The sequence below is a fragment of the Priestia sp. YIM B13552 genome, assembly GCF_042787775.1.
Lineage (GTDB): Bacteria > Bacillota > Bacilli > Bacillales > Bacillaceae_H > Priestia > Priestia megaterium_E.
This window is the reverse complement of the sequence record NZ_JBHZOU010000003.1, coordinates 920,989-978,659: the sequence shown is the minus strand read 5'-3', so window position 1 is coordinate 978,659 and position 57,671 is coordinate 920,989. Positions and strand designations below refer to the sequence as shown.

Sequence of the window (57,671 nt, the reverse complement as noted above, 5' to 3'; positions counted from 1 at the left end):
ACCCGCTCTTTATCGACATAGGGAATGAAGATTATCCAGTTTTTACAGCTGAACATGGCATAGGCGAATGGGAAGCTTTAGAAATGTATGATTCTCTAGAAGAGTTTGTAGAAGATGTTGCTTAATTATTGCTTCGTTAAAAGATTTTGATAAAAGTACGGCTAGAAGAGGACAGATAGTAGTTTAGTATATACCTAACTGTCCTCTTTTTTAGTACCTATTAAACTTAGAAAGAATGTAGAGGAAGGAAGGGACTGATGGTAGGAATCGATTTCTGTATTGCCGATATACGAAGGCGCAAAGGCATTCATATCCTTTGCGTTCTTTTATCGTTGAATACTGCTAACAATTGAATAGTATATGGCTACAATGATCAAAAGCATGCCAATAATGTATAAATGAGGTATATCTTAAAGTGTTGGTCATAGAGACATTCACCTTTCTAATTTAATTCTAATTCAACAAATTTTTATTAGTTTGTTTAACCACAGAAAATATGATGTACAAAAAGGGGAGATTGTTCTTTTGTTTCTTAAAGAACCTATTCATTACGTTAACTAGAGTTAGTATTTTCATTCCCGTATAGGATAATCCAAATTTAGCCATATTAAATTGTAGTATTAAAAAAGATTAATACATATGAAAAATTCTTAAAAGGTGGATGTTATATGCTTGATTCTAAAACGATTGAAATTGTCCAATCAACAGTGCCAGTTTTAAAAGAACATAGTAAACAAATAGGAAAGAGATTTTATGAATTGTTATTTGAAAAAGCGCCGGATTTGTATAATATGTTCAATCAAACAAATCAAAAAAGAGGAATTCAACAGGAAGCATTAGGCTATGCCGTGTATGCTGCTGGGGAACATATTACAAACTTAGAAGCCATTAAACCTGTAATTGAACGAATTTCACAAAAACATCGTGCGATAGGGGTAAAGGCAGAACAATATCCAGTCGTTGGTGAAACTTTACTTCAAGCAGTAAAGGATGTTTTAGGAGATACAGCTTCAGATGAGATTATTGAAGCATGGGGAAAAGCGTACGGATATATTGCCAATGCTTTTATTGAGCTAGAAGAAGCTCTTTACGAAGAGACAGAGAGTCAACCTGGAGGTTGGGAAGGATATCAAAGCTTTTATATAGATAAGAAAGTAGAAGAAAGTGATAATGTAACATCTTTTTATTTAAAAGCTAAAAATGAGAAAGAAATTGCCTCTTATAAAGCAGGACAATACCTTACATTAGCAGCAAATGTTCCGGGAGAGAAATACACGCATATTCGCCACTATAGTCTTTCTGAAGCCCCTGGAAAGGATTATTACCGAATCAGTGTAAAACGAGAAGATGCGCATGACGGTGCGCCAGCAGGAATCGTGTCAAACTATTTACATAAACAAGTTCAGACAGGAGATATTCTTAAGTTCTCAGCTCCCGCTGGAGATTTTGTACTTGATCACAGTGAACTTCCCGTTGTGCTAATTAGTGGAGGTATAGGTATTACACCTTTGCTTAGTATGCTGAATACCATTGTAGAAAAACAACCTACACGTAAGGTTACCTTTCTTCATGCAAGTATTAATGGGAAAACGCATGCTTTTAAAGAACATGTGGCTCAACTAAATAGAAATAGCGAAAATGTTACCTCCTTCATCTGTTATAGTTCGCCTAATGAAGGGGATCACCTTGGTACTGATTTTGATAAAGAGGGTTATATTGATTTAGAATTGTTACAATCCGTTGTTCCTTCAAAAGAAGCTGTCTTTTATTTCTGCGGATCGATTCCGTTTATGGAAGCTATTCTTAAAGCACTACATAGATGGGATATACCAAACGAACGTATTCATTACGAGGTATTTAGCCCTGTAGCCATTTTAGGAGAAAAATAAAGAAGTAATATTTACCAGTAAATGAAAAGTATTCGATTGAAACACACGTCCTGTTTAAATAAATATGCTGTAAAAAAGCACTCATAAGCGTGCTTTTTTACTTTGCCCTAAGGAATGATTCTACAAACGATCATGATACATATAAGTATTTCTACACTCTCTGCGTACAAAAAACTGGAAAAAATTCTCTTCGGTAATTTATAATAATAGAGAACTATGTCGAAGCCAAACTATTGGAGAGATTACTATATGAGAAGACTACTTCCTTTTATAATTTTTACCATTTACTGCATTCCATATGTTTATTTATCTATGCGAAAAGATTTTGAGGATGATTCAAAGGTAAGCTATATAATCATGGCCATAGTTACACTAGCACTGTCTTATCTAAGTGGGCTTATTAGAGCGGATTTATCACTTATTTTAGGAAATATAATTTCTTTTAGTACTTCATATTTTTATAATGCATTAAGGCTTCCTGATTCTAAATGGGAGAAATATTTTTCGCCCTTTAATTCTGTCGAACAGGTAGTACTGATAAGTCTTACGGCGCTTGTGCTGCAGGTGATTGTTTATACACTTGCTCGAAAACGAGCGAAGAGATACATTCGTAATACTATGGTTTCGGAATAGTTCAAAAAAAGAGAGTTAATCATCCAATGAGCTAGACTCTTCAGGAGAACAAATGAAAGAAGGGTTAAAATAAGGAGAACTGCTGAAATTTTATCCTCTAAAAAGAAAGTGCTAAATAAGGAAGAACAACAAATCCTTCAAACGTGTACTTACCTGCTTTAAAAAGGATACGAATCAAATAAGTTAGTTATACAACTTTTAAATATGTAAACGTAAACAAAAAGGTATGTATTTCTCTTCCTACTTTAATTATACCACATAAAAAAACGTCGATATAGACTGTTTATTCTCATTTACTGCTGGTAAAATCAATAAAACATTACCGGTTAGGAGAGATGTTGAATGAACTCTTTAGTTCTTAGCTTTCAAGAAATAAAAGATACACAGCTTTCACTTGTTGGAGGAAAAGCCTTAAATTTAGGCGCGTTATCAAAAATTCAAGGAATACAAGTACCCGAAGGATTTTGTGTGACAGCGGCCGGGTATCAAAAAGCCCTTGAACAAAATGAAACATTTCAAGCGTTACTGAACCAGCTGACGATGCTAAAAGCTGATGACCGAGATCAAATTGGTGAAATCAGCGAAAAAATTCGCCAAATCATTCTGGAAATAAAAATTCCTTCTGACGTTGTAAAAGCAGTTATTCATTCTCTCTCTCAGTTTGGGGAAGAGCATGCTTATGCCGTTCGTTCAAGTGCGACTGCTGAAGATTTGCCACATGCTTCTTTTGCTGGTCAGCATGACACCTATTTAAACATCAGAGGCAAAGAAGCCATCCTTGAGCACATTAGCAAATGCTGGGCTTCCCTGTTTGCAAATCGCGCGGTAACCTACCGTATTAAAAATGGATTTGACCATAGTCAAGTGCACGTATCGGTTATTGTTCAACGAATGGTTTTTCCTCAGGCTTCAGGTATTTTATTTACCGCTGACCCAATTACTTCTAACCGAAAGCTGTTATCAATCGATGCGGGATTCGGACTTGGAGAAGCGCTGGTGTCTGGTTTAGTCTCTGCCGATTGCTATAAAGTAAAAGAAGGCGAAATCGTCGATAAAAAAATAGTAGCTAAAAAGTTAGCTATCTATGGATTAAAAGAAGGCGGAACAGAAACCAAGGAAGTTCCTTCTGACCTGCAAAAAACGCAAGCGCTCACTGAACCTCAAATTTTACATCTAGCACGCGTTGGAAGACAGCTTGAAGCTTATTTTGATTGTCCTCAAGATATTGAATGGTGCTTGGCTGATGATAGATTTTATATTGTCCAAAGTCGTCCAATCACTACTTTATATCCAATTCCTGAAGCGCATGATCAGGAAAATCGCGTTTATGTATCTGTTGGACACCAGCAAATGATGACCGATGCCATGAAACCACTGGGATTGTCTTTTTTTCTGTTAACAACTAATGCACCGATGCGTACAGCCGGTGGAAGGTTATTTGTTGATGTTACACCTATGCTCGCTTCACCTGGCAGCAGAAAAATGATGTTAGGTGCCATGGGACAACATGATCCGCTCATGAAAGACGCACTTACGACCATAATAGAGCGAGGAGACTTTATAAAACCTTTACCAGATGATCAAAGTTCTGGTAAAAGCAATAAAAGCGTGCCGCCTACGAAGCCTAAGGCACAAATCGAAAACGACTCGACAATCGTTTCTGACTTGATCAAGAAGAATCAAACATCAATAGAAGAGCTAAAACAAACCATCCAGACGAAATCAGGGTTGGAATTAGTCGATTTTATTTCAGAAGATATCGGGACATTAAAGAAGATTTTATTTGATCCACAAAGTACAGCTGTGTTTATGACCGCTATGGATGCTTCATCATGGATCAATGAAAAAATGGAGGCGTGGCTAAATGAAAAAAATGCAGCAGACGCGCTTTCTCAATCTGTACCAAACAATATTACTTCAGAAATGGGTCTGGCGCTATTGGATGTCGCAGATGTAATTCGTCCTTATCCAGAAGTCATCCATTATTTACAGTATGTAAAAGATGATAACTTTTTTGAGAACCTGGTTAAGTTTGAAGGTGGACTGGAAACCAAAGGCGCTATCTATGAGTATCTCAGCAAATACGGAATGCGATGCCCCGGCGAAATCGATATTACGAAAACTCGCTGGAGCGAAAAACCGGCTGCACTTATCCCTGTGATTCTTGGTAATATTAAAAACTTTAAACCCAATGCCAGCCAACAAAAATTTGAAAAAGGCCTGCAGGAAGCCTTGAAAAAAGAGCAAGAGCTGTTAAACCGCTTGAAGCATTTGCCGGATGGTGAACAAAAAGCAAAAGAAACAAAAGAAAGAATTGATCTCCTCCGAAATTTTATCGGTTATCGTGAATACCCCAAATACGGCATGATTAACCGTTATTTTGTTTATAAACAGGCTCTTTTGAAAGAAGCCGCTCAGCTCGTAAAAGCCGGCGTTATTTATGAATCAGAAGATATATACTATTTGACGTTTGAAGAACTTCAAGAAGTCGTGCGCACATATAAGCTTGATCATCAAATCATCAGCAAGCGAAAAGAAGAGTACAAATTATATGAAAAGCTAATACCTCCGCGTGTGATCACGTCTCAAGGTGAAATTATTACCGGTGCGTACAAACGAGAAAACCTCCCGTCCCAGGCAATTGTAGGTTTACCGGTTTCGGCAGGGGTGATAGAAGGGCGAGCACGCGTCATTTTAAATATGGAAAATGCTAATCTATCAGAGGGAGATATATTAGTCACTTCCTTTACTGACCCTAGCTGGACCCCGTTATTTGTAGGGATAAAGGGGCTTGTTACGGAAGTTGGCGGACTGATGACTCATGGGGCAGTCATTGCACGTGAATACGGATTGCCAGCGGTTGTTGGAGTAGAGAATGCTACTCGGCTGATAAAAGACGGACAGCGAATTCGCGTACATGGAACAGAAGGGTATATTGAACTATTGTAAAAGCTAAAGATGCTTGCGCTGTTTTTCTTCTTTTTACCTAATTAATAGATGAAAATTTGTCTAGATTCCTATACGTATCTTCAGTCAATACAAAAAGGCAGGCCATTATAACGGCCTGCCTTTTTCATATTGGTGAACCAGTAGAACGTCAAATGCTGACTTTCTTTACAGCCGACTGCTGCACATGCTCCATAAACAGTTTGAACAAGTTTAGCATTGAAGTATGTTCTTTTGCCATCATTTCTGGATGCCACTGGACGCCGACTACAAATTGCTCTCCTTGTTTTTCAATGGCTTCAATAACTCCATCTTTTGCCCATGCAGAAACTTCAAAACCTGGCGCTACGTCTTTAATAGCTTGATGGTGAAATGAATTAATAAGAGCTTGATTACCGTAAAGGTCATGCAGGCGTGTTCCGTCTTTAATCATGATGGAATGAGAAGGGTCGCTTGTATTGTTGTATTGATCATGTTTGATAAATGCCTCTTTAATGTCTGACATATCTTGATAAAGAGTGCCGCCGTAAGCAACGTTTAAAATTTGTAAGCCGCGGCAAATCGCTAACACGGGCTTTCCTTGATCGATCACATGCTTTAACAATAGCTGTTCAGACTGATCTCGTGCTAAAAAAGGTGAACCCGTTTTGGTTGTCGGTTCTTCTCCGTATAAAAGGGGATTAACGTCTTGTCCACCTGATAAAATCAACCCATCTATACTTTCTGCCTGCGCTTTAATCATTTCTTCGTCTTTTAGCACTGGCAAGATGAAAGGAACTCCGCCGCTGAGCGCTGTTGATTCGATATAGTCGTTATTCACATACGCTCGCTTATAGCCTGGAAAGCGTCCTCCTTGATCCACAATAATGCTTCCTGATATACCAATTAAAAATCCCACTGTTGTTTTCTCCTTTTTTGTTAAATTACCATTTCTTAAAATGTTTTTTCTTTTGTAATGCGCTGATAAAGTGTTCTCAACCGCTTGCTCTATAAGAAATAAATGGTTCTTTTATTCAACTATTATACATATATACCATATTTATTTAATAGAAAATGGTATAATAGCCTCTGTGTGTCAAAAATACTAATTGCCAAAGGTAGAAGGTAGTGCTACAATTGTTCACATTCCTACTATTCTTCTTATTATAGTCGGATTAAAATTTTATACAAGGAAATAGGAGTGATTTTAGTGAAAAGGACTTATTTACTTTTCATCTCTCTTTTAACCATTGTCCTCATGGTAGCAGGGTGCAGTGGTAACGCAAGCAAAAATTCTTCAAGTGAAAAAGAAGGAAAAGAAGGCGGAACGCTAAACGTCGCGTCTCAAAGTGAGCCAGCAACGCTAGATGCTCAAATTACTGGGGACTCAGATGTGAAAGACGCAACGCGCAGTATCTACGAAGGACTAATGATTTTAGACGATAAAGGAAATCCTAAGCCTGACTTAGCGTCTAAAGTAGATATTAGCGATGATAAAAAAACATACACGTTCCAATTAAGAAAAGGGGTTAAATTCCATAATGGTAAAGAAATGACTGCAGATGACGTCGTCGCTTCTATTAACCGCTGGATTAAGCTATCATCCCTTGGAAAAACAAACTTCTCTGGTGCTGAAATGACCAAAACCGGTGATTATACGGTAGAACTTCATTTACCATCACCAAATGTTAACACGCTTTCTTTATTAGCTGATCCAATCCCTGCAGCAGCTATTTTACCAAAAGAAGTCGTTGACAATGCATCTGATGAAGGGATCAAAGACTACATAGGAACAGGTCCATATAAAGTAAAAGAATGGAAGAAAAATCAATATCTTTTATTAGAGAAATTTAAAGATTATTCTTCGAAAGGCCGCGAAGTTAAGAAAACTCCTCACGTCGATGAAATTAAGATTAGTTTCGTAAGCGATGAGTCAACTAGGATTTCTGGTATTACAACCGGACAATTTGACGTTGCGCTATCTGTATCAAGTGATAATGCCAAACAAGTTGAAGGCAGCCAAAATGCAAAAGTAGAAACATCACCAGGCGGATTTATGGGACTTTTCTACAACGCAGATAAAGGCGTCTTTAAAGACATCCATGCACGAAAAGCAGTTAACGCAGCTCTTAACTCAAAGGATATCTTAGACAGTTCTTACGGAAGCTCAGATTATTACAAGCTTTCTTCATCCATTGTGAACAAAGAGTATCCAAATTACTACAGTACAGCTGGAAAAGAAGAATACAACCAGCATGATAAGAAAAAGGCAAAAGAATATTTAAAGAAATCTGGTTATAACGGAGAAGAAATTCGCTTAATGGCGTCTCGTGATTACCAAGATCAATACAATACAGCTGTTGTGGTTCAACAAGAATTAAAAGACATCGGTATGAATGTAAAACTCGAAGTATACGACTGGGCGACGTTCAGCGATAAAATGAGTGATACAAGCCAATGGGACATCTATCCTGTTGACTGGAACGCTCGTTCTACCATCTTCCAAGGATTCTGGACTACAAAAGGTACATCAGTTGAAAAATCAATGGACTACTTAAACAAAATTAAAGCTGCTCCTTCTGTTAAAGAAGCTCGCGGTGACATTGATGCGATTCAACAATACGTATGGGACGAGCTTCCGTTTACGCTTATTGGTCATAAAGTGAACATCAATGCCGTTTCTAACAACGCAAACGGCTATGAGTATAATTTAGGTCCAATTTTCTACAATATGAGTTTAACAAAATAATATCTTATTAACCTAATAAACAGAGAGCTTATGGCTCTCTGTTTTAGAAAGGAGTTTACGATGGGAGCTTATACACTTAAGAGACTTTTTGCACTAATTCCTGTTTTATTCATTGTATCTATTGTTGTCTTCTTAATTACGCGCTTAACGCCTGGGAGTCCCGCAGCAATCATTTTAGGACAAGGCGCAAGTCCGGAACAAATTGCAGCGCTGAGCAAAGAAATGGGATTGGATGAGCCTGTTATTAATCAATACTTTATCTGGCTATCTAACATTTTTCACGGAGATTTTGGCTATTCTTACTTTTTAAATAAACCTGTGCTCGGGGCAATTTGGGATAATGTAGGTCCTACGGTTTCTCTAGCTATACTCGCGCAAATTTTTGGTGTGGCATTTGCTTTACTATTTGGTATATATGCAGCTAAACATAAAGGAACGATTCGTGATGAAAGCATTATGGGAGCCAGCCTTTTAGGTATTTCCATTCCTAGCTTTCTTCTCGGTTCATTCCTTATTTTGCTTTTTGCGGTACAGCTTCGAATTTTTCCTGTTTCAGGATACGTTCCGTTAAACGCTGGATTATTTGAGTATTTAAAGTACTTAGTTTTACCAACGATTACGCTTGGAGCGATTCAAGCTGCATTAATTACGCGTATGACGCGTTCATCTTTACTCGATACCATTTCTGAGAACTTTGTTAAAACGGCAAAAGCAAAAGGATTAAATGAACGCACAATTATGCTCAAGCATACGCTGCGCGTGAGTTTTTTACCGATTTTAACAGTTATTGGAGAATCATTTGCGGGACTTGTGACCGGAGCGGCGGTAACAGAATCATTATTTAACATTCCAGGGCTAGGTCAGCTGATTGTTTCATCAATTGAACGCCGGGATTACGCGCTTATTCAAGGAGCCGTACTTTTAATTACGGTTGCTTATGTGGTCATCAATTTAGTTGTTGATTTGCTGTATGCCGTGATCGATCCGCGTGTACGCAATTCTTATCATGATTAAAGGAGGGTGATGAATGTGAACGCACAACAAAATACAGAGACCATTTCAGTAACTGCAAAGAAAAAAAGAAACCCAGCGGTAGCGCGCTTTTTCTCAAATCGTTTGCTAGTAAGAGGAGCGATACTTATTTTATTATCTATTTTGATTGCTGTTTTTGCTCCGCTCATTTCTCCTTTTGGCAGCTTACAAATCGATCCTGCAAATCGATTAGCACCGCCGTCAAGCACGCACTGGTTTGGAACGGATAACTTTGGACGAGATGTATTTAGCCGGACAATGTACGGCGTCAGAATATCATTAATGATTGGAGCCGCAGTAACGATTGTTGCTACTGTACTTGGTTTAATCGTTGGACTTCTATCTTCTTATTATAAAATTCTTGATTATATTTTAATGAGAATTTGTGACGGCTTGTTTGCTTTTCCATCTATTTTGCTAGCAATTGCCATTATGTCTGCTTTAGGACCTAAAACAAGCAACGTTATTATCGCACTGAGCCTTGTATTTATCCCTTCGATTGCGAGAATTGTTCGTTCAGCTGCGCTTGTTGTAAAAGAAAAAACGTTTATCGAAGCGCTAAAAGCTCAAGGAGCAAGCTCACTTCGAATCATTTGTTTTCATATGGCGCCAAACGTCTTATCGCCTTTAATCGTTCAAGTAACATACGTGTTTGCCGTAACGATTTTAACTGAGGCTTCGCTAAGCTTTTTAGGAGCAGGGATTCCTGCGCCGACACCGAGCTTAGGAAATATGCTGTATGACGGAAAGCTTGCGATTTACAACGCATGGTGGATGACCGTGTTTCCGGGTTTATTCATCATTTTAATTGTACTTGGCCTTAATTTATTTGGTGACGGTCTGCGCGATTGGTTAAATCCGAAAAACGTAATGCTGAAGAAAAGGAGGAAAAAACGTTGAGTAACGCCCTTTTAAAATTAGAAGACTTACAAGTAACTTTTACAACGTATAGCGGAGAAGTAACGGCTGTTGACAATGTATCTCTTCAATTAAATAAAGGAGAAGTATTAGGGATTGTCGGTGAATCAGGATCTGGAAAAAGCGTAACGTCCGAATCTATTCTTCAGCTATTAGATGAAGACCTAACAAGCTACGATGGCAAGATTTTGTTTGAAGGAAAAAACTTATTAGAGATGTCTTCAAAGCAAATTCAAAAGCTAAGAGGAAACGAAATCTCAATGATTTTCCAAGATCCAATGTCGTCATTAAATCCCGTTATGCCCATTGGAAAACAAATTGCTGAAGTGATTCGTCTGCATCAGAAAGTCTCCAAAAAAGAAGCGCAAAAGAAAGTCGTAGAGCTTTTGAGACTAACAGGCATTCCGTCTCCAGAACAGCGAGCAAAAGAGTATCCGCATGAAATTTCAGGTGGAATGAGGCAGCGCATTATGATTGCGATGGCTTTAGCCTGTGAGCCGAAGCTTCTTATTGCCGATGAGCCAACAACAGCTTTAGACGTAACCATTCAAGCGCAAATTCTTGACCTCATGATGGATTTAAAAGAAAAGCTCAACATGGGAGTGCTTTTCATCACTCATGATTTAGGCGTTGTCGCTAATATTTGTACAAAAGTAGCCGTAATGTATTTAGGACAAGTGATGGAAGAAACGGACGTTAAAACGCTGTTTTCAAAGCCGCTTCATCCTTATACAATGGGCTTAATTAAGTCGGTTCCTCACTTAGATGGCGACAGAACACAAGAGCTTTCGTCCATTCCCGGAACGGTGCCGCCGCTTTCAAACGTGCCAGACGGCTGTCGTTTTGCACCAAGATGCCCGTTTGCAACGGAAATATGCCATAAAGAAGTACCTGTTTTAGAGCATGCCGATGATACACATCGCGTTCGATGCTGGCACTATGAAAAAATTCAAGAGGGAGAGGTTGCGTATGTCTAGTGAAGCAAAGCAGCAAAGTGTGAAGCCCTTGCTTGAAGTTCGCAACCTGCAAAAATATTATCCGGTTCGTTCTGCCTTAGGGAAAGCGAAAGGCCAAATCAAAGCAGTTCAAGATGTATCTTTTGATATTTATGAAGGCGAAACGTACGGATTAGTAGGCGAATCTGGCTGCGGGAAAAGTACAGCGGGGCGCACGCTTTTAAAATTAGTAGAACCAACGGGCGGAGAAGCACAGTTCAATGGAGAAAGTATTTTCGAATCTAAAGCATCACGCTTACGAACGATTCGTAAAGATTTACAAATGATTTTCCAAGATCCGCATACTTCTCTTAATCCAAGAAAAAAAATTGGTGCTTCCATTCAAGAAACATTAACAATTCATAATGTAGGCGTAAAAAGCGAACGAAAGCAGCTTGTCATTGAGTTATTAAAAAAGCTTGGATTTAACGAAGAAGATTACAACCGCTATCCGCACGAATTTTCAGGCGGTCAGCGCCAGCGCATAGGCATTGCGCGTTCATTGATTTTAAACCCAAAGCTTATCATTTGTGATGAGCCGGTTTCAGCACTGGACGTATCCATTCAAGCACAAATCTTAAACTTACTGCGCAGTTTGCAAAGAGAAATGAAGCTTTCGTATCTCTTTATCTCTCACGATTTAAGCGTCGTAAGACATATTGCAGACCGCGTTGGCGTGATGTATTTAGGCAGATTAGTAGAAGAAGGGCCAACAGATGAGATTTTTTCAAATCCTCGTCATCCTTACACAAAACTTCTTTTATCATCTGTCCCGGCAATTCACGAACATGAAAAACGCGAAAAAATTGAGGTTAAAGGTGAAATTCCTTCTCCTCTTAATCCACCTTCAGGCTGTGCGTTTCATAAAAGATGCCCGTTCGCATTTGACCGCTGCATGAAAGAAACACCTGAAGACACAGTGATTGACAGCAAGCATAAAGTAAAATGTCATCTTTATAGTTAAGGTGAAAAGCTGTGGCGATAGAGAAAACAAACGTATTGATGCAACAGCATAATTGAATAAATAGAAATGAAAAAGTCACTAGTGCCTCTAGTGGCTTTTTTGTGTGAAAATAGCGGATTTAAAGGGTGGTGAAAAGTCATTATTTAGCGTATTAGATTCATTTTTATATAAAAGATATAAATAATCCTTACTAACCTATCTATCCTAATATATGGAGATATGAAAACAAAACGTGTTATGATGGTATCGGTGATAATTATGGGTAAAAAAGCAGATAAAACGAATGTCATGCGAATTTTAGATCAGAAAAAAATTGTGTACAACTATTATTCTTATGACACTAAAAAGCTGAGTGGGGTACAGGTAGCTACTTCGCTCGGAGAGGATCTTGCTAAAGTCTTTAAGACACTGGTGACCGTAGGGAAATCAAAAGAACATTATGTCTTCATGGTACCGGTTGAAAAGGAGCTTGATTTAAAGAAAGCGGCAAAAGCGGCTGGTGAAAAGTCCTTAGAAATGATTCCTCAAAGAGAGCTGTTACCTCTTACAGGATATGTTCACGGCGGGTGTTCTCCTATCGGAATGAAAAAGCAGTTCGAAACCTTCATTGACTCTACAGCAGAAAACTGTGAAACGATTTACTTTTCAGGTGGACGTGTAGGTCACCAAATACAGTTAACGTTAAGTGACTTATCAAAAGTAATTCGCTTAAGTTTAGCAGACATCACAAAAGATAGTTAAAATGTAGTTCCCTTGAGCGAAACGTACTCAGACATGAGCGTTTCGCTTTTTTAGTTCCCTTAATTACTGTCTTTTTATCTGTTAAAACAATAAAATAAAAGTAAAAATATAGAAAAAATGATATTATATAGTTAATATGTGGAAAATTTATAAAAAGGCTAGGAGGAAGACAAAAATGATTAAATCAATTATTGGCGGGTTCATTTTATCTTTTATTCTTTTATTAGGATGTACAATAGCAAACGTAAATTCAGAAACAGTATTTTTCGTAGCGTTCATTATACTAGTAGGGCTAGCCATTATTATATCTGGAGCAGCTGTAAGCGGCGATCGGATGAGAGCCAATCTGGCCACGGAATCAAAAACGGACAAGAAGTGGAGAATTACAAATTCGATAAACCTTATGTTAGCTGCCACTCCAGTTCTAGCCGTGTTTCTTCTTATTCATTATTTTATATAGTTTGGTTTCCAAACAACAAGCTTAGGTGAAAAATATCTCGGGATAGAAGGCTTTTTGTGTGAATTTAAAATTAAATGAGCCAAATTAAGGTCGCCGATGCAACAAAATTATAGAGCATCTATGACTGTATATATAATAGAGGATAAGATTAAAATTCGATAATTACCTTAAATTTAGGTTAGAGCTTAGTACAAGTTATGTTTATTCTACATATTATGTAAATGTAAGCAGCTTACACTCACAAGTTGAAAAGAGTATTTTCTTAACCATGTTCTCACTTAAAGAACATGGCTTTTTTTCTGTTTGTCATATAAATTAGAAAGCTAAACTTTGTAAAATTTTTGTATAAATAATTAGAAAATATTATATTTTCTAATAAATCAATAGTACAATATATAAATAGAAGGGAGGATTAACACTACATATGTAATAGACAGCAGCCGCTTTTAAAACCGCTTATTTTATTATCTATAGATGATATTGAAATGAATGATCCAACCTTTTTTAAGCGCTCTCATTATATAAGTAATGGGTTGAACAGGTTTTATAGAAAGCAATACAGTCTAGCTGTTAAAAAAATTTGCTGGTAAATTACTTGCTACTTCATGTTACAGGAGAACCAACATTAAACACTCAAAGAAAAGAGGGATCAATCATGGCTCATACCAGTGAAGCTGCAAACAACAGGCGTGTTACAAGTAATATTTTCAAAGGATCTGTTGGGAATTTAATTGAATGGTACGATTGGTACGTTTACTCTGCTTTTGCCGTCTATTTTTCATCGCAATTCTTCCCGGAAGGTGATTCAACAAGTCAGCTGCTTAACACAGCGGCAATCTTTGCTGTCGGTTTCTTAATGCGTCCAATCGGTAGTTTATTAATGGGACGCTATGCGGATCGATATGGTCGTCGGGCTGCGCTTACCTTATCTATTACTATTATGGCGAGTGGTTCCTTTATTATCGCCTGTACTCCTAACTATGGCACCATAGGATTATTATCTCCTATTATTCTAGTATTAGCGCGTTTGCTGCAAGGAATCTCCTTAGGAGGAGAATACGGAACGTCTGCAACTTACCTTTCTGAAATGGCAAGCAGCGGGCGCAGAGGATTTTATTCAAGCTTTCAGTATGTGACGCTTGTTGCTGGCCAGCTGGTGGCATTAGGTGTTCAAATTATTTTGCAAAACGTTCTTAGTGAAGCAGATATGATTTCATGGGGCTGGCGTATTCCTTTTGTCATTGGAGCAATCGGCGCGCTAAGCGTTTTATGGCTGCGCCGTACAATGGATGAGTCAGAGCAATTTTCTAAAATGGACTCTGAAAGCCGTGAAAATGCCGGAACTATTAAAGCACTTATGAAGCATCCTAAAGCAGTGTTGACCGTTATTGGCTTAACATTAGGAGGAACGGTCGCTTTTTATACGTATACGACGTATTTGCAAAAATTTATGGTAAACAGTGTAGGGCTAGATAAAGGAGTCGTAAGCTGGATTAACTTCTGTGCGCTGCTTGTATTTGTTGTTATTCAGCCAATAGCAGGTATGCTATCGGATAAAATTGGACGCAGACCTCTGTTAATGAGCTTTGGTATTTTAGGAACATTGCTGACAGTACCGCTGTTTCTTTTTATGAAACAAGCTCACAGCCCAGTCATGGCTTTTTTATTAATGACAGTTGGACTTATCATTGTAACAGGTTATACATCTATTAACGCAATTGTAAAAGCTGAGCTTTTCCCAACAGAAATTCGAGCTCTTGGTGTTGGGTTACCGTACGGACTTACAGTTGCCATATTTGGAGGTACTGCAGAGTTGATCGCCCTATGGCTGAAAAGTATCGGCCATGAATCACTTTTCTTTTTCTATGTAGCAGGGTGTATTGCCATCAGCTTTCTTGTTTATTGGCGTATGGGAGAGTCCTCTAAAGATTCATACATAGAATCTGAGCTCAAGAAAGAGGGCAAAGGAGACAATGTACCGCCAAATAATATCAGTTTTTAATTTTGGTTAAATAAATAATCGTTTGATAACATAAAAAAGGACGGGCTTTTATAGCCAGTCCTTTTCTAGTATTCCGCGCGTATACTTGTATTAAACGTACTAAGTGACTGTTCTTACTATAGAATTCTTTTTTCTATAGTTTTGCATTATGAATTTTGTACATTATTTGGTGATAATAAGTCCTCGTATAATCTCATTCCAGTAAGGTTTAAAACCAGGCTTTACTTTAGGCATTGTGAAAACTCCCTTTAAAATTTTCCTGATTGGATAGTCGTGATATTAAGTTTAATAAAACTAATTAAAGTTGTTATCCGACGTAGAGCGTAACTTACCTTATAAATTTGTACGACTAAAGAATGAAGAAAAAAATTAGAGGCATATAAAAGATCAGCGTCACAATAAAAGGATTATTTTGTGATATAACGAAATAAAGAGTATATACATCAGAAATAGAGAGAGGGTAAACTTCATGAATACTTTATATTCCTTTTTTACGAACCCAGTTTTAACTGCTTCTACGTTTTTAATAGAATTACAGAGCGTGTTCTTTCAACCTATTTGGAAAGAGTATAATTATGATGATTATTTTACCTACAAGGTGTATGTTCCAAGTACATATACTGGGTTAAGTAAAGTACCATTAATCGTTATGCTTCATGGATGCCAACAAGATGCAGATGATTTTGCGACAGGTACGGAGATGAATAAGCTAGCGGAAGAAAAAGGCTTTATTGTTCTCTATCCTCAAATGAATTACTTTGCTAATTCCAACGGGTGCTGGAATTGGTTTTATGAGTATAACCAGTTTCGCGGTAATGGAGAGCCAGACATAATAAAAGATATGATTGATCACATAACCGCTAAATATGCTGTTGATCCTGCTAATATATACCTTGCTGGTATGTCAGCTGGAGGCTTTATGGCAAATGTTATGGCTATTGCTTATCCTGATGTATTCAAAGCAGTAGGCATTCATTCAGCAGGAAGTAATGCGTATGCCGTAGACCTCATCACAGCTGGAGAAGTCATGCTATACGGCTCTTTAAATCCTGAGCTTGACGGTGATGAAGCTTATAAAAAAATGGGACCTTATGCACGGCCTGTTCCCATCATTACGTTTCATGGTCAATCAGATACAACAGTCAATCCAATTAATGCGTCTACATTCATTCAGCAGTGGATTTATACATATAAGAATTTCGGTATCGACCTACATGAAAATGCAGCTTCTTATACTTCAAGGGAAAACGAAAATCATTATAGTTACATAACGTATGACTACGTAGATACAGAAAATAAAATCTGGATGAAAAAAATTATGGTAGAGGATATGGGGCATGCATGGTCAGGAGGAAATGACAATGGATCGGATACTGATTCAAAAGGTCCTAATGCTTCAAAAATGATGTGGGATTTTTTTGAAGCCCATAATGATTAAATAGAGGACGAAAGAGAGATCACAATATGCTACTAAATAACGTTAGCCTTTCATTTTTTTGAAACAAATAATCGTCTACCAACAGTAAAAAAGGATCTTATCGAAAGATCCTTTTTCTGTTATCCACCAGCATTTTTTAACAAGTAGCTTCAAACCGATTTAACAATACATCGAGATCCTGACTGATTTTAATCGTATTACTACTTGTAAACCCTTCTTCTAGGGCAATCATCATCATCATTTTTCGTATAAATTCTATCTTTATCAGCAGTAGTCTACATTTGAAACACATTAAGTTTCCTCCACTTGCCACGTCATTTTAAAGGCTTAAATTGTTGAATGATTTATGTAAAAATGGTTCCAATCTAAAAATAGAACCTAAAAAATATAGTAACAAATAGATAGTGTCGAAGTCTGTCGTATTTTGAATTCAGATATTTTCATTTAAAAAGAATTAGCTCTTAAACGTTTTGTTGGAAGCTATGCTCTGTCTTAATTGTGATTCTTCCACCGGTTGTAAATAACTCACAGAGCAATAGAGCTTATCCGGTTTTTTGGATATAGGCATAATCCGATTACATTTAGGCATGTTAACATAAGAAAGGAGAATTTACTAATATGCCCAATGTCATCAGAATTCTTCAATTGTTTCTTCCGTGGATTTCCCTTGTTTTTATGCCGAAAAAATCAATGAGAACCTATTTTCCCGCTTCTCTTTTTGCCTCATCTTTAGTAATTGGAATGTGCTCATTAGCTATTCCTTACAAGTGGTGGAGTGTAAAAGGAGGGTGGAAAGGGAAAATTTTAAACGATACCAGCTTTATTTTTGGCCCCTTTTTGATAGGGACACTGTGGATCTTTCATTTTACGTTTGGCAGCTTTAAAAGATTTTTTTTCGTTAATTTACTTATGGATTCACTATTTGCTTTTCCGCTAAGCTACTTGTATCAAAAATTGGACTTATTTAAGTTAGTCAATTTTAAGCCAAAACATATCTTTTTTTCGTTTATTAGTTTCTGCTTAACTATTTATGGCTATCAGGCACTGACAAATAAAGATAAATGATAGGTGAGGGGCGTTTCTAACCGCTATAGACTTTGTAAAAAGCACAACAAAAAAGCGTCTGTTAAGACGCTTTATATATAATACATATACTGCTCTTCTTTATTAACATTTGTTGTGTCATGGATTATTTCTTCCGGGATATTGGACGTCCGATTAGTAAAAAGCATAAACAAAGCAATAATTGATGCCGCAAAACCTAAAGTAACAATCACAATAAATCCCTCCCTTTAGAATATATATTCTACTTTTATCTTCATTTTCCTATATTTATTATATACCCTTATTTTATTTTCTCAACACATAGAACAAAAAGAGTAGTGCATCTCCTCAATATCTCCCTCAAAATAAATATAATCAAGGGAGCTTAAAACTCCCATTTTCCCTAAAAAAGTAGGAAGCCATAAATTTTTTTCGTATGGGGGACATAAATCATTAACATTATTAATCGTTGAGATAACTTTTTTGTATTGTACGAATGAAAGAAATTTATATATATTAAAAATACAAAATATTCATTGAATTATATAATACTTTGATTTTGAGTCGAAAAGAGAAAAGCTGCTGTTTTAAAGACAACAAGTTTAAGGAAGTTACAAGCGATATAAAAAGGTATAGAAATGGATGCATCTAGAATTCTTTTTGCTCAGATATTCACATAGTTTTCATTCGTAAAAAAGACTGAAAATTTTGATAATAATTTCACTTTTATTAAGGGGGACTTTTTATGACAACAACGGTATTAAATGTATCAACTTATTCTTTTTATCTTAACGGTGAGTGGAAAGAAAGCAAATCAGGGCAGACAATTGACATTGTTTCTCCATACCGTCATGACGTGATTGGAAAAGTTCAGGCTATCACAAAAGAAGAGGTCGATGAAGCAGTACATGCCGCGCAAAAAGCTCAGAAAGGGTGGGCAGAAATTTCTCTCCAAGAACGTGCTAAGTATTTATACAACTGGGCGGATGAGCTGGTAAGAATGCAGAGTGAAATTGCCGAAATTATTATGAAGGAAGTTGGAAAAAGCTTAAAAGATGCAAGGAATGAAGTAGTGCGCACAGCAGATTTCATTCGCTATACAGTTGAAGAAGCCCTTCATATGAACGGAGAAAGCATGAAGGGAGATAGTTTTCCTGGCGGTTCTAAGTCTAAAGTTGCCATTGTTGAACGCGTGCCTTTAGGGGTGGTCCTCGCAATTCCTCCTTTTAATTATCCGGTAAATTTAGCAGCTGCTAAACTGGCGCCTGCTCTTATTTCAGGAAATGCCGTTATCTTCAAACCCGCAACGCAAGGAGCGATCAGCGGTATTAAGATGATTGAAGCTCTTCATCAAGCAGGTATTCCACAAGGTCTTGTAAACGTCGTAACGGGCCGCGGATCTGTTATTGGGGATTATTTGGTTGAACATAAAGGCATTAACATGATTTCATTTACCGGGGGAACAAATACGGGTACTCAATTAGCTAAAAAGGCAGGCATGATTCCTCTTGTATTAGAACTTGGAGGAAAAGACCCGGGTATTGTATGTGAAGACGCAGATTTACAAGAAGCAGCCAAACATATTATAAGCGGAGCATTTTCTTATTCCGGTCAGCGCTGTACAGCTATTAAACGTGTACTTGTGCATGAAAAAGTGGCAAACGAGCTCGTAAATATTTTAAAAGAAGAAGTACATAAACTATCAGTCGGTTCTCCTGAAGATGGATGTACGATCGTTCCATTAATTGATAGCAAAGCAGCGGACTTTATTCAGATTTTAATTGCAGATGCACTAGGAAAAGGTGCAAAAGTTGTGACTGGAAACAAGCGTGAAGGAAACCTTATCTATCCTACGCTTTTAGATGACGTGAATGATACTATGCGCGTGGCATGGGAAGAACCATTCGGTCCTGTGTTACCAATTATCCGCGTCGCTTCTGATCAAGAAGCCGTTGATATAGCAAACGAATCAGAATTTGGCTTACAAGCAAGCGTTTTTACAAAAGATATTAATAAAGCCTTCTCAATTGCAAATAAAATTGAAGTAGGATCCGTTCAAATCAACGGACGCACGGAACGCGGTCCTGATCATTTTCCTTTTATCGGCATAAAAGGATCCGGTATGGGTGCTCAAGGCATTCGTAAAAGTATTGAATCCATGACTCGTGAAAAAGTAACGGTATTAAATCTTCAATGATTGAATTCCAAGAGCTCTTCAAATCAAGCCAGTAGAGTGTAGAGAATCTCATGGGAAAAAGCCTGTGCTCCAAAAAACACAGGCTTTTAAACGTTTTATTTACCTATCACTCGATTCCATCTTTGTAGTTCTTATGCCAGTTTTTATCACCTTTATGTTCGATATCCTCAACGGTTTTTTCAAGCTCTGACATAATGAGTGTTTTCACTTGATAAATGGTATCAAAAAAAGCTTTCTCTTCATCCGGATTCGGCTTTATTTTGGCTGCTGCCGAAATATCAACATATCTGCGATGTTCAGTTGTTAATTTATCAAGCGCATCAAAAATATGAGAGGTCAGAACAGCAACCTCCTTATGATTATCAGGCAGCTTTTCTTTTAATGTTTCAATTCTCTTATCCATGTTAAAGTCCCCCTATAACGTGTTGTATTTATGTAACTTTCCCACTAATAAAAATGAATAACCTTAAATAGCAAAAAATCATGGGAATTAGCACGTGAAACAAAAGTATACTACAGGATATCATGTTAAAGTGAAAAAATGGTGAAACGAATGAGTATATTTTTCCAGAAAGGGTATGTAATAAAAGGCGTTTTTTTGGAAAAGGTAATTACCTTAAGAAACATTGAGGCACGCAATCAACATAAAAGTTCATCTATTTTTAAGGAACAATGACCTTTTTTGACTACTTTTTGCGATTTTATGACTTTTTTTGAATGAACTTGATTGTTTTTGATGATTTTTCGAATAATCTGATATATAATGAAAGCGTAAACAGTAAAACATGTCGGCCGGTTAAGAAAAACATTCACAAAAACTGGATTTGTTATTACATAAAATCAGACCTCTGTTTTTATAAAAATAAATAGAACTTGAGAAAAGGAGAATGAGGATGGACATATTGGATGCAAAAGTAGTGAATACAAAGTACGGTTTAGAAACATATCTGGATGTATCAGAAAGCGTAGAAATAAAAGAAATTCATATGCCGAGTTCAGAGAACCAATCTCATAAAATTAAATTTGGAATCAAGTATTTTCTTTTAAGAGAAGGAAAGTATTACGATAGCCAAAAAGGTTATTTTTGGCTTTGTATGAATCACGATTTTAGCAGCCTTATGCTGAGTGAAACGGAAACAGAGAGTTTGTTTGCAGTTAAAAGTGAAGAAGAAAGAGAAGCAACAAAAACGCTGTTAGCAGAATGGTTTATCCAAACGAATGCGTACAAAGAAGTCATCAACGAATGTATCCATCAGATTAAAACGGAGAATATTCGTACAGAGGAAGACATCGAAGACCGAGTAGACGCTATACAATTTTTAGAAAAATTAAAGGTATTAACTGCAAAAGAGATTGAAAACGCTTCTATAGAAAATCTATATGCCCTGCAGCAAATTGGCTAGGCTATAGTTCGCGCAAGTTGAAATGCAGATTAATGTATAACAATAAGGAGGAATAGTGAGATGAAATTTTTTATTGATACAGCAAACCTTGAAGATATTAAAAAAGCATACAAAGTAGGTGTTCTAGCTGGTGTGACAACCAATCCATCTTTAGTAGCAAAAGAAGGCGTAAGATTTGAAGACCGCATTGAAGAAATTCTTCAAATGGTACCGGAAGTTGAATCCGTTTCCGCTGAGGTAACGCCTGACGCACTTTCTGCTGAAGACATGATTGCTCAAGCTGAAGAACTGATTAAAATTAACGACGGAGATAAAAACATTACGATTAAGCTGCCTATGACATTAGCTGGCTTGGAAGCGACGCGCTACCTTGCTAAAAAAGGCGTAAAAACAAATGTAACCCTGATCTTTACAGTAAACCAAGCGCTTTTAGCAGCTCGTGCTGGAGCGACGTATGTTTCTCCATTTTTAGGACGTCTTGATGATATTTCAGAAGACGGAGTACAGCTGGTATCTAAAATTGCTGAGTTATTCCGCGTTCAAAACATCGACTCTCAAATTATTGCGGCATCTGTAAGACATCCGGATCATGTAACGCGTGTAGCACTTGCAGGAGCCCATATTGCCACAATTCCATACGCTGTTATTGAGCAATTAGCAAAACATCCGTTAACTGACCAAGGAATGGAAAAATTTGCAGCAGATTGGGAAAAAGCAGTTAAAGCTTAACAAAAAGTTATATCAATAAAAAAAGCTTGGGGTAAGCATAGCTTATTCCAAGCTTTTTATCGTTTAACTAGCTAGTTTCTTTTTACGTAAACGCTCTAAGCGTCGCTGCACGCTATTTCTCGAACGCCCGAGCAGCTGCCCAATTTCTCGCTGATTGCGCTTTTCCTGATAAAACATACGCCACAATCTCGCATCTTCTTCTGCTGTCCACTTTTTATGCTCGTATTTAGGGCGTTTTACATAGTCTAGTTTTCTTTGTTCATTCACCCACGCCGGTTCTGGAATAAGCGTATTTTTAGGTATTTTAAAAAAGTTAAGGCACGATTTATTTTGTTCAGCCCACTTCCAAAAAGATTGAATGTCAATTCCCATAAATTTTCTGGTCTTGGCGATGATCATTTTATACGGTAGTTTCTCTTTATGAATCCACTTATAAATTGTATGAACATCTACTTCAAGGCAGGCTGCTAGTTCACACGCTGTAATGTGTCCTACGTGTGCTTTCGCTCCATACACTTCTAAACGGTTCAACCTCGATTCTAACGCTTGCACACTTCGCTGTAATTTAGCTGATATGTGTGAAAGAGGTTTTATCCCGTAATACCTTAGCAAATATTCGTCTTCTTGTACTGTCCATCTTCGCATCGCCGTTTTTCGTGTTAGTCCCAAAACTTTTATGCGCGTAGCAATAGAAGAAGGACTTCTGCCTAAGGAGTGTGCCATTTCACGGTTATTCATGATATCGATGTTCTCCTGCAAAAAAGCATCTTGTTCAAGCGTCCATTTTTTACGCAAAGCTGTATCCGAAGCGCGAAGATTTAATCGAGTAAGTCGTTTATTAACCGATTCCTTGCTTCTATATAAATACTTACCCATCTCTTGAAGCGTCATCACGCCGTAATGTTCGATGAGAAACCTATCTTCTTCTTTTGTCCATCGCTTTTGATTTTTACTCACTGTTGTCTCACTCCAATTCACACGGAAAGCTCAAGATGAAAAGTTGCTAGCAATCTATTTTACGAATGAGCAGTGCCTATTCAGACTGATACTCACTGCGTTTTAGCCTATATATATTTTATCATATTTCTAGAGAAAAACCAAACGTACGTTCTCTTTTTATTTTAGTCATCATAAAAGGAATTAGAAAAATAGTTGGCTCCTTTAATAGAAGCGAATTATGGTAAAATTGACTATAATCTCTAAAGGATTTACATAACTGACAGCTCAGCTTCATTAGGTCGAGAAAGGGGAATTGATATGAATTTTAATTTAAAAGAAGCGATTGAAATACTTGGGCATACACCACAAACGCTCGAAAAACTTTTGTCTGGTCTATCTGCAGGGTGGCTGCAATGCAATGAAGGAGAAGGAACGTGGAATACCTCCGAAGTCATAGAACATTTAATAGAAGCAGAAAAAAACAATTGGATACCAAGGCTAGAATTTATCCTTCAAAAAGGTAAAGAGGGAGCTTTTCCTCCGTTTGACCGCTATGCCCATTTAAACAAGGAATCTGCTAGTTCTATTGAAGAGAAGCTTCTTGAATTCAAAAAGGTAAGAATACAGAATTTACATCAACTAAAGCTGCTAGTTAAGCACGAAAAACATCTGGAAGTGAGAGGAAAACACCCGGAGTTTGGGGAGGTAAAAGTGAGAGAACTGCTCTCGACTTGGGTTGCTCATGATTTAACGCATATTGCGCAAATTGTTAGAGTAATGGCAGAACGATATAGAGAAGATGTAGGACCTTGGGGAGAATACTTAGGAATACTGAAGAAATAGCAGTGACACACAGTGGCCAGCCTTTATCATTCAAGCTTGAATTAAGAAATGTACACGATTACAATAAAATGAGAATAATGAAGATTCAGGAAGGAATGCAGAGGGAACTATAACAACATATCCGATGTTTATAACATGTAGGGTCCGTTAAGCAATTTACGAATAAAAAGAGGATTGGACTGATTAAAAGTGAAAGTGAATTCAGAGAAATTTGGCGAACTAAACAATCAAGCTGTACATGCTTATACCTTATTAAATGATGAAGGGCTTAAAATCACCTGCCTTGACTATGGATGTGTGATATCAAATATTGAAATGCCGGATTCTGAAGGGAAGATTGAAAGTGTTGTATTGGGATTTGATTCAATAGAAGAATACCAAAAGTATTCTCCTTATTTCGGAGCTGTGGTCGGACGCGTAGCAGGGCGTATAGGTGGAGCATCGTTTGAGCTTAATAATGAAACTTATCGTCTAGAGAAAAATGAAGGAAACAACCACTTGCATGGCGGATCAGAAGGATTTAGTCACAAAATATGGAATGCCAAAATAATTGAAGCAAGTGATCATGTAGGCGTTGAATTTACATATGTAAGTAAAGACGGAGAAGAAGGGTATCCCGGCAACCTTGAAGTGAAAGTTACGTATACATTAACGAATAAAAATGAGTTCCATATTTCTTATGAAGGAACAACAGATCAAGACACTCTTATCAATCTAACAAACCATACGTATTTCAATTTAAGCGGAAATCTAAAAGAAACGGTCTTGGATCATGTTTTGAAGTTGAAAAGTAACGAATTCTTAGAGTTGAATGATGATCTTTTACCTACTGGAGAAGTGTTAAACGTCACAGATACCCCATTTGATTTTAGAGAAGGACATAGTCTCAAAGAAGGTGTGGACTCTACACATCCGCAAAATATATTAGTGGGTAAAGGATTCGATCATCCATTTCTTTTAGAAGCAGAAGCTGAAAATCAGATGTCATTATTTGATCCTGCAAGCGGCCGCAAAATAGAAGTCAAAACGGATCAGCCTTCAGTTGTTCTCTATACGGGAAATCACCTAGACGAAGAATTCAAAATTAGAGGAGTTCACTCAGAGAAATACCTCGGTGTTTGCCTAGAAACACAAGGTTTACCGGACGCTATTCATCATAAGCATTTTCCTTCTTGTGTATTAAAGCCCGGTGAGAAGTATGAAGCATACACTCACTATACATTTATAACTGATCGCAGCCTGTAACAAAACGGGATGATAAAAAGGATTACAAACGAGCCTCTGCCGATTGTAATCCTTTTTTATTGTTACTTTTTCTTTTGGCTTTTTGCACGATTAGCGTCAAGCTCAGCCGCATATTCTTCTTGAGACTTTCCTTGCTTTTGACTCTCAGACTGAATCTTTTTAAATTTGTTATCGTTTAAATTTGGCATGTTAGCACCTCCTTGCAGATAGGGTTATTTTGTACAAGCATTAAGGATTTATATGCTGAAAAGTTTTAATGAACTTGGTTAGAAATTTCGCTTAATGCTGCACCAGCTTCATCAACATATACGTTCACTGTTGCAAGGTCGCCGATTGCGCAGATTCCAACCATATTATTATTCTCCACTACAATAATGCGGCGGATTTGATGGTCAGCCATCATACGTGCACACTCGTGAATATCCGTATCCGGAGAACACGTAATTACATCTTTAGTCATACAATCATGGCAATGTACAGTGTTGCAATCTTTTCCATCCGCCACGCAGTTTAACACGATATCACGGTCTGTGATCATTCCCATTACTCGATTTTCTTGACACACTGGCACAGAGCCACAATTAATATCACGCATTAATTTTGCAGCAGCTGTTACTGGGTCGTGCGGTGCACAAGCTTTCACATCTTTAGTCATAACTTCACGTACTGTAGTCATTTTTAATTCCTCCTTTTAAACATTCACCTCCGTATTTTCTCCATGCACATGCAGAATATGAGAATCAATAATTTCCTGAAAGCAAAAAATCTTGTAATAAAAGGGGAATAAAAAAACTAACGCAGTGTAATAAGCACATAAAAAAGAGCCTATTACACAAACTAAAGAGGATATGATCTAGCTTACATTTTCGTAACGGCAGGAGTTGGGTACATAATGAAAGGAAAGTTAACGCTTTTGGCAGTACTTTTATTGCCTTGGCTGTCTATAGTAAAAGTTGATAAATTTGTCTTCAAAAGATACCTACCTGTTTTAACATTTAGTTCATTAGTTATTGCTTTTATAAGTGAGTTATCTAAAAGCTTTACTTGGTGGAAAGTGAGAAAACCTCTTTTTCCTAAACTTTCAAGCGACATTTCTTTTATCTTTGGACCTTTTTTTATAGCTAATTTTTGGGTATTCAAGCTGACCTATGGAAATTTCAAAAAATATTTGCTGATTAACGTTCTATTTGATTATCTATTTGCTTATCCTTTGACGAGTCTGGCAGAAAAACTAAAGGTATACAAAATGGTCAACATGACGCGTTTTCAACTTTTTGTCATCTCGATTGCGACTGCTCTTATTAATTATTTTTATCAGCATTTTATAGAAGATGTATTAAGGCAGAGAAGGCAATAGTTGAACCAGCTCATCGTCACTTAAATTTCGGCACTGTCTGCTTTAAATCATATTAATGGCCTCCTAAACTTGGTACATAAATAATTAAACGAGATAATAAAGGAAAAGAGAAACATGAGAGAAGATAGACTTCTTTCATGTTTCTCTACTTTGTCATGCACATAGACTTTATTTGTAAACCGCCATCGGCAAATACGTTAAAGATTGACCGGTAGCTGAAGCTGTTAAATTCGATTCTAATTCAAAATCTTCAAATGGTTCGATATGAGAAAAGGCCTCTAAAAAGGCTTCTAATATGATTGTCATTTCAAGTCGGGCAAGAGGGGCGCCCAAACAAAAATGAGGTCCGTTCCCAAACGTTAAGTGTTTTTTATTAGTTTGGCGGTGAATGTCTACAGAAAAAGGGTTTTTAAACATATTTTCATCCATATTACATGCGCTCATCCACGCAATAACGACATCTCCTTTTTTTAGCTTAACACCTAATAGCTCGTTATCTTGTTTAACCGTCCGATCTCGTCTGGAGATGTGAAACCGATATCGAAGCATTTCTTCTACTGCTTTTGGAGCTAATTCTCTATTGTTTCTCAGCTCGCTGTATAACGACTTGTCGTCATATAAAAAAGAATAAAACATATTTGCAATGGCGTGACTTGTGGTTTCAACTCCTGCACCTAAAAGCAGCATGGTAGCGTGTACAATTTCTTCATCTGTGAATGTTTCACCATCAACTTCGGCTTGAATTAAGTCTGAGATAATATCATCAGAAAGGTTGGAGCGCTTTTCAATGACAATCGGGTAGAGGTATTGAAAATATTCAGCTCCTGCACGTTGCTTTTCTTGTTCAATCTCTTCTAATCTTTCTTGGTCATAAGGCTGAAACAGAATATCTACCCATTTTTTGAACTGATATCGGTCTTTTACCGGTACGCCGAATAGATCTGCTATAACTAAACTAGGAAAAGGAGAAGATAAATCGTCAACAATATTAATAGTTGAATTCTTTTGTATCGCTTCTACAAGGTCTGCTGCAATTTGTTTGATTCGCGGTTCCCAGTTCTTTAAACTGCGAGGAGTAAAGGCTGCAGCAAGCAAAGATCTCGCTTTCCGGTGGTCAGGAGGATCTAAGTTTGTAAGATTGGTAATTGGAGATGTGCTTTTTTTCTTACTATTATCTCCAACAAAAATAGTGGTTCTTTGCCCATCACTTGAAAAAAATTCGTAGTTGCTCAAGACTTGTTTAACATGGTCGTATTGGAATACATTCCATGTGTTTGTTTCTTCATGAAAATAAACAGGGTAGTTGTTCAGCATTTCTTTATACCATTGGATAGGGAAAAACTCTTCTGCACGTGATTGGAATTTTGGGATTTCTGTAACGGGAATGACTTCTTTGTTCATATGATCTTATTCCTCCTTCAGAATAGGTATAAATTTGGAATCTACTAGCTACATAGCGCTTAGTAGTTGTTACTTGCTAGATATAAATAATTACTTTGTTGAATTAATGTATACACATAGTACATTTTTATACTACATGTATAAAAATGTACTAATAGTATATAATTATTTTTAGTTGTTTATCAAGGAAAAAGGATAAAATTCACGTAGGAAAAGGCAGATAAGTTATACTAAATAAAAAGTAAATTGTAAACAGAGGAGTAGCAGCAATGAATCAAAAACAGCTCGATATTTTAGGGCATACGCACCAGCTTTTTATGGAAAAAGGATACGTAGACACTTCGGTACAAGATATATTAGAAAGAAGCGGTATTTCAAAAGGAACATTTTATAAATATTTTTCATCTAAAAGCGAACTGCTTCTCTCATTACTTTCGTCTTTGCAAGAATCACTTATTCTACAAAGAGAAAAAGTAGCTATTGAATATAAAGGAGATAATCAGAAGGTATTTGAAGAACAGATAATTTTTATGCTGAACTTTGCAGAGCAAAACAAAATTCCTGAAATGATTGAAAGTACACTCGTTTTAAATGAAGTCAAAACATTTCAATATATAGAGGAGTTAAAAGCAGCAACATTCAACTGGATATATGAACGCTTTCAGGAGATTTTCCCGTCTAAGACTTCTCCTTATTTATTTGATGGAGCCGTGCTGCTAGAAGGAATGCTTAACAATATATTTAAAATGAATAAAGCACTCAACTATCCATTGCCTATCGAACAAATCGTCACTTATTGTATGAAGCGTACAGAGGAAATCGTAATCGAAGTAGCAGAACAAAAAGAACAGTTATTTAATCCTTCCGTTTACTCTGGGGTATTTAATGAAAAAATAGAAAGTCATTTTTCGACTGAGCTTACGCGCGTAACCGCGAAGTTAAAACGGGTGATTGAAAATAAACTAACAAATGAAGAGGAACAAAAGAAGAGTCTGGAATTTGTGACGTTTATATCTGATGAATTACTGCAAAATGATACGGAGCCTCGCACATTTATTATTCAGAGTTCTCTTTTATCGCTAGAGAAAATCAATACTCTCGCACAGACCAAAGAGTTACAGGAATATAAAGAAGTCATAACTACTCTGACAAGACATGCTTCATAATTTGAAAAGCAGGTAAATTAACCCAAAAGGCAAGACTCTCCGTAGTTTAGAAAAGAGCAGGTTGCCAATAACATATAAACAGCCAGTTGCCGTTATGATAGGTGACTGGCTGCATGGGATGGAAAAGGTGGCGGAGACAGACATAACACTCTTATTAGAAGAGGGTAATTCTTTCCCTTTTATAGAAAATCAATTAATCGAAAATAGCTGCTTCATTATTAAGATCAAACGTGATATAGTTTGCTAACCTTTGCGTTCACTTAACTAACTTATAGGGGTAACACTTAAAAAAGAATCAATAACGATAGAAACCGCTCCTAAAGCAGGTGCATTTTTTCCTAACGAAGAAGGCAATAGTTCACATTTATTGTCTAAATGAGAATGGACTCTAGAAGAAACTTCGTTTTTAATCGTATTTAAAACAATGGGATGAGATTCAATTATATGATTTCTCAAGATAACAGCTTCTACATCAAATGTATTAAGAATATTGGTTAATCCAATTCCGATATAAAAGCCAAAGTTTTGAAGTGCATTTAACATTTCTACATCATTTTTATTTGCACGTTCCACAATCTCTTTTCGAGAAATATTCTTTTCTTCTTTAGAGAGCGAAGCCAGTAACGCTTTTTCAGAAGCATATAATTCCCAACAGCCCCGATTTCCACAGCTACATTTGGGGCCATTAAAATCTATCGTCATATGACCCATTTCCCCAGAAAAACCCTGAACACCTTTATACAATTCGTTATTAATAACAAGTCCAGTTCCAATTCCGACATTAATACTGATGTAAACTATGTTTTCATAGTTTTTTGTCATACCAAATACTTTTTCACCGTATGCTCCTGCATTAGCTTCATTTTCAACAAAAACCGGAACATTAAACTCACTCTCAATTAAAAACTGCAAATCTTTGATATTCCAATTTAAGTTAGGCATAAAAATAATTTGCTGATGACGATCTACAAGACCTGGAACACAAATCCCTATTCCCACTAGACCATAAGGGGACTCAGGCATATGGGTTACAAAACCATGGATAAGTGCAAATAAAATCTCTTTTACTTCACTAGCAGAAGAACTAGACAAGTCAGAAGTCTTCTCAAGAATAATATTTCCTTCTAAGTCGGTTAGAATTCCGTTAAGATAGTCGACTCCTATATCGATACCGATCGAGTAGCCTGCATTCTTATTAAAAACAAGCATTACAGGTCTTCTGCCGCCTCTGGATTGCCCTGCCCCAATTTCAAAAATAAAATCTTTTTCAAGCAGTGTATTTACTTGAGAGGAGACAGTAGACTTGTTTAATCCTGTAATCTCAGAGAGAGTTGCCCTGGAGATAGGGGAGTTCTTTAAAATTTCATCTAATATTAATTTTTGATTCATTTTTTTTACTAAAGCTTGATCTGCAATTTGAATAATAACCACTCCTTTGTTTATCTATCGAACTAAGTTGGTGTTTTTTGAAGCTTGAATTAGATATTTAAAAGTATCATATCTAATATTATAACTAAATTTTCTAAAAAAAACATTGAAATAAACATTTATTTTGTATATGATGAAATAAAGTTAGTTTATTGGGTAAACAAACTAACCGAATTAAGATAGTGGATGGATAAGCTTGTTCACTTAAATCAAAGGGGGAAATGACAAATGGTCCAAACTAGTACTAATAAAATTAATTATTTTGAAAGCGCAAACAAAGTTTTATACGAAGGTAAAGATTCTAAAAATCCTTTAGCTTTTAAATACTATAATCCTGAAGAAGTAGTAGGCGGTAAAACAATGAAAGATCAGCTGCGTTTTTCTATTGCTTACTGGCACACGTTTACGGCAGATGGTACGGATCCTTTTGGCGCAGCTACTATGCAAAGATCTTGGGATAGATATGATGGAATGGATTTAGCAAAAGCTAGAGTTGAGGCAGCTTTTCAACTTTTTGAAACATTAAATGTTCCATTCTTTGCATTTCATGATCGAGACATTGCTCCTGAGGGCAGTACGTTGCAAGAAACAAATAAAAATCTTGATGTTATCGTCACTATGATCAAAGAATATATGCAAACAAGTAACGTAAAGCTATTATGGAACACAGCGAATATGTTTACAAATCCCCGGTTCGTTCATGGTGCAGCTACTTCTTGTAATGCAGATGTATTTGCTTATGCGGCGGCTCAAGTAAAAAAGGGGCTTGAAACAGCAAAAGAACTAGGCGCAGAAAATTATGTATTCTGGGGCGGCCGTGAGGGATATGAAACACTGCTTAACACAAATTTACAGTTAGAGTTAGATAACTTAGCTAGATTTATGCATATGGCTGTAGATTACGCAACCGAAATTGGATATACGGGGCAGTTTTTAATTGAACCTAAACCTAAAGAGCCTACGACACATCAGTATGATACCGATGCAGCAACAACTATTTCATTTTTAAGACAATACGGATTAGATAAATACTTCAAACTTAATCTAGAAGCTAACCACGCAACGTTAGCTGGGCATACATTTGAACACGAATTACGAGTAGCTAGAGTACAAGGCTTCTTAGGATCGGTGGATGCAAACCAAGGTGACCCTCTTTTAGGTTGGGATACAGATGAATTCCCAACGGATTTATATTCTACAACGCTAGCAATGTATGAAATCCTGCAAAATGGAGGGCTGGGAAGCGGAGGATTAAACTTTGATGCCAAAGTACGCAGAGGTTCTTTTGAACAAGACGATTTACTCTATGCTCATGTAGCAGGAATGGATGCGTTTGCTCGAGGATTGAAAGTAGCACATAAATTAGTAGAAGATCGTGTTTTCGAAAACGTTATCAACGAGCGCTACAGCAGCTTTAAAGAGGGAATTGGGCTTGAGATTGTGGAAGGAAAAGCTAACTTCCATACACTGGAGCAGTACGCGTTTAAAAATCCGAATATTGTGAATAAATCAGGAAGACAAGAACGATTAAAGGCCATTTTAAATCAATATATTTTGGAAGTTTAAAGGACAAACGAGAGTAGAAACAATTCTACTCTCGTTTATAAACGCGGAGGTATCAAGATGAAATATGTAATTGGAATTGATCTAGGAACAAGTGCGGTAAAAACGGTTTTAGTTGATACAAAAGGCGAGATTTGCGCTGTGGTTTCTAAAAATTATCCTCTCCTTCATGAAAAAACAGGGTATAGCGAACAGAATCCTGAAGAATGGGTGCAGCAGACGGCTAGTGCTTTAAATGAATTAATTGCTAACGCTAATATAAAACCCGAAGATATAGAAGGAATTAGTTATTCTGGACAAATGCATGGCCTTGTGCTGCTGGATGAAAACTATAACCTATTACGTAACGCTATTTTGTGGAATGACACAAGAACAACAGAACAATGTCATCACCTCTATAAAGTGATTGGAGAAAAACGTCTTTTAGAAATAACAAAAAACCAGGCTTTAGAAGGATTTACTCTTCCTAAGTTATTGTGGGTAAAAGAATATGAACCGGATATATTTGAAAAAACAGCTGTATTTATGCTGCCCAAAGACTATTTGCGTTTTAAGATGACTGGCTTTATTCATAGTGAATATTCAGATGCTGCCGGTACATTATTATTAAACATCAGCAAGAAAAAATGGGATAGTGAGCTTTGCCAATTAGTAGGAGTCAATATTAACCTTTGTCCGCCACTAGTCGAATCTAGTGAATGCATAGGCAATATTAGTGAATTATTCTCTCAAAAAACGGGGTTAGCTACTTCAACAAAAGTATTTGCAGGTGGAGCTGATAATGCTTGCGGAGCAATTGGCGCCGGCATTTTATCGCCAGGGGAAACACTATGTAGCATTGGGACATCGGGTGTTGTTCTTTCTTATGAGGAACGAAGCGATAGAGACTTTAATGGAAAAGTCCATTATTTTAATCATGGAAAAGAAAATGCCTTTTATACTATGGGCGTTACGCTATCTGCGGGTCACAGTTTAAGCTGGTTTAAGGAAAATTTCGCAGAAAACGACACGTTTGAAGAATTGTTGGCTGACCTAAAAAATGTACCAATCGGATCAAACGGCCTTTTATTTACCCCTTACTTAGTTGGGGAACGTACACCGCATGCAGATGCTACGATTCGGGGAAGTTTTATAGGAATGGACGCTTCTCATAAAAAGAGAGACTTTACGCGAGCAGTTATTGAAGGTATTACGTTTTCATTAAGTGAATCAATTGAAATCTTTCGAGAAAGCGGAAAGGAAATTACGTCTATTGTATCAATTGGGGGAGGAGCAAAAAATGATCATTGGCTTCAAATTCAAGCAGACGTTTTTAATGCAAAAATCGTAAAGTTGTCTACTGAACAAGGCCCAGCGTTAGGAGCAGCCATGCTAGCAGCTTATGGCTGTGGCTGGTATAACTCATTGGAAGAGTGTGCAAACGTATTTATTACCTCGTCGAAAACATATTATCCTAATGCAGAACATGTACAAGTCTATAAACAGCTTTATGAATTATATAAAGAAGTCTACCTTCAAACAAACGACTTAAGTAAAAAGCTAGGCGAATTTAAAAGGAAATAATAGGTTGCAAAATATGCAACCTTACTTTAAAAAGAAACTTCATATGAAAGTAGCTTGTATCAATTGATTATGGTTGTATATCGATATACCTGACACAAAAGGAAGTATAGAAAATGCTGTAGTAAGATTTGATTCACTAGAAAAATACGTACATTGGAGGGGAGGATAAGAGCAGTTAGTCGAATAGACGACGAAAATTTCTTTTGTGTTCCAAGAATTTGAAAACGCATTCAAATAAGTGCGAACTCAGTTAGAAATAGAACTTCTACTGTTACTTTTAACTAACTGCTTTTAACAACGCATGAAACAAAATCGAAACTCATTATATATTTTTTCTATTACCTTAGTTGCCGCTATCGGAGGGTTACTGTTTGGATATGATACAGCTGTAATATCTGGAGCTGAAGAATCATTAAAGGTGTATCTTATTGACAGCTTAGGGTTAGGATCTTTAGCACATGGTGTTACTGTATCAAGTGCTTTAATAGGATGTATTATTGGAGGATTGGTATCTGGTTATTTTGCGACGAAACTAGGACGCAAACAATCACTTATACTAGCAGCTATTCTTTTTATAGTCTCAGCGTTGGGCGCTTCTTACCCTGAGTTTTTATTTTTCACAAAAGGGGAACCGACACTCTCTTTGTTACTAGCTTTTAACTTCTACCGCATTATAGGTGGGATTGGTGTTGGCTTAGCATCAGCCATTTGTCCCATCTATATAGGAGAAATTGCACCGGCAGATATTCGCGGCAGATTGGTATCATTCAATCAATTTATGATTATTTTTGGAATGTTAGTCGTTTACTTCGTGAATTGGGGTATTGCAAATGGGGAAACCTTAGAATGGATTAATGATGTAGGTTGGAGATACATGTTTGCTTCAGGAGCTATTCCAGCTTTACTCTTTGCATCACTCTTGTTTTTAGTTCCTGAAACGCCTCGCTACTTAGCTATACAGAATCAAGATCAAAAAGCTTTAGCCATACTAACTAAAATTAATGGATCTTCAGAAGCAAAATCAATTTTAGAAGATATTAAACAAACAATTTCTACCAATGTTTCGTCTGGAAAATTATTGGCATATGGAAAATTAGTTATCGTTGTAGGTATACTGCTTTCTGTATTTCAACAGTTTGTAGGAATCAATGTAGCTCTATATTATGCTCCGCGTATTTTTGAAAGCATGGGAGCAGCTAAAGGTTCTTCTATGCTGCAAACCATTATTATGGGATTAGTAAACGTTATTTTTACAGTAATTGCAATTTTGACGGTTGATCGTTTGGGAAGAAAACCTTTATTAATAACAGGATCTATCGGAATGGCCATTGGAATGTTCGGTGTAGCAAGCATGGCTTTTGCAAACATCATTGGTATAGGGACGCTTGTATTTATCATTATTTATACAGCTTCCTTTATGATGTCATGGGGACCAATTTGTTGGGTGCTCATTTCAGAGATTTTTCCTAATAAAATTAGAGGTCGTGCTGTAGCTATTGCCGTAGCTGCTCAGTGGGCGGCTAACTATTTTATTTCCTCTACATATCCCGTGATGATGGAATATAGTGGAGGATTAACATATGGTTTCTACGGTTTAATGAGTGTGCTTTCTGCTTTGTTTGTCTGGAAATTTGTTCCTGAAACGAAAGGTAGAACTCTCGAACAAATGGAAAATATGTGGAGAAAAAAACAAGGGGCTTCAAAGAGTAAGAAGGCCATATAACTATTGAGCTTTTACTTAGAGAAAAGATGAATATAAAACTTTCAAAAACACCTAAACTATCTTTAGGTGTTTTTAATATGTAATCTTTATGAAGAAAGTGGATAGCTTTTTTAAAAGATATTGCTATAGTGATAAGTCTCTTTGAAAATAGAAATATAGTTTTCTTTATGAGGAGTGTTTCATCGTAAATATAAATAACGGTGCAATGAATTTACACATTAGTAATAGTAATGGAGAAAGCGAGGTTATATTCACTTATGTAAATCAGATTATTCAAATTAATTGAGCGGACTCTGTTTCAAAAAAGAGAAAATTAGTTGATAATTATAAATAAAGCAAGAATCTACTCTCAAGTTATTATAGAAAGGAGCTTACAATACTGTGAGGAATACATTCCCAGAGCACATAGAGGTCGACTGCTCTTCTAAAAATTTTAACTGGTGGCATGCAGTTATAAATTCGATAAATGATGGTATTCTAGTTATCGACAGAGAAGGGATTGTTAGATTTATTAACCCAGAGTATACAAAGATTACAGGAGTAAAAAGTGATATTATCGGAAAGCCACTAATAGAATATCGCCCAGGAGCTCAGTTAACAAATACTCTAAAAGATCAACAATGCAGAGTAGGCGTATATCGAAAAGAAAAAAATTGGGAATATATGGTGGATATGGCTCCAATTATAATAGAAGGTAAAGTTGCAGGAGCCGTATCGGTTTGTAAAAGTCTTAATGAAGTTGACAAGTTATCAAAGGAATTGAGAAGACAAACCGAAAAGTTAAAGAATTTAGAAAACCGAATGGATTCTATCTACGAAGCAAAATATACATTTGAACAAATAATTGGTGGGGAAGGAGGGTTGAGGCACGTTGTTTATATAGCTGAAAAAGTAGCAGAATCTCAATTTCCTATTCTTGTAACTGGGGAAAGCGGCACAGGAAAAGAATTATTTTCACAGGCTATACATAATAAAAGTGAGCGCAAGCATGGTCCTTTTATACCTGTAAATTGTGCAGCTATTCCTTCGTCTCTGTTAGAAAGTGAACTTTTTGGATATGGAGACGGTGCTTTTACAAATGCTAAAAAAGGCGGGAAGGCTGGACTATTCGAAATAGCAAACAACGGAACTATATTTTTAGATGAAATTGGAGATATGTCCTATGATCTTCAGGCTAAGTTGTTAAGAGTTCTGCAAGAGAAAAAGATCAGAAGGGTAGGAGAAGCTACTGAACGCGCAGTTGACGTAAGGATCATTGCTGCTACGCATCGCAATCTACACCAGCTTGTGAATAAGAAACAATTCCGAGAAGATTTATTTTATAGACTTAATGTCATTCAATTAGAGATACCTCCTTTAAGAGAAAGGAGAGAAGATATACGTAAACTTGTCTATTCCTTTATTGAGCACTCGATTACAAATACTTCCTACACAATTGACGGCTATACACTAGACTTTCTTCAAGCCTATCATTGGCCTGGCAACGTAAGAGAATTAAAAAATGTAATTGATTACGCCACATGTATGACGGAAAGTACAGATATTTTATTTCATCACCTTCCAGAATTTATGATTAAAAATGAAAAAAGATTTTCAGGCGTTGCAGGTAAAACGGAAAAAAGCAGTCAAACACTGCAACAAGCTACACAAGATAAAGAGTGTGAATTTATTCAGGAAATATTAAGAAAATATCCAAATAATATTGAAGGAAAAAGGAAAGCAGCAGAGGTTTTAGATATTTCTTTAGCTACTTTATACAATAAAATGAAAAAATATCATATTCATTTCTAAGACTTTAGAAAGATGTCTAGATTTTTAGAAATACAGAAGAATATGTATTAAGAAGCCTATTTTTTTACTGGGCAGTGATTATTTCTAAAATAGTAGAATTTAGATTACAAAAACAAAAAAAGAAAGCAGTTTAATTGTTAACGCTTTCTTTTTTGTTTTGTCGTAAATTTTTTTCAACACATGTTGAAGGGGTTTAATAAAGGTTTGTTTCCATTTTTATATATTCTTGGCATGAATCCTGCAAGAACAAAAAGTACCGAAGGTTTTTACATCTAAGATTTTTGAATCTGTAAATTTAGGGCAGGGGGGATTACATGTTAGCATTGTTAGGGTTTTTAATTATTGGCGTATTTTTATTTTTAATTATGACCAATCGTTTATCTGTATTGATTGCCTTAGTTCTCGTGCCAACTGTTTTTGCGTCGATAGGCGGATTTGGGCTAGAAATGGGAGACATGATGTTAGAAGGCATTATAAAAGTAGCGCCTACAGGTATTATGATTGTTTTTGCAGTTTTGTACTTCGGTTTAATGATTGATACAGGCCTATTTAATCCTATGATTTCTAAAATGCTTCGTCTAGTTAAAGGAGATCCGTTAAAAGTAGTCGTAGGGACAGCTATCGTCACAATGCTTGTGTCATTAGACGGAGACGGTGCATCCACTTTTATGATTACAATTACAGCGCTATTACCTCTTTATAAGAGATTAAAGATGAACCCTCTTATTTTATCAGGAGTGGTTGCTTTAGGAGCAGGGGTTATGAACTTAGCTCCTTGGGGAGGCCCTACTGCTAGAGCCATGACTACATTTAATGCAGATTCTTCTCAATTATTTAACCCTGTTATTCCCGCAATGATTGCTGGGATTGTATGGGTGTTAGCATCTGCTTTTTGGCTTGGGAAAAAGGAGAGGCAGAGGCTAGGAGTCATTGAACTGGAAGCACATGTACAGGGGTTTACAGAACATGCAGCTGCTCTAGAAGCAAGAGGACCACGGCTTTTTTGGTTTAATCTTGCTTTAACAATTTTGCTACTTATCGCGTTAATTAAAGTATGGCTACCTTTACCGATTTTATTTATTGTGGCTTTTGTAATTGCTCTTTTAGTGAATTATCCCAATCCCGAAGAGCAGCAAAAACGCTTACTAAGCCACGCAAACAACGTGTTAATTGTTTCTACGATGATTTTTGCTGCAGGCATTTTTACGGGTATTCTGACAGGAACAAAGATGATAGATGGAATGGCTTCTGCAATGGTTAGTATTATCCCTGAATCACTAGCTTCTTACTTACCTGTACTAGTAGCGGTTACAAGTATGCCTCTTAGCTTAGTGTTTACACCGGATGCTTACTATTTTGGAGTGTTACCTATTATTAGCCAAACGGCTTCTAACTTTGGTATCGATCCAATTGAAATTGGCAGAGCAGCTATTTTAGGACAGATGACAACTGGGTTTCCATTAAGTCCTTTAACCGCCTCAACTTTTATTCTTGTCGGGTTAGCGGGTGTAAATTTAGGCGATCATCAGCGTTTTATCTTTAAGTGGGCGTTTGGAACGACCATTGTTATGACAATTGTGGCATTAATAACGGGAGCAATTACTATTTGAGGTGATGAAAATGATAAGAATTGGATCAGGAGCGGGTTTTTCAGGAGATCGATTAGAACCGGCTGTTATATTGGCTGAAAAAGGAAATTTAGATTATTTAGTATTAGAATGTTTAGCTGAAAGAACAATCGCACTTGCTCAAAAAAGAAAAAGTCAAAATTCTTTAATGGGTTACGATCCCTTGTTAGAAGAAAGACTAGAGATTCTTTTACCTATTATTAAGAAAAAGAAAGTGCGGATTATTACAAATATGGGAGCAGCCAATCCAATAGGTGCTGCTGAAAAAGTCGTTGAAATAGCTAACCGACTAAACATTGAGATAAAGGTAGCAGCCGTAACGGGAGATGATGCACTAAAGTTGATAGATAGAAATGGATTGACTCTAGAAACAAATGAACCGATATCTCATTTTGATAACATCATATCCGCAAACGCTTACCTAGGGGTAGAAACAATATTGCCAGCTCTAGAGACAGAGGCTCAAGTTATTATTACTGGTAGAGTAGCAGATCCGTCTTTATTTGTTGCTCCAATGGTACACCACTTTGGATGGTCTTTAGACGACGTAGATAAAATTGCTCAGGGAACAGTAATTGGACACTTATTGGAGTGTGGGGGGCAGGTAGCTGGTGGTTATTTTGCTGATCCCGGAAAAAAAGAAGTCCCAAAGCTTGCTGAATTAGGTTTTCCATTTGCTGATGTTAAAGAAGATGGGACAGCCATCATTACTAAAGTAGAAGGGACGGGAGGAGTCATTAACTTAGCTACTGTAAAAGAACAGCTTCTCTACGAAGTAACTAACCCCCATCAATATATAACACCGGATGTTATTGCAGATTTTACTTCCGTTCATTTACAGGAAATTAAACTGAACCAAATTCAAGTGTCTGGTGGAACAGGTATACCAAGGCCTGAAACGTTAAAAGTCAGCGTAGGTTACGAAGCAGGTGTTATTGGAGAAGGGGAAATTTCCTACGCCGGATCCCATGCTCTAGAAAGAGCTAAGCTAGCTGGTGAAATTTTATATAAGCGTTTAAAAAATAAAGTAGTCGACTTAAGAATTGATTATATTGGTATTTCTTCCGTTCATAGAGTCTCTTTTCAAGAATCAGCTCCTTATGAAATTAGGCTGAGAGTAGCAGGGAAATGTCTTACTTCAAAGGAAGCTGCTAAAGTCGGAGAAGAGGTAGAAGCTCTTTATACAAATGGACCCGCAGGCGGAGGCGGAGCAAGAAAGTATGTTAATGAGGTAGTAGGAATTATTTCTACGTTGATTTCACGTAACAAAATAGAAACACACCTTACATTAAAGGAGAGCTTAACAAATGAAAAAGAAATTATATGAACTTGCTCACAGTCGAGCTGGAGATAAAGGAAACACGCTTATGCTATCACTAATTCCATATGACGAAAAAGACTATTTCATGCTACGTGAAAAAGTGACTGCTTTGGAAGTGAAAAAACACTTAAGAAATATTGTAGAAGGAGACATTGTTCGCTACGAAGTTCCTAATATATCAGCATTTCAATTTGTATGTCACCGCGCGTTACTTGGTGGAGTCACTACTTCTTTAGGAATGGATACGCACGGAAAGAGTTTAAGTTATGCCCTTCTAGAAATGGAAGTAGACATTTGAATAATAGTATAAAGGAGGTACTTTATCAGTGAACAATACGTCAATACAAAAAGTTCTAAGTTTTATTACTGTAGGAGTTCTTATTCTAGCTTTCCTTCCTTTAAATATTGTTGCGGCAAAAGAAGAAAATAATTATAGAAACGTAATAAAACCAACCTCTTCAGTTTTATCAGGTACTTATTATTTGGAGCAGAAGGTTGAATTAAAGACAAACACACCAGGGGCGAAGACTTACTATACACTTGACGGGAGCACTCCGACTACTAAAAGCACTCAGTATACAAACCCAATTATTATTAATAATGATACGGTACTTAAAGCAATTTCCATAAGAGGAAACGCGAAAAATAAGAATCATAGTGATTTAGCTATATTTACTTATTCATTTGAAAGCAGAGAATCTATAGCTACTCAATTTTTATCATTCACTTATAAAGCAATGCCCTACCGACTTTATGTGCCTAAAGACTATGATTCTACAAAATCATATCCTTTGGTGCTATTTTTACATGGAGGTGGTGAACGAGGAAATGATAATATAAAACAGCTTCTTAGTAACGACGGGGCTATCGTTTGGGCTTCACCAGAAAATCAACGAAATCACCCCGCTTTTGTTTTAGCTCCTCAAGCTCGTAATGTACCAAGCGGAGGCTTTACCGTTACAAGAGACGATAACAACAAAGTCGACTTAGCAAAAGTATTCGAAACATCAGAGGATTTAAAAACGGCTTATGAAATTCTACAAAGTGTAAGAAAAGCCTACAATATAGATAGTAATCGCCTTTATTCTACAGGACTATCTCAGGGAGGGTTTGGCACATTTAACTTAAATATAGAACACCCTAATTTGTTTGCTGCTATGGTTCCAATAGCGGGAGGAGCCAATCCAGCTAAAGCGCACCTTCTTACCCACAAACCAATATGGACATTTCATGCTGAAGACGATTCTGTTATTCCTGTTACCTATTCAAGGAATATAATAGAGGTTATAAAGAAAGCTGGGGGGCATCCACTATATACGGAATATCCTAAAGAATTAAAGTATGATCATGCTTCATGGGTTCCCACGTATCAAAATCAGAAAATGATTGATTGGACGTTTCGGCAGGTCAAATAAGCAAATCAGTAAATGTTAAAGCTCAATACTTCATCTAATACTTATGAAAAACTCTTTCAGTTAATAAAAACTGGAAGAGTTTTTTGCTTTCATTAGGCTAGTCACAAGGCAATGCTGACCCTCCTATTACACACCACATTTAACCAAATATGTGACGAAATTATGGTAAAGCCATTTAAACTAGATAAAAATCGCTTCAAGTGTGATAAATATCACACCCTTTAACAACGCAACATGATAATTTTTTAGGAGTAAGCAATATGTCATGACAAACTTCAATATGTTAGGAGGTTTTTAGCCTTTTGATCTGTTGAAATGCTTCTCTAATATGAACGTTTATATACCATTATTATGTACAGAGATTTAGAGGAAGGGAGCCTGAACTTAGGTGAGAAAGCAAAAATCAATGCATATTAGCAAGTTAATCATTCTCTCCGTATTCATCACAATTTTTTTAGCAGGCTGTGATAGTCGTTATTTGATTTTAAACCCGCAGGGGGCGGTGGCTCAAAAAGAATACCAGTTAATTATTTTTTCGATAATTTTATGCACAATTGTTGTTATTCCTGTTTTAGGTCTGCTTGTGTATATCGTTTTACGCTACCGTGATAAGCCTGGAAACAAGGCTCCGTATCGGCCAGACTGGGACGATAGCAAGCGTCTTGAATTTATTTGGTGGGGCATCCCCATTATTATTATTGGTATTTTAGGTTTCGCTACGGCCAGAACAACGTATGACTTAGTAGATCCGCCGCAAAAAGATGTAAAGCCGCTAACGATTGAAGTAACGTCTCTTGACTGGAAATGGTTATTTCAATATCCGGATCAAGATATTGCGACAGTGAACTATGTCAACATTCCAAAAGATGTGCCCGTTCAATTCGTGCTAACGTCAGATGCACCTATGAATTCTTTTTGGGTACCGGAGCTGGGAGGACAATTATATACCATGCCGGGAATGGCAATGGGGCTTTGGCTGCAAGCTGATCACAAGGGAGAATATTTTGGTTCGGGTGCGAATTTTACGGGTGAAGGATTCGCTCATATGAATTTTAAAGTTAAATCTACATCGACAAAAGAATTTAATCAGTGGGTAAAGCAAGTGAAAGAAACATCACCAGCTTTAACAAAAGCTGATTATAACAGTCTTGCCAAACAAGGTCTTTCTCTAGAAAAATCGTATTCTACCATTCCTAAAGGCTTATTTCAAGAAATTGTCATTAAAAACGGTGGTCAATATTATAGTCAGCATCACCATATGAAAAATGAAGACATGAAGACTATGAATGTGGCTTCTGAAGAACAAGTACATGCACAGCACGAGCACCAGGAAGGAGGAAACTAAGTTGTTAGACAAATTAAAAGATTTTTCATCTCATTTTTTTGTGACAGGAGAACCGATGATTTATGGAGCAGATGTTGCCATTTTGTTAACACTAGCCGGTATTATTTTTGTTCTTACGTATCTTAAAAAGTGGAAGTGGCTATGGCGTGAGTGGCTTACAACGGTCGATCATAAAAAAATTGGAATTATGTATATGCTTTCTTCATTATTAATGCTGTTTCGAGGCGGAGTAGATGCACTATTAATGCGTATTCAACTAGCATTCCCTCAGTGGCATTTTCTAGATTCTAATCATTACAACGAAATTTTTACTACGCACGGAACTATTATGATTCTATTTATGGCAATGCCGCTTATGTTTGCGTTCTTTAACATTGTTGTGCCGCTTCAAATTGGAGCAAGAGATGTCGCCTATCCTTTTTTAAACGCGGTAAGCTTTTGGCTATTTTTCTTTGGCGCCATGCTTTTTAATTTGTCGTTTGTAATCGGCGGCTCGCCAGATGCAGGATGGTTGAGTTATCCGCCGCTTTCTGGCATGCAGTTCAGTCCTGGACCAGGTCAAGATTTTTATATTTGGGGTATTCAAATATCAGGTATTGGCAGCTTGGCTTCTGGAATTAATTTTATTATGACTATTTTAAAAATGCGTGCACCGGGCATGAAACTTATGCATATGCCCCTATTCACGTGGTCCGTTCTAGCAAGCTGTATTATTATCATTTTCGCGTTTCCTGTATTAACCGTAACGCTTGCTTTATTGTTTATTGACCGCTTCTTTGACGGACACTTATTTACTATGACCGGCGGAGGAAATCCGATGATGTACATTAACTTAATTTGGATGTGGGGACATCCTGAAGTGTATATCGTTGTACTTCCTGCATTCGGCATTTTTTCTGAAATCGTTGCAACGTTTTCTCAAAAGAAGATATTTGGCTATAAGTCTATGGTTTTTTCAATGATGATTATTAGCGTTCTATCGTATTTCACATGGGTACATCATTTCTTTACGATGGGTGCAGGTGCTAATGTGAATGTGTTTTTTGCTATTACGACGATGGCTATCGGAATTCCAACGGGTGTTAAAGTGTTCAACTGGTTATTTACGATGTTCCGCGGCCGTATTCAAATGACGCAGCCAATGCTATGGACAATTGCTTTTATCCCGTGCTTTGTTGTGGGAGGAGCAACGGGTGTTATGCTTTCAGCAGCTCCTGCGGACTATCAGTATCATAATAGCTACTTTTTAGTTGCACACTTTCACCAAGTGTTAATCGGAGGCGTTGTATTCGGCTTTTTTGCAGGTTTGTACTATTGGTGGCCAAAAATGTTTGGCTTTAAATTAAATGACCGTCTTGGTAAATGGGCGTTTTGGACGTGGAATATTGGTTTTTATGTATGCTTCATGCCTCAATACGCATTAGGGTTTATGGGAATGACGCGCCGTATTTATACGTATGACTTTGACATGGGATGGGGACCGCTGAACGTTATCTCTACAGTCGGAGCTTTCTTTATGGGCATAGGGTTTATCTTTCAAGCATGGCAGATTCTTCATGGCATTAAGTACGGAGAACGAGATGTAACAGGGGATCCTTGGAATGGACGTACATTAGAATGGTCCATCCCTTCACCGCCGCCGCACTACAATTTTGCAGTGATTCCAACAGTAGCGGGGCAAGATGCGTGGTGGACAACAAAAGAAGAAAGAAAAAAGAAAAAAGCGAAGGAAACAGCTGCTTTCTCTCCGATTCATATGCCTAAGAATTCAGGTATTCCATTTATCATGTCGGTTTTCTGGTTCATTGCTGGTTTTGGCTTAACGTTCCACTGGGTGTGGATGGCGATATTCGGTTTGACAGGAGTCGGAGCTTGTTTACTAGCTCGTTCTTTTCAATACAACTCGGACTATTATATTCCGGTGGATGAAGTTCGGCATACAGAAGATTCAGTAGGGAGGGTTGGCTGACATGGCTTATGCGACAGCGCACCACGAAGAACATCATGATGAACATGATGAAGGAATCAAAGTTATGGGTTTTTGGCTTTTCCTCGTAACGGACTGCATCCTATTTGGAGCATTATTTGCTACGTATGCCGTTCTTGTTAATCATACTGCGGGAGGCCTTACAGGAAAGGAATTTTTTGAAGTTCCAGGATTTGTTTCTGAAACGTTTATCTTATTAACGAGCAGCTTTACGAGCGGATTAGCTGTGCTGAGCATGCACAAGGGAAAAATAAAACCTTTAATTGGCTGGCTAATCGTAACTCTGCTTTTAGGTATGCGCTTTGTGGGCCTTGAAATTCATGAATTTCAAACAATGGTTCATGAAGGAGCAACCATTTCCACCAGCGCATTTTTTACAGCTTTCTATACGCTAGTTAGTACGCACGGGCTGCACGTTTCTGTCGGCATCATTTGGATGATTTCAATTACAATCCAATTAAAACGATATGGAATTACCTCTGTAACAAAGCGAAAAGTGACGATTATCAGCTTATACTGGCATTTTCTTGATGCTGTCTGGATCTTCCTTTACACGGTTGTGTATTTAATGGGGGTGATGTAGATGGAGAACCATGGATCGTTAAAAGCTTATACAATAGGATTTATTTTCTCGATTATTTTAACCGTTATTCCTCTGATGCTGGTATTAAACCATGTATTTTCTAAAAATATATTACTAGCTAGCATTCTAGGAATGGCCGTGCTTCAATTTTTCATTCAACTATTTTTCTTCATGCATATTAAAGACGGAGAGAAGCCTCGTTATAATGTGATGGCTTTAATACTTGGAATCGTCTTTGTTATTACGATTGTAGCAGGATCGATTTGGATAATGACTTTTAACTCTCAAGTTCAATAAAAATGGAGCCGTGCACTCCACACGGCTCTATTTTTATTAATTTCTATATATTGTGATAAAAATCACATACTTTCGTTTGCGCAAGAAGTAAAATAAAAGTGTAGCAAGGAAAGTTCTTTATAAACGAAAGACAAAGGAGAGATTATGATGAATATGGCTTATCGTAACATCCTCGTAGCAGTAGACGGTTCTGTAGAAGCAGAGTGGGCATTCAAAAAAGCAGTTAACAGTGCGAAAAAAAATAACGCTCATTTAATAGTTTGTCACGTTATCGACATACAGGCGTTAAGTCCATCACCTTATGCATTCTATACAGATACACGCTTTCAAGATGCAGAGAAATTTGCTGAAGAACTTTTGAGCAATTATCGTAACCTAGCCATCAAAGCGGGAGTAACAAGAGTTGAGACACTAATTGAACACGGCTCTCCTAAAACAAAAATATCTAAAAAAATCGCACCAGACAAGCACGTTGATTTAATTGTATGCGGGGCAACCGGGTTAAACGCCGTAGAGCGCATCGTAATCGGAAGTGTATCTCAGCATATTTTACGCTATGCCAAATGTGATGTGTTAATCGTTCGCACTCCTAAAGAGGCTGAAGAAGAAACAAAGCCTTTACAAGTGGAACTAACAGAGTAGCGGGCACAGACGAGAAATAAAGCTTATTGTGCATAGCAAAATACAAAGCTCTCACCATTTACTTAAAGAGGGGGGATAAATGTATTTTAGTTGAAAGAAGATCCGAACGAGGAATCGAGATTCTTAATAAAGAATTCGACTCGTTCGGATTTTTTTATTGTGATGGTGAACGTAGATTTCATGTATGCAGCTGTTTCTAGCTGTTGATTGAAGGAGAAAGGCAATGAAAGAAAAGCGAGGCGCTAATGGAGCACATCAAACATGTTTATTAAAGAAGAAGACGGGAAGAACAAGTACATAGAAAACTTTTCCTTAGCTGGTTAAAGGTTCATTTATAAAGGAGTGACGAATATGTCAAAGCTAAATAATCCATTAACTCAATATTTTCATGAAGACTATCCAAAACAGTATCAAGAACCACCTGGTGTCCAAAAAGAAATGAACGTCATCCCGGACTGCGGGGAAAACAGTTACATAGGTGCTGGTAAATTAAAAGGCAGAAAAGCTCTTGTGACGGGCGGAGATTCAGGTATTGGCCGGGCAGCAGCGATCGCTTACGCAAGAGAAGGTGCAGACGTTGCGCTTAATTACTTGCCACAAGAGCAAGCAGATGCAGAAGAAGTACAAAAGCTTATTGAAGCAGAAGGAAGAAAAGCCGTTCTCATACCTGGTGATGTAGGCGAAGAATCTCTTTGCAAAGAGCTAGTAGAAAAAGCTTATAAAGAATTAGATGGTCTAGATGTTCTAGCGCTCGTAGCTGGCAAACAGCAGGCAGTAGAAGATATTGCTGATTTAGAAACGGACCAACTGCGCAAAACCTTTGAAGTAAATGTATTCTCTTTATATTGGACCGTAAAAGCAGCGCTGCCTTATTTACCGGCAGGTGCTTCTATTATTACAACAAGTTCTGTACAAGGCTATAGCCCAAGTCCTAATTTATTAGACTATGCAGCTACAAAGTTTGCCATTAACGGATTCACTCGCGGACTAGCCAAGCAATTAGCTCCAAAAGGTATTCGCGTCAACTCCGTTGCTCCAGGACCTATCTGGACGCCGCTGCAAATTTCTGGAGGGCAGCCAAGCGACGCTATTCCAGGCTTTGGACAAGATACGCCTTTGCAGCGTGCTGGTCAGCCGGTAGAATTAGCAAATGTATACGTATTTTTAGCTTCAACGGATGCAAGCTACGTGACGGCTCAAGTTTACGGGATTACAGGCGGAATAGAACTAGCTTAACTTAAAAAAGCCACTTGCAGTTACAAACTGCAAGTGGCTTTTTTGTAGAGTTATTTCTGTTTTATCGTCTTTTACCTTTTAACGTCTGTACACAAATGTAGCTAAGCGTAGCGAATAACGCTGTAATAAACGCCGAGTGAGACAGTGTAGCAAAGACATTTAAACGAGACACGACAACAAAGATACCGCTGAATATTTGAGCAACGGTTAAAGCAACTGCAATGATGGACGCATAGTAAATATCACGGCGGGTTTCTTTATACTGTTTGATAGCAGATACCATAATCCAAATGATAAGAACAAACAGCACAAGAGCAGCAAATCGGTGAGCAAAGTGAATGCCTGTTGTTCCTGATAGCTTTGGAATAAGCGTATTGCCATAACAAGCAGGAAAGCTTGTACATGCTAAGCTTGCACCTTTGTGACGCACATATGCACCTAAATAAATATCGCAATAGGTAAATATAAGCGTAAACCATGCGAGCCATTTAAATTTGCCTGTAACGGCTCCTTTAATAAAATGATCCGAACGGTCCTTTTGAATAACAAATATTGAAAGTAAAAATACACCGGTAAACGCAATAAGCGAAAGACCGAAATGCAGGGCTAGCGCCTCAGCTGACTGAGGCCAGATAACGGCAGAAGCCCCGAGCAATGACTCGATAACGATAAATGCAATACTCATAATCGCTAAAATTTTCACTTCACGGTTTCTGCGATAACGAATCCAAGCCCAAATAGAAAATGCTAAAACAAGAAGACCTGCAAATGCGGTAATCAAACGATGCGTATATTCAATCATTGTTGCTACTGCGTATTCGGGTATTAACTGCCCGTTACACAATGGCCACTCGTTTCCGCACCCTAATCCAGATCCTGTGGTTGTGACCAGACTGCCGGCAATCATTAAAATAAACATAACAATCGTTGTAAATATAGCTGTTATTTTAAATAAATTTCTCATACGTTGACTCCCTTTGTTGAGTTACTAATTATGACTATAGATTTGATGAATACGATAGTCAAGTAGTAGAGCGTAATTAACAAATAACTGTCACAAACTCGCACATGTTTCCCTTAAAATTGATGTCAGAAAAGCTTTCTTCCTTAAACTTTGTAATGGTTTTTTCCTTTTAAACGATGTAAATATGGTTCCCTACATAAGATATAAAAAAATTATATTAGTGATTTTATACAATTTGCCAAAAAAACTTTAGAGAGAATGGAGATACAATCATATTCCAAAAGTGATAATATAGATATAAATCAAATGATGTTATAAAACCTATCATTTTATGTAAGATATAAAATAAACTTTTTTATTGGAAAGAAACTTTGTTGAAAGGAGAGATAACGATGAGCTTAGAAGCTTTAAATAAAAGAGTAGAAACCGACCTGTCTTACCTTTCCTTCAGGAAACCAACAGAAGCACAGCCAATTACCCCTAAGAGCGGACACGTATACGATGTAATCATTATTGGAGGAGGTCAAAGCGGTTTAGGAACGGCCTTTGGTTTGCTGCGAGAACGCGTGTCGAATATTCTTGTTATTGATGAAAATCGTTTGGGCTTAGAAGGTCCGTGGGAAACGTACGCGCGAATGATTACGCTAAGAACGCCCAAAAACTTAACGTCTGTCGATTTAGGCATGCCTTCACTTACGTTTCAAGCGTGGTGGGAAGCACAATTCGGCTCAGAAGGCTGGGAAGCTCTTGACAAAATCCCAAGAGGAGACTGGATGAATTATTTGCGCTGGTACCGGAATATCCTTAACCTTCCTGTGGCAAATGAAATAAAATTAACGTTAATTGAGCCTGCAGAAACAGGTATCCATCGCTTGCATATTGAAGGGAATGGAGCCGTGTGTCCTACACTGATGGCACGTAAAGTTATACTAGCTACAGGAATTCAAGGAGGAGGAGAATGGCATGTTCCACCTATGATTTCTGAAAAATTGCCGCCTCATCTTTATTCTCACACTTCACAAACCATTGATTTTACTACGTTGAAGAACAAAAAAGTAGCTGTTTTAGGAGGAGGAGCATCCGCGTTTGATAACGCCAACTATGCGCTTTCCGAAGGGGTTGCTGAAGCTCATGTATTTGTTCGACGAAAAGAACTTCCCCGTATTAATCCAATCAGACAAATGGAAGCTTCAGGAATGATTGAACGTTTCCATGCTCTGTCAGATGGTGAAAAATATGAAGTGATGGCTCATTTTTTCGAATACAATCAGCCGCCTACGAATGATACATTTGGACGCGCTTCCTCATGGCCAGGTTTTCATTTGCACGTGCATGCCCCATGGCTCGACGTCGAGGAAAAACACGACAAAGCAGTTGTAACCACTCCTCAGGGAACGTTTACGTTTGACTATTTAATTATTAGCACCGGACTTCTAACAGATCCGGCTCTGCGTCCAGAATTGCAACTTGTTGAAAAACACATCGCCCGCTGGAACGATCATTACAAAGCACCGCATGAAATCGCCAACCCAGTATTGGATGCCCATCCTTACCTTAGTAACGGCTTTGCTTTTTTAAGTCGTAATAGGGAAGGTCAAAAAATGGTATATGGCCTTTTTGCTTTTAATTATTCCGCTTTAATTAGCTGTGGAATTTCTGCATCCGCTCTTTCAGGGCTAAAATATGCGATACCAAAGCTCGTCTCAGAAGTCGCCAATCAGCTTTTTATTGATAACCGCCATGAGAATTTAACCAATTTCTTTGACTATGATGAGCCTGAATTTGTCGGCAGCTGGTCAAAGGACAATAATCAAGTGAAAACAATATAATAAAACTACATTTTTAACAATGAAAAAGGTGAAGCATATGGAGCAGATCTCTAAAAAGAAGATAGCTACTTTGTATACTCAAATTAGCCAAGAAATTTTTAATGTAGGCGTGAATACTCAAAAAATAGATATTATTGATAATAAAATTCTTATACTAGCTCAATCAAAAAGAATGCCGGCATTAGAAGCACTTAGTGAAGAATATAGAGAATTAGTGATGTCTCTTGATGCCGCTTTATCGACTAAATATAAAAAAATGCTAAAGCAAAAAGTGGAGCTTTTATTTGATATTCAGGTCACTTCTTTATTTAGAGACTATGATCCTGTTACAGAGAATTCTTGTACGGTTATTTGCTTTAAATAACTTCTCTATATAAATTGCAAAACGATCGATGAAATCGTTTGTTTCGCAAAACGCGCAAAAGACGGATGCTTATCTTCTGTTTACAGAAGCAAAGAGCCGTGAAGATAGAAGGATTCCCTTCTGTTTTCACGGCTTTTTTTATAGATATTTTCATCAAAAAAGAGAGGGGAAATGGCTAAACACACACTGTTTTATAGAGGAGCTGTAAAAGCGAGTTAAAAGAAGATGAATCGAAAATTAAAGGAGTGAAAAGCAAGTGGCGATGAATGAAAAAGTTGAAGCTCAGCATATGGAACTAACAAAAAAATCAGCACCTAAGCCTTCATGGTTGGATAAGCTGTTTCATTTAACCGAACGTAAAACAGATGTAAAAACAGAAATTCTTGCTGGAATTACTACTTTTGTGACGATGAGCTATATTATCTTTGTTAATCCGACGATTTTAGCAGATGCAGGCATTCCAAAAGAAGCGGCAATTGCGGCGACGATTTTTGCCACTGTCTTTGCTACTCTTTTGTTTGCACTGTGGGCGAACATGCCTATTGCAGTAGCACCAGGAATGGGGTTGAACGCTTTTTTTACGTATACAGTGGTATTGGGTGAAGGGCTAACGTGGCAAACAGGTTTAGGAGCCGTATTTATTTCAGGCGTTGTATTTTTTATTTTAACCATAACGGGCTTACGCAAGAAGATTATTGAAGGGATACCCGCTATTTTAAAAAGTGCTATTTCTGTTGGAATCGGTCTATTTATTGCTTTTATCGGTTTTAAGCAAGCAGGCATTATTGTAAGCAACAAAGAAAATTTAGTAGCCCTTGGTCAGCTTACAAAACCGGGCCCATTACTTGCTTTATTAGGTTTTATCGCGGTAACTGTATTAACTGCTCGAAAAATTAAAGGAGCTGCCCTGATTAGCATTTTGCTAGTATCAATTGCCGGGATGGTGCTGGGCATAGTAGAAGCACCTAAAAGCATCAGCAGCGTGGTGTCGTTTTCAATGCCGAGCATGTCGGAAACTTTTTTACAAATGGATATTAAATCTGCTCTTCATTACGGTCTTTTCTCTATTATTTTTTCATTTACACTTGTGGAGCTATTTGATAATTTAGGATCGATGATTGGATTATCTAAAAAAGCTGGATTAATGGATGAAAAAGGAGAAATTAAAGGGTTAGATAAAGCGCTTATGGCAGATTCTCTTGCGACTGTAGCCAGTGCTGCTATGGGATCTACCGCAATGAACGCGTATGTAGAAAATGCTGCGGGAATTGCAGAAGGAGGCAAAACAGGCCTTAAAGCACTGGTCGTTGCCATGTTGTTTTTAGTGAGCATTTTATTTACGCCATTAATTAGCATTATTCCTGCTTTTGCTACAGCGCCTATTTTAATTATGGTTGGAGCTCTCATGTTAACGGAAATTAAAAACATTCCTTTAGACGAGATAACAGATGCTGTGCCTGCTTTTTGTACCATTATTTTGATGCCGTTAACGTTTAGTATCGGCGAAGGCTTAGCGCTAGGGTTTTTATCTTATACATTCGTTAAATTGTTAGCCGGCAGGGCAAAGGAAATTCACTGGATTATGTATATTATTAGCGCCGCTTTTATTATCAACTTCGTCTGGGCTGCTTGAGTGCATGTATTTACAGTAAAAAAAGACTCCTCAGCTGAGAAGTCTTTTTTACTGTTCGCGTAGATTTTAATTTTTCTTCTCTTACAAAAATAAAAGATAGCGAAGGAAGATATATAACGTTGAAATTAAAAGAGATACAAGCATAATTGGAGCTCCAATTTTCAAAAAATCCATAAACGAAAATTTATGTCCTTTTTTTACAGCCATGCCAGCTACAATTACATTGGCAGACGCTCCAATTAGCGTACCGTTCCCTCCCAAACATGCTCCTAGAGCCAGTGACCACCATAGTACACTGATTTGAGCAGAATCAGGGCTCATTCCCATTCCATGAGCCATATCTTGAATAAGTGGAATCATTGTAGCAACGAAAGGAATGTTATCAATAACAGCTGAAGCAATTCCGCTAATCCACAAAATGAGATAAGCTGACAGTGCGATATTGCCGTCTGTAACGTTTAACGCGCCTGCAGCGAGCTTTTTAATGATGCCTACATCGATTAATCCCCCGACAAGAATAAACAAACCAGCAAAGAAAATAATGGTTGTCCATTCAACAGAATCAAACGCGCTTTCTACTTCATCATGAGTTCGTAATCCAATTACCAATAATACAGCTGCACCTGTAATAGCTACCATAGCGGCATCGATATGTAAAACGGAATGCAGAGTAAAACCTAGAATCGTTAAGACTAATACAGTTAACGATTTTTTCATTAAAACGGAATCTTGAATATAATCTTTTTCATTTAAACTCATTAGCTCTTGCTTTTTACTATCTTCTACTTTTAACTTTTTACGATAGATAAGAACAAGAATCCCCAGCGTAACAACACCGATAATCAGTACTGCAGGAGCTAAGTTTAATAAAAAAGCATTAAAATCAAGGTGAGGGTTCGCTGCCCCAATCATAATATTAGGCGGGTCGCCTATTAAAGTTGCCGTTCCTCCAATATTTGAAAACAGCACTTCTGATATAAGAAATGGAAAAGGATTAATATTCAAAATAGTAGTGATGGAAAATGTAACGGGAACAATTAATAACACGGTTGTTACATTGTCTAAAAATGCTGATCCGACGCCTGTTAAGATTGATAAAATAACTAGAATTCGAACAGGGTCACCTTTAGCGATTTTAGCAGACTTGATGGCTGCGTATTGAAACACGCCCGTTTTGTTTGTAATGCCGACTAAAATCATCATACCCATAAGAAGGACAATCGTTTCCCACTGAATGTGTTCCATAATGGCCTTATTAAAGTCAACAATACCTAACAAAATCATCAATATAGCGCCTAAAAGAGCTGCCGAAGCGCGATTGATCTTTTCGGTCATAATCAAAAAATATGTAATGATAAATATAATAATGGCTGCGTATACATGAAAACTTGTAATGTGTTGAATTGCATTGTGCATAACAGTAACCTGGCGATATGTCATCTAGACATCACGAAGTGTAGATGACAAAAACTTTGGATGTTTTCCAGGTTTTCACCTCATCTTTCATCGTTTAATTTACATCCAACTTTACGGTAAAACTTCTATAAAGCCCGTTTTGCTTTAACCAACCTCCTTTAGGAGCTTTAGTATTCTTCAAAATGAAGACGATTCCTTCAGCATTATATCATATTTATATAAAAGCTTTCTTGTTGATTATTCAATGTAATTTTCCTCCTGTATACTTATTATGCACCTTAAATTCAGTTTACATAATTGGTTTCCCTAAGATTGGACAAAGTTAGACAAAGTTGGAACAGTGTCCAACTTTGTCTAACTTTATGAGGCCAAATCCAACAATAGATTGCTAGTATAAAGCGATTTTACTATTGGCACGGTACTTGCAATAGTAGTTAAGTGAAGTTTGATAATCAAATGAGGAGGCTTACCATAATGAAAACTGCTCAAAATAAAACAGAAAAGCTTACGAAAGAAAAAGCCAGCTGGATGTATCAGAAAATGGTAGAAATTCGAAAGTTTGAAGATGAAGTACATCAAATTTTCGCAAAAGGTGTACTGCCTGGTTTTGTTCATCTGTATGCAGGTGAAGAAGCGGTAGCGGTTGGAATCTGCGCTCATCTTAATGACAGTGACAGTATTACGAGCACTCATCGCGGACACGGTCATTGTATTGCTAAAGGCGGCGATTTAGATGGAATGATGGCTGAGCTTTTTGGAAAGGTAACCGGGTTAGGCAAAGGAAAAGGCGGATCCATGCATATCGCGGATTTAGATAAAGGAATTTTAGGGGCAAATGGAATTGTAGGAGGAGGATTTCCGCTTGCATGCGGTTCTGCTTTAACTGCTAAGTATAAAAAGACAAAAGATGTAAGCGTTTGCTTTTTTGGAGACGGAGCGGGTAATGAAGGGACGTTTCATGAAGGAATCAACTTAGCAGCGATTTGGAAACTGCCGGTTGTTTTTGTTGCTGAAAATAATGGCTACGGAGAGGCAACTCCATTTTCTTATGCTTCGAGCTGCAGCGCGATTGCAGATCGTGCCGCATCTTATAACATTCCAGGGGTACGAGTGGATGGAAAAGACGTGATGGCAGTTTATGAAGCAGCTGCAGAAGCTGTTCAACGAGCCCGCAGAGGGGAAGGGCCAACATTAATTGAATGTGTAACGTATCGAAATTACGGACATTTTGAAGGCGACGCACAAACGTATAAATCAGGAAATGAAAAGAAAGAACATCTCCAGGAAAAAGATGCGATTGCTCTTTTTGAAAATTACTTGCTTTCAGAACAAGTAGTAACAGAAAAAGAGCTTAGAGATATTGATGGTGATGTAGAAAAAGCAGTAAAACGCGCAGTTGAGTTAGCAGAAACAAGCGATTATCCTGATGCTTCGGAACTATTAACGGATGTTTATGTATCTTATTAATTAAAGGGGGAAAAGAAAATGACTAGAAAATTAAGCATGTCTGAAGCTATTAATGAAGCTATGAAACTAGCGATGCGAAAAGATGAGAATGTGATTCTTTTGGGAGAAGATGTAGCTGGCGGAGCGGAAATTGACCACCTGCAAGATGATGAGGCTTGGGGCGGGGTCCTTGGAGTGACAAAGGGGCTTGTACAAGAATTTGGACGTGAACGAATTCTGGATACGCCTATTTCAGAAGCAGCTTATATAGGAGCGGCAATGGGAGCGGCAGCTACAGGGTTAAGACCGGTTGCAGAATTAATGTTTAATGACTTTATTGGCTGCTGTTTAGATCAAGTGCTGAATCAAGGGGCGAAATTTAGATACATGTTTGGAGGAAAAGCTGAAGTGCCCGTCACGATTCGGACGACTCATGGAGCTGGATTTAGGGCTGCAGCTCAGCATTCTCAGAGCTTGTACGCCTTGTTTACTAGCATTCCTGGCCTTAAAGTAGTCGTACCTTCTAACCCTTACGATGCAAAAGGGTTATTGTTAGCAGCTATTGAAGACAATGATCCCGTTATCTTTTTTGAAGACAAAACATTGTACAACATGAAAGGAGAGGTTCCTGAAGGCTACTATACAATTCCGCTAGGGAAAGCTGACGTGAAACGCGAAGGAACAGATTTAACCATTGTAGCCATTGGAAAACAAGTAAATACTGCACTTACAGCAGCAGATCAATTGTCTCACAAGGGAATTGATGTAGAAGTAGTCGATCCGCGAAGTCTATCACCTTTTGATGAAGAGACCATTCTTTCTTCTGTAGAAAAAACGAATCGATTAATTGTCATTGACGAAGCCAATCCAAGATGCAGCATCGCAACAGATATTGCTGCGCTAGTTGCTGATAAAGGATTTGACATGCTTGATGCACCTATTAAACGAATTACAGCACCACATACACCTGTGCCATTTTCACCTCCATTAGAAGATATTTATCTGCCAACACCACAAAAAGTGATTGAAGTTGTATCGGAGTTACTAGGAGATAAATCGCTTCTAAGTGTGTAATTAAAGAAAAGGAGGAGGAAGCAAATGGCTGCAGAGGTTGTAATGCCAAAACTAGGGATGGCAATGAAAGAAGGAACCGTTTCGACGTGGAACAAAAAAGTTGGAGACTCCGTTTCAAAAGGAGATATGATTGCAAGCATTAATTCTGAAAAAATCGAAATGGATATTGAAGCGCCGCAGGACGGTGTGATTCTTGATATTCTTGTACAAGAAGATGTAGGAGTGCCTCCTGGAACGATTATCTGTTATGTTGGAAAGCCAAACGAGCAGCTCACTGAGCAGAACCGTTCAGCAAATGAGCTGCAAGCGCCTAAAAAAGAGGTAGCGGCTGCTATCTCTTTAGAAGAGCCACCAGCAAACGCAGCTCCATCAAAAAAGAATAAAGAAACTGTGCGCATTTCCCCAATTGCACGGAAAATAGCAGAATCTGAAAACCTTAATGTTGAAACGATTCAAGGCACAGGACCAAAAGGAAGAATCACCAAAGCAGATGTAGAGAAAGTGCTGGCGGAAAGAGCTTCAGAAGCGAGTCCCCAAACGGTAGAAAGGGATAACCCCGCTATAAACAAAGAAACGCTTCCCGTAGCGGGCATAAGGAAAGTCATTGCAAGTCGAATGCATAATAGTTTATTAAACAGTGCCCAATTAACGATTAATATGAAAGCTGACGTGACGGATTTGCTGTCTCTTCAGAGAGAAATCAAAGATGTAATCCAACAACGCCATAAGGTGAAAATCTCTCTAACTGATTTTATTGCTCGCGCTGTTGTTCTTTCACTTCAAGAACACAAACAAATGAACAGTGCCTATATTGATAACGAAATTCAACTCTATAACCATGTTCATCTTGGAATGGCCGTAGCTTTAGAAAATGGGTTAGTTGTTCCCGTTATGCAGCATGCTGAAAAGATGCCGTTAGTGGAATTAGCTGCAGAGATCAAAACCCGAGCAGCAGATGCTCGGCAAGGTCAGCTGAGCACTGATAGAATGCAAGGTTCTACATTCACTATTACTAATCTCGGTGCTTACGGAGTAGAGTATTTTACACCTGTATTAAACCCGCCTGAAACAGGAATTCTTGGTGTTGGAGCTACTGAAGATGTACCGATGTATAAAGGAGACGAATTACAAAAAAGAAACTTGCTGCCTTTAAGCCTGACGTTTGATCATCGCGTACTGGACGGAGCACCTGCAGCTAATTTCCTTGGAACCATTAAACAATACTTAGAACAGCCTATTTTACTACTCTTATAGAAAGGGGTGCATTCCGTGAAACCTTTAGTTGTCATTGGCGGCGGTCCAGCAGGATATGTAGCGGCAATCACTGCCGCCCGGCAAGGAAAACAAGTTACG

At 37.6% G+C, this 57,671-nt stretch carries 52 protein-coding genes (2 of these 52 only partly in view); 41 read left to right on the top strand and 11 right to left on the bottom strand.

The window, feature by feature from the left end; translation table 11 throughout:
* The 3 genes from ACFX40_RS17040 to ppsA all read left to right on the top strand — a co-directional run.
* Positions 1-125, top strand: partial view of an SMI1/KNR4 family protein gene (locus ACFX40_RS17040; RefSeq protein ID WP_279620689.1) — the 3' end only. The gene continues 253 nt to the left of window position 1, outside the view; 125 of the gene's 378 nt are visible here — the last part of the coding sequence; its start codon lies beyond the left edge, outside the window; the stop codon is at positions 123-125.
* Between the two features lie 543 nt (positions 126-668).
* Positions 669-1,889 (top strand): NO-inducible flavohemoprotein, encoded by a 1,221-nt coding sequence (gene hmpA, locus ACFX40_RS17035; protein ID WP_098331559.1) that lies wholly within the window; start codon positions 669-671, stop codon positions 1,887-1,889.
* Between the two features lie 975 nt (positions 1,890-2,864).
* Complete coding sequence (gene ppsA, locus ACFX40_RS17030; protein ID WP_377255683.1) at positions 2,865-5,471, top strand: phosphoenolpyruvate synthase; 2,607 nt, start codon at positions 2,865-2,867, stop codon at positions 5,469-5,471.
* A 148-nt stretch (positions 5,472-5,619) separates the two neighbouring features.
* Here the strand turns inward: ppsA and ACFX40_RS17025 are convergent, their stop codons facing one another.
* Positions 5,620-6,366, bottom strand: coding sequence for a gamma-glutamyl-gamma-aminobutyrate hydrolase family protein (locus ACFX40_RS17025; protein WP_028408913.1), 747 nt, complete (start codon positions 6,364-6,366; stop codon positions 5,620-5,622).
* A gap of 291 nt (positions 6,367-6,657) precedes the next feature.
* Between ACFX40_RS17025 and ACFX40_RS17020 the strand changes: the two genes are divergently transcribed.
* From ACFX40_RS17020 to ACFX40_RS16980, 9 genes are all read left to right on the top strand, one after another.
* Positions 6,658-8,196 (top strand): ABC transporter substrate-binding protein, encoded by a 1,539-nt coding sequence (locus ACFX40_RS17020; protein WP_377255680.1) that lies wholly within the window; start codon positions 6,658-6,660, stop codon positions 8,194-8,196.
* 60 nt (positions 8,197-8,256) lie between these two features.
* Positions 8,257-9,210 (top strand): ABC transporter permease, encoded by a 954-nt coding sequence (locus tag ACFX40_RS17015; RefSeq protein ID WP_050691645.1) that lies wholly within the window; start codon positions 8,257-8,259, stop codon positions 9,208-9,210.
* A gap of 9 nt (positions 9,211-9,219) precedes the next feature.
* A complete protein-coding gene (locus ACFX40_RS17010) occupies positions 9,220-10,128 on the top strand; it encodes an ABC transporter permease (protein ID WP_098432622.1) in 909 nt (302 codons plus the stop codon).
* Positions 10,125-11,123, top strand: a complete 999-nt coding sequence (locus ACFX40_RS17005) for an ABC transporter ATP-binding protein (protein WP_098331562.1) — start codon at positions 10,125-10,127, stop codon at positions 11,121-11,123. The genes ACFX40_RS17010 and ACFX40_RS17005 overlap by 4 nt, the downstream gene beginning before the upstream one ends.
* Positions 11,116-12,105 (top strand): ABC transporter ATP-binding protein, encoded by a 990-nt coding sequence (locus ACFX40_RS17000; RefSeq protein WP_028408908.1) that lies wholly within the window; start codon positions 11,116-11,118, stop codon positions 12,103-12,105. Before ACFX40_RS17005 ends, ACFX40_RS17000 begins: the two co-directional genes overlap by 8 nt.
* 258 nt (positions 12,106-12,363) lie before the next feature.
* Positions 12,364-12,846, top strand: a complete 483-nt coding sequence (ybaK, locus tag ACFX40_RS16995) for a Cys-tRNA(Pro) deacylase (RefSeq protein WP_043982614.1) — start codon at positions 12,364-12,366, stop codon at positions 12,844-12,846.
* Between the two features lie 175 nt (positions 12,847-13,021).
* On the top strand, positions 13,022-13,306 hold the full coding sequence (locus ACFX40_RS16990; RefSeq protein WP_272767376.1) for a DUF5316 family protein: 285 nt from the start codon (positions 13,022-13,024) through the stop codon (positions 13,304-13,306).
* A gap of 655 nt (positions 13,307-13,961) precedes the next feature.
* Complete coding sequence (locus ACFX40_RS16985; RefSeq protein ID WP_272767375.1) at positions 13,962-15,308, top strand: MFS transporter; 1,347 nt, start codon at positions 13,962-13,964, stop codon at positions 15,306-15,308.
* Between the two features lie 469 nt (positions 15,309-15,777).
* Positions 15,778-16,746 carry an extracellular catalytic domain type 1 short-chain-length polyhydroxyalkanoate depolymerase gene (locus tag ACFX40_RS16980; protein ID WP_098791488.1) on the top strand — a complete coding sequence of 323 codons (969 nt, stop codon included), beginning with the start codon at positions 15,778-15,780 and terminating at the stop codon, positions 16,744-16,746.
* Between the two features lie 136 nt (positions 16,747-16,882).
* On the opposite strand, the gene ACFX40_RS16975 is transcribed toward ACFX40_RS16980, so the two are convergent.
* Complete coding sequence (locus ACFX40_RS16975) at positions 16,883-17,038, bottom strand: aspartyl-phosphate phosphatase Spo0E family protein (protein WP_016763750.1); 156 nt, start codon at positions 17,036-17,038, stop codon at positions 16,883-16,885.
* A gap of 326 nt (positions 17,039-17,364) precedes the next feature.
* Between ACFX40_RS16975 and ACFX40_RS16970 the strand changes: the two genes are divergently transcribed.
* Positions 17,365-17,811 (top strand): hypothetical protein, encoded by a 447-nt coding sequence (locus tag ACFX40_RS16970; protein WP_098791486.1) that lies wholly within the window; start codon positions 17,365-17,367, stop codon positions 17,809-17,811.
* 71 nt (positions 17,812-17,882) lie between these two features.
* Here the strand turns inward: ACFX40_RS16970 and ACFX40_RS16965 are convergent, their stop codons facing one another.
* Positions 17,883-18,023: a hypothetical protein gene (locus ACFX40_RS16965; RefSeq protein ID WP_169305173.1), complete on the bottom strand. Its 141-nt coding sequence runs from the start codon at positions 18,021-18,023 to the stop codon at positions 17,883-17,885.
* A gap of 512 nt (positions 18,024-18,535) precedes the next feature.
* Here ACFX40_RS16965 and ACFX40_RS16960 point away from each other — a divergent pair.
* Positions 18,536-19,987, top strand: a complete 1,452-nt coding sequence (locus tag ACFX40_RS16960) for an NADP-dependent glyceraldehyde-3-phosphate dehydrogenase (RefSeq protein WP_263034297.1) — start codon at positions 18,536-18,538, stop codon at positions 19,985-19,987.
* Between the two features lie 106 nt (positions 19,988-20,093).
* On the opposite strand, the gene ACFX40_RS16955 is transcribed toward ACFX40_RS16960, so the two are convergent.
* Entirely contained in the window at positions 20,094-20,390 is a 297-nt protein-coding gene (locus ACFX40_RS16955; protein WP_013082749.1) for a hypothetical protein, read from the bottom strand.
* Between the two features lie 490 nt (positions 20,391-20,880).
* Here ACFX40_RS16955 and ACFX40_RS16950 point away from each other — a divergent pair, with 490 nt between their 5' ends.
* Both ACFX40_RS16950 and fsa read left to right on the top strand, forming a co-directional pair.
* Complete coding sequence (locus tag ACFX40_RS16950) at positions 20,881-21,390, top strand: hypothetical protein (protein WP_025749002.1); 510 nt, start codon at positions 20,881-20,883, stop codon at positions 21,388-21,390.
* 60 nt (positions 21,391-21,450) lie between these two features.
* A complete protein-coding gene (fsa, locus tag ACFX40_RS16945) occupies positions 21,451-22,119 on the top strand; it encodes a fructose-6-phosphate aldolase (RefSeq protein WP_013082751.1) in 669 nt (222 codons plus the stop codon).
* Between the two features lie 63 nt (positions 22,120-22,182).
* Here fsa and ACFX40_RS16940 read toward each other — a convergent pair whose 3' ends face one another.
* The gene (locus ACFX40_RS16940; protein WP_028408901.1) at positions 22,183-23,076 is read right to left on the bottom strand and encodes a hypothetical protein; all 894 of its coding nucleotides are present in this window, start codon (positions 23,074-23,076) and stop codon (positions 22,183-22,185) included.
* A 300-nt stretch (positions 23,077-23,376) separates the two neighbouring features.
* Here ACFX40_RS16940 and ACFX40_RS16935 point away from each other — a divergent pair, with 300 nt between their 5' ends.
* Together ACFX40_RS16935 and ACFX40_RS16930 are read left to right on the top strand one after the other, a co-directional pair.
* Positions 23,377-23,901 (top strand): DinB family protein, encoded by a 525-nt coding sequence (locus ACFX40_RS16935; protein ID WP_028408900.1) that lies wholly within the window; start codon positions 23,377-23,379, stop codon positions 23,899-23,901.
* Between the two features lie 189 nt (positions 23,902-24,090).
* Positions 24,091-25,146, top strand: a complete 1,056-nt coding sequence (locus ACFX40_RS16930) for an aldose epimerase family protein (protein WP_377255675.1) — start codon at positions 24,091-24,093, stop codon at positions 25,144-25,146.
* Positions 25,147-25,208: 62 nt separating this feature from the next.
* Here the strand turns inward: ACFX40_RS16930 and ACFX40_RS16925 are convergent, their stop codons facing one another.
* The gene (locus tag ACFX40_RS16925; RefSeq protein ID WP_013056562.1) at positions 25,209-25,334 is read right to left on the bottom strand and encodes a hypothetical protein; all 126 of its coding nucleotides are present in this window, start codon (positions 25,332-25,334) and stop codon (positions 25,209-25,211) included.
* Positions 25,335-25,399: 65 nt separating this feature from the next.
* Positions 25,400-25,822: a CBS domain-containing protein gene (locus ACFX40_RS16920; RefSeq protein ID WP_013056563.1), complete on the bottom strand. Its 423-nt coding sequence runs from the start codon at positions 25,820-25,822 to the stop codon at positions 25,400-25,402.
* A gap of 216 nt (positions 25,823-26,038) precedes the next feature.
* Here ACFX40_RS16920 and ACFX40_RS16915 point away from each other — a divergent pair, with 216 nt between their 5' ends.
* A complete protein-coding gene (locus ACFX40_RS16915) occupies positions 26,039-26,503 on the top strand; it encodes a hypothetical protein (protein WP_028408898.1) in 465 nt (154 codons plus the stop codon).
* Between the two features lie 168 nt (positions 26,504-26,671).
* Here the strand turns inward: ACFX40_RS16915 and ACFX40_RS16910 are convergent, their stop codons facing one another.
* The gene (locus tag ACFX40_RS16910; RefSeq protein ID WP_098333335.1) at positions 26,672-27,904 is read right to left on the bottom strand and encodes a cytochrome P450; all 1,233 of its coding nucleotides are present in this window, start codon (positions 27,902-27,904) and stop codon (positions 26,672-26,674) included.
* A 269-nt stretch (positions 27,905-28,173) separates the two neighbouring features.
* Here ACFX40_RS16910 and ACFX40_RS16905 point away from each other — a divergent pair, with 269 nt between their 5' ends.
* Positions 28,174-29,070 carry a TetR/AcrR family transcriptional regulator gene (locus ACFX40_RS16905; protein ID WP_377255671.1) on the top strand — a complete coding sequence of 299 codons (897 nt, stop codon included), beginning with the start codon at positions 28,174-28,176 and terminating at the stop codon, positions 29,068-29,070.
* 264 nt (positions 29,071-29,334) lie between these two features.
* On the opposite strand, the gene xylR is transcribed toward ACFX40_RS16905, so the two are convergent.
* On the bottom strand, positions 29,335-30,492 hold the full coding sequence (gene xylR / locus ACFX40_RS16900; RefSeq protein WP_028408895.1) for a transcriptional repressor XylR: 1,158 nt from the start codon (positions 30,490-30,492) through the stop codon (positions 29,335-29,337).
* Between the two features lie 234 nt (positions 30,493-30,726).
* Here xylR and xylA point away from each other — a divergent pair, with 234 nt between their 5' ends.
* The 14 genes from xylA (at position 30,727) to ACFX40_RS16830 (ending at position 47,592) form a co-directional block, all read left to right on the top strand.
* Entirely contained in the window at positions 30,727-32,064 is a 1,338-nt protein-coding gene (xylA, locus tag ACFX40_RS16895) for a xylose isomerase (protein ID WP_028408894.1), read from the top strand.
* Positions 32,065-32,121: 57 nt separating this feature from the next.
* Positions 32,122-33,624: a xylulokinase gene (gene xylB, locus ACFX40_RS16890; RefSeq protein WP_377255668.1), complete on the top strand. Its 1,503-nt coding sequence runs from the start codon at positions 32,122-32,124 to the stop codon at positions 33,622-33,624.
* Positions 33,625-33,925: 301 nt separating this feature from the next.
* Entirely contained in the window at positions 33,926-35,347 is a 1,422-nt protein-coding gene (gene xylE, locus ACFX40_RS16885; protein ID WP_377255665.1) for a D-xylose transporter XylE, read from the top strand.
* A gap of 381 nt (positions 35,348-35,728) precedes the next feature.
* Entirely contained in the window at positions 35,729-37,138 is a 1,410-nt protein-coding gene (locus ACFX40_RS16880) for a sigma-54 interaction domain-containing protein (protein ID WP_377255662.1), read from the top strand.
* A gap of 314 nt (positions 37,139-37,452) precedes the next feature.
* Positions 37,453-38,748, top strand: a complete 1,296-nt coding sequence (locus ACFX40_RS16875) for a CitMHS family transporter (RefSeq protein ID WP_028408890.1) — start codon at positions 37,453-37,455, stop codon at positions 38,746-38,748.
* A gap of 10 nt (positions 38,749-38,758) precedes the next feature.
* A complete protein-coding gene (locus ACFX40_RS16870; protein WP_028408889.1) occupies positions 38,759-40,093 on the top strand; it encodes an acyclic terpene utilization AtuA family protein in 1,335 nt (444 codons plus the stop codon).
* Positions 40,074-40,385 (top strand): AtuA-related protein, encoded by a 312-nt coding sequence (locus tag ACFX40_RS16865; protein WP_028408888.1) that lies wholly within the window; start codon positions 40,074-40,076, stop codon positions 40,383-40,385. The genes ACFX40_RS16870 and ACFX40_RS16865 overlap by 20 nt, the downstream gene beginning before the upstream one ends.
* A gap of 28 nt (positions 40,386-40,413) precedes the next feature.
* Positions 40,414-41,502, top strand: a complete 1,089-nt coding sequence (locus ACFX40_RS16860; protein WP_377255659.1) for a chitobiase/beta-hexosaminidase C-terminal domain-containing protein — start codon at positions 40,414-40,416, stop codon at positions 41,500-41,502.
* A 406-nt stretch (positions 41,503-41,908) separates the two neighbouring features.
* A complete protein-coding gene (locus ACFX40_RS16855; protein WP_034276079.1) occupies positions 41,909-42,847 on the top strand; it encodes a ubiquinol oxidase subunit II in 939 nt (312 codons plus the stop codon).
* Between the two features lies 1 nt (position 42,848).
* Positions 42,849-44,816 (top strand): cytochrome aa3 quinol oxidase subunit I, encoded by a 1,968-nt coding sequence (gene qoxB, locus ACFX40_RS16850; RefSeq protein ID WP_377255656.1) that lies wholly within the window; start codon positions 42,849-42,851, stop codon positions 44,814-44,816.
* A gap of 1 nt (position 44,817) precedes the next feature.
* Positions 44,818-45,417 carry a cytochrome o ubiquinol oxidase subunit III gene (gene cyoC / locus ACFX40_RS16845; protein ID WP_377255653.1) on the top strand — a complete coding sequence of 200 codons (600 nt, stop codon included), beginning with the start codon at positions 44,818-44,820 and terminating at the stop codon, positions 45,415-45,417.
* The gene (cyoD, locus tag ACFX40_RS16840; RefSeq protein WP_043981923.1) at positions 45,418-45,714 is read left to right on the top strand and encodes a cytochrome o ubiquinol oxidase subunit IV; all 297 of its coding nucleotides are present in this window, start codon (positions 45,418-45,420) and stop codon (positions 45,712-45,714) included. It begins immediately after the preceding gene.
* 147 nt (positions 45,715-45,861) lie between these two features.
* On the top strand, positions 45,862-46,356 hold the full coding sequence (locus tag ACFX40_RS16835) for a universal stress protein (protein ID WP_377255723.1): 495 nt from the start codon (positions 45,862-45,864) through the stop codon (positions 46,354-46,356).
* Positions 46,357-46,707: 351 nt separating this feature from the next.
* Positions 46,708-47,592 (top strand): SDR family oxidoreductase, encoded by an 885-nt coding sequence (locus tag ACFX40_RS16830; protein ID WP_377255650.1) that lies wholly within the window; start codon positions 46,708-46,710, stop codon positions 47,590-47,592.
* Between the two features lie 61 nt (positions 47,593-47,653).
* Here ACFX40_RS16830 and ACFX40_RS16825 read toward each other — a convergent pair whose 3' ends face one another.
* The gene (locus ACFX40_RS16825; protein ID WP_028408880.1) at positions 47,654-48,556 is read right to left on the bottom strand and encodes a COX15/CtaA family protein; all 903 of its coding nucleotides are present in this window, start codon (positions 48,554-48,556) and stop codon (positions 47,654-47,656) included.
* Positions 48,557-48,948: 392 nt separating this feature from the next.
* On the opposite strand from ACFX40_RS16825, the gene ACFX40_RS16820 reads away from it, so the two are divergent.
* The 3 genes from ACFX40_RS16820 to ACFX40_RS16810 all read left to right on the top strand — a co-directional run bounded on the left by ACFX40_RS16820 (position 48,949) and on the right by ACFX40_RS16810 (position 52,382).
* Positions 48,949-50,385 (top strand): NAD(P)-binding domain-containing protein, encoded by a 1,437-nt coding sequence (locus ACFX40_RS16820; protein WP_377255648.1) that lies wholly within the window; start codon positions 48,949-48,951, stop codon positions 50,383-50,385.
* A 37-nt stretch (positions 50,386-50,422) separates the two neighbouring features.
* The gene (locus ACFX40_RS16815; RefSeq protein WP_028408878.1) at positions 50,423-50,749 is read left to right on the top strand and encodes a Na-translocating system protein MpsC family protein; all 327 of its coding nucleotides are present in this window, start codon (positions 50,423-50,425) and stop codon (positions 50,747-50,749) included.
* A 256-nt stretch (positions 50,750-51,005) separates the two neighbouring features.
* On the top strand, positions 51,006-52,382 hold the full coding sequence (locus ACFX40_RS16810; RefSeq protein ID WP_098331571.1) for an NCS2 family permease: 1,377 nt from the start codon (positions 51,006-51,008) through the stop codon (positions 52,380-52,382).
* A gap of 81 nt (positions 52,383-52,463) precedes the next feature.
* On the opposite strand, the gene ACFX40_RS16805 is transcribed toward ACFX40_RS16810, so the two are convergent.
* The gene (locus ACFX40_RS16805; protein ID WP_060747467.1) at positions 52,464-53,798 is read right to left on the bottom strand and encodes an ArsB/NhaD family transporter; all 1,335 of its coding nucleotides are present in this window, start codon (positions 53,796-53,798) and stop codon (positions 52,464-52,466) included.
* Positions 53,799-54,272: 474 nt separating this feature from the next.
* Here ACFX40_RS16805 and ACFX40_RS16800 point away from each other — a divergent pair, with 474 nt between their 5' ends.
* The 4 genes in view from ACFX40_RS16800 to lpdA are tightly spaced (at most 24 nt apart) and all read left to right on the top strand, a layout consistent with a single transcriptional unit that may run on beyond the window.
* Complete coding sequence (locus tag ACFX40_RS16800) at positions 54,273-55,265, top strand: thiamine pyrophosphate-dependent dehydrogenase E1 component subunit alpha (protein ID WP_377255645.1); 993 nt, start codon at positions 54,273-54,275, stop codon at positions 55,263-55,265.
* Between the two features lie 18 nt (positions 55,266-55,283).
* Positions 55,284-56,318, top strand: coding sequence for an alpha-ketoacid dehydrogenase subunit beta (locus ACFX40_RS16795; RefSeq protein ID WP_028408874.1), 1,035 nt, complete (start codon positions 55,284-55,286; stop codon positions 56,316-56,318).
* 24 nt (positions 56,319-56,342) lie between these two features.
* Positions 56,343-57,572: a dihydrolipoamide acetyltransferase family protein gene (locus ACFX40_RS16790; RefSeq protein WP_377255642.1), complete on the top strand. Its 1,230-nt coding sequence runs from the start codon at positions 56,343-56,345 to the stop codon at positions 57,570-57,572.
* A 15-nt stretch (positions 57,573-57,587) separates the two neighbouring features.
* On the top strand, positions 57,588-57,671 hold the beginning of the coding sequence (gene lpdA, locus ACFX40_RS16785) for a dihydrolipoyl dehydrogenase (protein WP_377238039.1). The gene runs 1,296 nt beyond the window's last position; only the first 84 of its 1,380 coding nucleotides appear in the window; its start codon is at positions 57,588-57,590; its stop codon lies beyond the right edge, outside the window.

Coding starts and splice junctions, on each gene's coding strand:
- ACFX40_RS17015 (WP_050691645.1), top strand. CDS start 8,257: ATGGGAGCTTATACACTTAAGAGACTTTTTGCACTAATTCCTGTTTTA.
- ACFX40_RS16870 (WP_028408889.1), top strand. CDS start 38,759: ATGATAAGAATTGGATCAGGAGCGGGTTTTTCAGGAGATCGATTAGAA.
- fsa (WP_013082751.1), top strand. CDS start 21,451: ATGAAATTTTTTATTGATACAGCAAACCTTGAAGATATTAAAAAAGCA.
- cyoC (WP_377255653.1), top strand. CDS start 44,818: ATGGCTTATGCGACAGCGCACCACGAAGAACATCATGATGAACATGAT.
- ACFX40_RS16855 (WP_034276079.1), top strand. CDS start 41,909: ATGCATATTAGCAAGTTAATCATTCTCTCCGTATTCATCACAATTTTT.
- ACFX40_RS16970 (WP_098791486.1), top strand. CDS start 17,365: ATGCCCAATGTCATCAGAATTCTTCAATTGTTTCTTCCGTGGATTTCC.
- ppsA (WP_377255683.1), top strand. CDS start 2,865: ATGAACTCTTTAGTTCTTAGCTTTCAAGAAATAAAAGATACACAGCTT.
- ACFX40_RS16790 (WP_377255642.1), top strand. CDS start 56,343: ATGGCTGCAGAGGTTGTAATGCCAAAACTAGGGATGGCAATGAAAGAA.
- ACFX40_RS17010 (WP_098432622.1), top strand. CDS start 9,220: ATGAATGTGAACGCACAACAAAATACAGAGACCATTTCAGTAACTGCA.
- ACFX40_RS16865 (WP_028408888.1), top strand. CDS start 40,074: ATGAAAAAGAAATTATATGAACTTGCTCACAGTCGAGCTGGAGATAAA.
- cyoD (WP_043981923.1), top strand. CDS start 45,418: ATGGAGAACCATGGATCGTTAAAAGCTTATACAATAGGATTTATTTTC.
- ACFX40_RS16905 (WP_377255671.1), top strand. CDS start 28,174: ATGAATCAAAAACAGCTCGATATTTTAGGGCATACGCACCAGCTTTTT.
- ACFX40_RS16820 (WP_377255648.1), top strand. CDS start 48,949: ATGAGCTTAGAAGCTTTAAATAAAAGAGTAGAAACCGACCTGTCTTAC.
- ACFX40_RS16980 (WP_098791488.1), top strand. CDS start 15,778: ATGAATACTTTATATTCCTTTTTTACGAACCCAGTTTTAACTGCTTCT.
- ybaK (WP_043982614.1), top strand. CDS start 12,364: ATGGGTAAAAAAGCAGATAAAACGAATGTCATGCGAATTTTAGATCAG.
- ACFX40_RS16960 (WP_263034297.1), top strand. CDS start 18,536: ATGACAACAACGGTATTAAATGTATCAACTTATTCTTTTTATCTTAAC.
- xylE (WP_377255665.1), top strand. CDS start 33,926: ATGAAACAAAATCGAAACTCATTATATATTTTTTCTATTACCTTAGTT.
- ACFX40_RS17000 (WP_028408908.1), top strand. CDS start 11,116: ATGTCTAGTGAAGCAAAGCAGCAAAGTGTGAAGCCCTTGCTTGAAGTT.
- ACFX40_RS16920 (WP_013056563.1), bottom strand. CDS start 25,822: ATGACTACAGTACGTGAAGTTATGACTAAAGATGTGAAAGCTTGTGCA.
- ACFX40_RS16795 (WP_028408874.1), top strand. CDS start 55,284: ATGACTAGAAAATTAAGCATGTCTGAAGCTATTAATGAAGCTATGAAA.
- ACFX40_RS16910 (WP_098333335.1), bottom strand. CDS start 27,904: ATGAACAAAGAAGTCATTCCCGTTACAGAAATCCCAAAATTCCAATCA.
- ACFX40_RS16975 (WP_016763750.1), bottom strand. CDS start 17,038: ATGTGTTTCAAATGTAGACTACTGCTGATAAAGATAGAATTTATACGA.
- ACFX40_RS16985 (WP_272767375.1), top strand. CDS start 13,962: ATGGCTCATACCAGTGAAGCTGCAAACAACAGGCGTGTTACAAGTAAT.
- xylB (WP_377255668.1), top strand. CDS start 32,122: ATGAAATATGTAATTGGAATTGATCTAGGAACAAGTGCGGTAAAAACG.
- ACFX40_RS16800 (WP_377255645.1), top strand. CDS start 54,273: ATGAAAACTGCTCAAAATAAAACAGAAAAGCTTACGAAAGAAAAAGCC.
- ACFX40_RS16805 (WP_060747467.1), bottom strand. CDS start 53,798: ATGCACAATGCAATTCAACACATTACAAGTTTTCATGTATACGCAGCC.
- ACFX40_RS16830 (WP_377255650.1), top strand. CDS start 46,708: ATGTCAAAGCTAAATAATCCATTAACTCAATATTTTCATGAAGACTAT.
- ACFX40_RS16875 (WP_028408890.1), top strand. CDS start 37,453: ATGTTAGCATTGTTAGGGTTTTTAATTATTGGCGTATTTTTATTTTTA.
- ACFX40_RS16935 (WP_028408900.1), top strand. CDS start 23,377: ATGAATTTTAATTTAAAAGAAGCGATTGAAATACTTGGGCATACACCA.
- ACFX40_RS16835 (WP_377255723.1), top strand. CDS start 45,862: ATGAATATGGCTTATCGTAACATCCTCGTAGCAGTAGACGGTTCTGTA.
- ACFX40_RS16990 (WP_272767376.1), top strand. CDS start 13,022: ATGATTAAATCAATTATTGGCGGGTTCATTTTATCTTTTATTCTTTTA.
- ACFX40_RS16915 (WP_028408898.1), top strand. CDS start 26,039: ATGAAAGGAAAGTTAACGCTTTTGGCAGTACTTTTATTGCCTTGGCTG.
- ACFX40_RS16925 (WP_013056562.1), bottom strand. CDS start 25,334: ATGCCAAATTTAAACGATAACAAATTTAAAAAGATTCAGTCTGAGAGT.
- hmpA (WP_098331559.1), top strand. CDS start 669: ATGCTTGATTCTAAAACGATTGAAATTGTCCAATCAACAGTGCCAGTT.
- ACFX40_RS16815 (WP_028408878.1), top strand. CDS start 50,423: ATGGAGCAGATCTCTAAAAAGAAGATAGCTACTTTGTATACTCAAATT.
- xylA (WP_028408894.1), top strand. CDS start 30,727: ATGGTCCAAACTAGTACTAATAAAATTAATTATTTTGAAAGCGCAAAC.
- ACFX40_RS16825 (WP_028408880.1), bottom strand. CDS start 48,556: ATGAGAAATTTATTTAAAATAACAGCTATATTTACAACGATTGTTATG.
- ACFX40_RS16950 (WP_025749002.1), top strand. CDS start 20,881: ATGGACATATTGGATGCAAAAGTAGTGAATACAAAGTACGGTTTAGAA.
- ACFX40_RS16955 (WP_013082749.1), bottom strand. CDS start 20,390: ATGGATAAGAGAATTGAAACATTAAAAGAAAAGCTGCCTGATAATCAT.